The organism is Frigidibacter sp. ROC022 (genome assembly GCF_024723735.1).
Lineage (GTDB): Bacteria > Pseudomonadota > Alphaproteobacteria > Rhodobacterales > Rhodobacteraceae > SLM-1.
The window spans coordinates 112805-167983 of record NZ_JANQDU010000005.1; the positions used below are offsets into that span (position 1 = coordinate 112805).

59 protein-coding genes and 3 tRNA genes (2 of these 62 only partly in view) are annotated in these 55179 nt (G+C 66.5%); 36 read left to right on the plus strand and 26 right to left on the minus strand.

From position 1 onward, the window contains the following. The 8 genes in view from NUW50_RS18860 to NUW50_RS18895 are tightly spaced (at most 42 nt apart) and all read left to right on the plus strand, a layout consistent with a single transcriptional unit that may run on beyond the window. On the plus strand, positions 1–421 hold the 3' end of the coding sequence (locus NUW50_RS18860; protein WP_258290727.1) for an ABC transporter substrate-binding protein. 1121 nt of this gene lie to the left of the window's left edge; 421 of the gene's 1542 nt are visible here — the last part of the coding sequence; its start codon lies off the left edge, out of view; its stop codon occupies positions 419–421. A 42-nt stretch (positions 422–463) separates the two neighbouring features. Further along, positions 464–1390: an ABC transporter permease gene (locus NUW50_RS18865; RefSeq protein WP_258290728.1), complete on the plus strand. Its 927-nt coding sequence runs from the start codon at positions 464–466 to the stop codon at positions 1388–1390. Beyond that, positions 1387–2106: a PIG-L deacetylase family protein gene (locus NUW50_RS18870; RefSeq protein ID WP_258290729.1), complete on the plus strand. Its 720-nt coding sequence runs from the start codon at positions 1387–1389 to the stop codon at positions 2104–2106. The genes NUW50_RS18865 and NUW50_RS18870 overlap by 4 nt, the downstream gene beginning before the upstream one ends. Before the next feature lie 2 nt (positions 2107–2108). Continuing rightward, positions 2109–2993: an ABC transporter permease gene (locus NUW50_RS18875; RefSeq protein WP_258290730.1), complete on the plus strand. Its 885-nt coding sequence runs from the start codon at positions 2109–2111 to the stop codon at positions 2991–2993. Next, entirely contained in the window at positions 2990–3982 is a 993-nt protein-coding gene (locus NUW50_RS18880; protein ID WP_258290731.1) for an ABC transporter ATP-binding protein, read from the plus strand. The genes NUW50_RS18875 and NUW50_RS18880 overlap by 4 nt, the downstream gene beginning before the upstream one ends. Continuing rightward, positions 3979–4773, plus strand: coding sequence for an ABC transporter ATP-binding protein (locus NUW50_RS18885; protein WP_258290732.1), 795 nt, complete (start codon positions 3979–3981; stop codon positions 4771–4773). Before NUW50_RS18880 ends, NUW50_RS18885 begins: the two co-directional genes overlap by 4 nt. A gap of 11 nt (positions 4774–4784) precedes the next feature. Further along, positions 4785–5483: a GntR family transcriptional regulator gene (locus NUW50_RS18890; RefSeq protein ID WP_258290733.1), complete on the plus strand. Its 699-nt coding sequence runs from the start codon at positions 4785–4787 to the stop codon at positions 5481–5483. A gap of 11 nt (positions 5484–5494) precedes the next feature. Further along, positions 5495–6388 (plus strand): aldose 1-epimerase, encoded by an 894-nt coding sequence (locus NUW50_RS18895; protein WP_258290734.1) that lies wholly within the window; start codon positions 5495–5497, stop codon positions 6386–6388. A 16-nt stretch (positions 6389–6404) separates the two neighbouring features. On the opposite strand, the gene NUW50_RS18900 is transcribed toward NUW50_RS18895, so the two are convergent. Next, positions 6405–6481: transfer RNA gene (locus tag NUW50_RS18900), tRNA-Ile, on the minus strand. Between the two features lie 134 nt (positions 6482–6615). Here NUW50_RS18900 and NUW50_RS18905 point away from each other — a divergent pair. From NUW50_RS18905 to purN, 3 genes are all read left to right on the plus strand, one after another. Next, entirely contained in the window at positions 6616–7077 is a 462-nt protein-coding gene (locus tag NUW50_RS18905) for a hypothetical protein (protein WP_258290735.1), read from the plus strand. A 70-nt stretch (positions 7078–7147) separates the two neighbouring features. After that, entirely contained in the window at positions 7148–8191 is a 1044-nt protein-coding gene (gene purM / locus NUW50_RS18910; protein WP_258290736.1) for a phosphoribosylformylglycinamidine cyclo-ligase, read from the plus strand. Beyond that, entirely contained in the window at positions 8188–8760 is a 573-nt protein-coding gene (gene purN / locus NUW50_RS18915; protein WP_258290737.1) for a phosphoribosylglycinamide formyltransferase, read from the plus strand. The genes purM and purN overlap by 4 nt, the downstream gene beginning before the upstream one ends. Positions 8761–8782: 22 nt before the next feature. Here purN and NUW50_RS18920 read toward each other — a convergent pair whose 3' ends face one another. Beyond that, entirely contained in the window at positions 8783–9253 is a 471-nt protein-coding gene (locus tag NUW50_RS18920) for a disulfide bond formation protein B (RefSeq protein WP_258290738.1), read from the minus strand. Beyond that, positions 9250–9828, minus strand: a complete 579-nt coding sequence (locus NUW50_RS18925; RefSeq protein ID WP_258290739.1) for a YqaA family protein — start codon at positions 9826–9828, stop codon at positions 9250–9252. Before NUW50_RS18925 ends, NUW50_RS18920 begins: the two co-directional genes overlap by 4 nt. A 170-nt stretch (positions 9829–9998) precedes the next feature. Between NUW50_RS18925 and NUW50_RS18930 the strand changes: the two genes are divergently transcribed. Beyond that, positions 9999–11171 (plus strand): trans-sulfuration enzyme family protein, encoded by a 1173-nt coding sequence (locus NUW50_RS18930; RefSeq protein WP_258290740.1) that lies wholly within the window; start codon positions 9999–10001, stop codon positions 11169–11171. A 20-nt stretch (positions 11172–11191) separates the two neighbouring features. Here the strand turns inward: NUW50_RS18930 and NUW50_RS18935 are convergent, their stop codons facing one another. Further along, positions 11192–11575 carry a hypothetical protein gene (locus NUW50_RS18935; protein ID WP_258290741.1) on the minus strand — a complete coding sequence of 128 codons (384 nt, stop codon included), beginning with the start codon at positions 11573–11575 and terminating at the stop codon, positions 11192–11194. A gap of 196 nt (positions 11576–11771) precedes the next feature. Between NUW50_RS18935 and NUW50_RS18940 the strand changes: the two genes are divergently transcribed. From NUW50_RS18940 to NUW50_RS19000, 13 genes are all read left to right on the plus strand, one after another. After that, entirely contained in the window at positions 11772–12830 is a 1059-nt protein-coding gene (locus NUW50_RS18940) for an ATP-binding protein (RefSeq protein ID WP_258290742.1), read from the plus strand. Between the two features lie 145 nt (positions 12831–12975). After that, on the plus strand, positions 12976–13995 hold the full coding sequence (locus tag NUW50_RS18945; protein WP_258290743.1) for a substrate-binding domain-containing protein: 1020 nt from the start codon (positions 12976–12978) through the stop codon (positions 13993–13995). Positions 13996–14072: 77 nt separating this feature from the next. Further along, entirely contained in the window at positions 14073–15533 is a 1461-nt protein-coding gene (pstC, locus tag NUW50_RS18950) for a phosphate ABC transporter permease subunit PstC (protein WP_258290744.1), read from the plus strand. 2 nt (positions 15534–15535) lie between these two features. Then, complete coding sequence (gene pstA / locus NUW50_RS18955; protein ID WP_258290849.1) at positions 15536–16885, plus strand: phosphate ABC transporter permease PstA; 1350 nt, start codon at positions 15536–15538, stop codon at positions 16883–16885. 12 nt (positions 16886–16897) lie between these two features. Beyond that, positions 16898–17701, plus strand: a complete 804-nt coding sequence (gene pstB / locus NUW50_RS18960; protein ID WP_275982253.1) for a phosphate ABC transporter ATP-binding protein PstB — start codon at positions 16898–16900, stop codon at positions 17699–17701. 11 nt (positions 17702–17712) lie between these two features. Next, entirely contained in the window at positions 17713–18429 is a 717-nt protein-coding gene (gene phoU / locus NUW50_RS18965; RefSeq protein ID WP_258290745.1) for a phosphate signaling complex protein PhoU, read from the plus strand. Next, positions 18429–19118, plus strand: a complete 690-nt coding sequence (phoB, locus tag NUW50_RS18970; protein WP_258290746.1) for a phosphate regulon transcriptional regulator PhoB — start codon at positions 18429–18431, stop codon at positions 19116–19118. Before phoU ends, phoB begins: the two co-directional genes overlap by 1 nt. A 180-nt stretch (positions 19119–19298) precedes the next feature. Further along, positions 19299–19712 carry a bacteriohemerythrin gene (locus tag NUW50_RS18975; RefSeq protein ID WP_258290747.1) on the plus strand — a complete coding sequence of 138 codons (414 nt, stop codon included), beginning with the start codon at positions 19299–19301 and terminating at the stop codon, positions 19710–19712. A 199-nt stretch (positions 19713–19911) separates the two neighbouring features. Continuing rightward, positions 19912–20772 (plus strand): helix-turn-helix transcriptional regulator, encoded by an 861-nt coding sequence (locus tag NUW50_RS18980; protein ID WP_258290748.1) that lies wholly within the window; start codon positions 19912–19914, stop codon positions 20770–20772. Positions 20773–21166: 394 nt separating this feature from the next. Next, on the plus strand, positions 21167–22036 hold the full coding sequence (locus tag NUW50_RS18985) for an ATPase (RefSeq protein ID WP_258290749.1): 870 nt from the start codon (positions 21167–21169) through the stop codon (positions 22034–22036). Positions 22037–22089: 53 nt separating this feature from the next. Beyond that, positions 22090–23007: a homoserine O-succinyltransferase gene (locus NUW50_RS18990; RefSeq protein ID WP_258290750.1), complete on the plus strand. Its 918-nt coding sequence runs from the start codon at positions 22090–22092 to the stop codon at positions 23005–23007. A gap of 191 nt (positions 23008–23198) precedes the next feature. Next, positions 23199–24068, plus strand: a complete 870-nt coding sequence (gene ppk2, locus NUW50_RS18995) for a polyphosphate kinase 2 (RefSeq protein WP_258290751.1) — start codon at positions 23199–23201, stop codon at positions 24066–24068. Next, the gene (locus NUW50_RS19000) at positions 24061–24678 is read left to right on the plus strand and encodes a TetR/AcrR family transcriptional regulator (RefSeq protein ID WP_258290752.1); all 618 of its coding nucleotides are present in this window, start codon (positions 24061–24063) and stop codon (positions 24676–24678) included. The genes ppk2 and NUW50_RS19000 overlap by 8 nt, the downstream gene beginning before the upstream one ends. A gap of 10 nt (positions 24679–24688) precedes the next feature. On the opposite strand, the gene aroB is transcribed toward NUW50_RS19000, so the two are convergent. Together aroB and NUW50_RS19010 are read right to left on the minus strand one after the other, a co-directional pair. After that, positions 24689–25798 (minus strand): 3-dehydroquinate synthase, encoded by a 1110-nt coding sequence (gene aroB, locus NUW50_RS19005; RefSeq protein ID WP_258290753.1) that lies wholly within the window; start codon positions 25796–25798, stop codon positions 24689–24691. After that, entirely contained in the window at positions 25795–26370 is a 576-nt protein-coding gene (locus tag NUW50_RS19010; protein ID WP_443135124.1) for a shikimate kinase, read from the minus strand. Before NUW50_RS19010 ends, aroB begins: the two co-directional genes overlap by 4 nt. A gap of 175 nt (positions 26371–26545) precedes the next feature. Between NUW50_RS19010 and NUW50_RS19015 the strand changes: the two genes are divergently transcribed. From NUW50_RS19015 to NUW50_RS19025, 3 genes are all read left to right on the plus strand, one after another. Beyond that, a complete protein-coding gene (locus NUW50_RS19015) occupies positions 26546–26680 on the plus strand; it encodes a hypothetical protein (RefSeq protein WP_258290755.1) in 135 nt (44 codons plus the stop codon). 134 nt (positions 26681–26814) lie between these two features. Beyond that, on the plus strand, positions 26815–28380 hold the full coding sequence (locus NUW50_RS19020) for a hypothetical protein (protein WP_258290756.1): 1566 nt from the start codon (positions 26815–26817) through the stop codon (positions 28378–28380). After that, positions 28377–29321, plus strand: a complete 945-nt coding sequence (locus NUW50_RS19025) for a site-specific tyrosine recombinase XerD (RefSeq protein WP_258290757.1) — start codon at positions 28377–28379, stop codon at positions 29319–29321. The genes NUW50_RS19020 and NUW50_RS19025 overlap by 4 nt, the downstream gene beginning before the upstream one ends. A gap of 142 nt (positions 29322–29463) precedes the next feature. Here NUW50_RS19025 and NUW50_RS19030 read toward each other — a convergent pair whose 3' ends face one another. Continuing rightward, entirely contained in the window at positions 29464–30834 is a 1371-nt protein-coding gene (locus NUW50_RS19030; protein ID WP_258290758.1) for a class II 3-deoxy-7-phosphoheptulonate synthase, read from the minus strand. Between the two features lie 208 nt (positions 30835–31042). On the opposite strand from NUW50_RS19030, the gene NUW50_RS19035 reads away from it, so the two are divergent. From NUW50_RS19035 to NUW50_RS19065, 7 genes are all read left to right on the plus strand, one after another. Further along, positions 31043–32050 carry a GlxA family transcriptional regulator gene (locus NUW50_RS19035; RefSeq protein ID WP_258290759.1) on the plus strand — a complete coding sequence of 336 codons (1008 nt, stop codon included), beginning with the start codon at positions 31043–31045 and terminating at the stop codon, positions 32048–32050. A gap of 236 nt (positions 32051–32286) precedes the next feature. Continuing rightward, positions 32287–32751 carry a GNAT family N-acetyltransferase gene (locus NUW50_RS19040; protein ID WP_258290760.1) on the plus strand — a complete coding sequence of 155 codons (465 nt, stop codon included), beginning with the start codon at positions 32287–32289 and terminating at the stop codon, positions 32749–32751. 8 nt (positions 32752–32759) lie between these two features. Next, complete coding sequence (locus NUW50_RS19045; RefSeq protein WP_258290761.1) at positions 32760–34169, plus strand: DUF2927 domain-containing protein; 1410 nt, start codon at positions 32760–32762, stop codon at positions 34167–34169. Next, a complete protein-coding gene (locus NUW50_RS19050; protein ID WP_258290762.1) occupies positions 34166–34333 on the plus strand; it encodes an apolipoprotein acyltransferase in 168 nt (55 codons plus the stop codon). The genes NUW50_RS19045 and NUW50_RS19050 overlap by 4 nt, the downstream gene beginning before the upstream one ends. Positions 34334–34390: 57 nt before the next feature. Continuing rightward, on the plus strand, positions 34391–35578 hold the full coding sequence (locus NUW50_RS19055; RefSeq protein WP_258290763.1) for a vWA domain-containing protein: 1188 nt from the start codon (positions 34391–34393) through the stop codon (positions 35576–35578). Positions 35579–35623: 45 nt separating this feature from the next. After that, complete coding sequence (locus NUW50_RS19060) at positions 35624–36064, plus strand: hypothetical protein (protein WP_258290764.1); 441 nt, start codon at positions 35624–35626, stop codon at positions 36062–36064. After that, on the plus strand, positions 36061–36657 hold the full coding sequence (locus tag NUW50_RS19065; protein WP_258290765.1) for a DedA family protein: 597 nt from the start codon (positions 36061–36063) through the stop codon (positions 36655–36657). The genes NUW50_RS19060 and NUW50_RS19065 overlap by 4 nt, the downstream gene beginning before the upstream one ends. Before the next feature lie 13 nt (positions 36658–36670). On the opposite strand, the gene NUW50_RS19070 is transcribed toward NUW50_RS19065, so the two are convergent. The 6 genes from NUW50_RS19070 to NUW50_RS19095 all read right to left on the minus strand — a co-directional run bounded on the left by NUW50_RS19070 (position 36671) and on the right by NUW50_RS19095 (position 39537). Beyond that, on the minus strand, positions 36671–37210 hold the full coding sequence (locus NUW50_RS19070) for a DsbE family thiol:disulfide interchange protein (protein ID WP_258290766.1): 540 nt from the start codon (positions 37208–37210) through the stop codon (positions 36671–36673). After that, positions 37203–37361: a heme exporter protein CcmD gene (ccmD, locus tag NUW50_RS19075; RefSeq protein WP_258290767.1), complete on the minus strand. Its 159-nt coding sequence runs from the start codon at positions 37359–37361 to the stop codon at positions 37203–37205. Before ccmD ends, NUW50_RS19070 begins: the two co-directional genes overlap by 8 nt. After that, complete coding sequence (locus tag NUW50_RS19080) at positions 37361–38089, minus strand: heme ABC transporter permease (RefSeq protein ID WP_258290768.1); 729 nt, start codon at positions 38087–38089, stop codon at positions 37361–37363. The genes ccmD and NUW50_RS19080 overlap by 1 nt, the downstream gene beginning before the upstream one ends. 199 nt (positions 38090–38288) lie before the next feature. Continuing rightward, positions 38289–38365 (minus strand) — tRNA-Asp (locus tag NUW50_RS19085). Between the two features lie 447 nt (positions 38366–38812). Further along, positions 38813–38888: transfer RNA gene (locus NUW50_RS19090), tRNA-Val, on the minus strand. A gap of 82 nt (positions 38889–38970) precedes the next feature. Next, positions 38971–39537 (minus strand): histidine phosphatase family protein, encoded by a 567-nt coding sequence (locus tag NUW50_RS19095; RefSeq protein WP_258290769.1) that lies wholly within the window; start codon positions 39535–39537, stop codon positions 38971–38973. A gap of 115 nt (positions 39538–39652) precedes the next feature. Between NUW50_RS19095 and NUW50_RS19100 the strand changes: the two genes are divergently transcribed. After that, positions 39653–39862: a hypothetical protein gene (locus NUW50_RS19100; protein ID WP_258290770.1), complete on the plus strand. Its 210-nt coding sequence runs from the start codon at positions 39653–39655 to the stop codon at positions 39860–39862. 167 nt (positions 39863–40029) lie between these two features. Here NUW50_RS19100 and xylA read toward each other — a convergent pair whose 3' ends face one another. From xylA to NUW50_RS19165, 13 genes are all read right to left on the minus strand, one after another. Next, positions 40030–41334 (minus strand): xylose isomerase, encoded by a 1305-nt coding sequence (xylA, locus tag NUW50_RS19105; RefSeq protein ID WP_258290771.1) that lies wholly within the window; start codon positions 41332–41334, stop codon positions 40030–40032. Between the two features lie 180 nt (positions 41335–41514). After that, entirely contained in the window at positions 41515–42963 is a 1449-nt protein-coding gene (gene xylB / locus NUW50_RS19110; RefSeq protein WP_258290772.1) for a xylulokinase, read from the minus strand. A 108-nt stretch (positions 42964–43071) separates the two neighbouring features. Beyond that, complete coding sequence (locus tag NUW50_RS19115; RefSeq protein WP_258290773.1) at positions 43072–43896, minus strand: TolB family protein; 825 nt, start codon at positions 43894–43896, stop codon at positions 43072–43074. Next, positions 43896–45494, minus strand: coding sequence for a glycoside hydrolase family 43 protein (locus NUW50_RS19120; RefSeq protein ID WP_258290774.1), 1599 nt, complete (start codon positions 45492–45494; stop codon positions 43896–43898). The genes NUW50_RS19115 and NUW50_RS19120 overlap by 1 nt, the downstream gene beginning before the upstream one ends. Next, complete coding sequence (mgrA, locus tag NUW50_RS19125; RefSeq protein WP_258290775.1) at positions 45491–46528, minus strand: L-glyceraldehyde 3-phosphate reductase; 1038 nt, start codon at positions 46526–46528, stop codon at positions 45491–45493. The genes NUW50_RS19120 and mgrA overlap by 4 nt, the downstream gene beginning before the upstream one ends. Before the next feature lie 47 nt (positions 46529–46575). Next, positions 46576–47712 (minus strand): Gfo/Idh/MocA family protein, encoded by a 1137-nt coding sequence (locus tag NUW50_RS19130; protein ID WP_258290776.1) that lies wholly within the window; start codon positions 47710–47712, stop codon positions 46576–46578. Beyond that, positions 47712–48464, minus strand: a complete 753-nt coding sequence (locus tag NUW50_RS19135) for a sugar phosphate isomerase/epimerase family protein (protein WP_258290777.1) — start codon at positions 48462–48464, stop codon at positions 47712–47714. The genes NUW50_RS19130 and NUW50_RS19135 overlap by 1 nt, the downstream gene beginning before the upstream one ends. Before the next feature lie 39 nt (positions 48465–48503). Continuing rightward, positions 48504–49193: a D-lyxose/D-mannose family sugar isomerase gene (locus NUW50_RS19140; RefSeq protein ID WP_258290778.1), complete on the minus strand. Its 690-nt coding sequence runs from the start codon at positions 49191–49193 to the stop codon at positions 48504–48506. Then, positions 49190–51601 carry a beta-mannosidase gene (locus NUW50_RS19145; protein ID WP_258290779.1) on the minus strand — a complete coding sequence of 804 codons (2412 nt, stop codon included), beginning with the start codon at positions 51599–51601 and terminating at the stop codon, positions 49190–49192. Before NUW50_RS19145 ends, NUW50_RS19140 begins: the two co-directional genes overlap by 4 nt. A gap of 4 nt (positions 51602–51605) precedes the next feature. Next, entirely contained in the window at positions 51606–52685 is a 1080-nt protein-coding gene (locus NUW50_RS19150) for an ABC transporter ATP-binding protein (RefSeq protein ID WP_258290780.1), read from the minus strand. A gap of 4 nt (positions 52686–52689) precedes the next feature. Beyond that, the gene (locus NUW50_RS19155) at positions 52690–53607 is read right to left on the minus strand and encodes a carbohydrate ABC transporter permease (RefSeq protein ID WP_258290781.1); all 918 of its coding nucleotides are present in this window, start codon (positions 53605–53607) and stop codon (positions 52690–52692) included. Beyond that, entirely contained in the window at positions 53600–54427 is an 828-nt protein-coding gene (locus tag NUW50_RS21525; RefSeq protein WP_258290851.1) for a carbohydrate ABC transporter permease, read from the minus strand. The genes NUW50_RS19155 and NUW50_RS21525 overlap by 8 nt, the downstream gene beginning before the upstream one ends. A gap of 750 nt (positions 54428–55177) precedes the next feature. Then, on the minus strand, positions 55178–55179 hold a 2-nt sliver of the coding sequence (locus NUW50_RS19165; protein ID WP_258290852.1) for an ABC transporter substrate-binding protein. The gene runs 1228 nt beyond the window's last position; a 2-nt sliver of its 1230-nt coding sequence is all that appears in the window; its start codon lies beyond the right edge, outside the window; its stop codon straddles the right edge of the window (only 2 of its three bases are visible, at positions 55178–55179).

Sequence of the window (55179 nt, forward strand, 5' to 3'; positions counted from 1 at the left end):
CGAGATCGACCAGATCATCGCCGCCTCGCTGGAGTCGATCGGGATCAAGGTCGAGGTCGAGCGTCTGGAAGTCGGCGCCTTCCGGACCTCCTACAACACCTATGACATCAACCTGAACACGCTGGCGATCTTCGATTACGATCCCGACTTCGTGCTCGGCTTCTATGTCGGCGGCACCGCCGAGGCGGTGTTCCACTACCACGATCCGGTCTATGAAGAGCTCTATGCCGCCCAACGCGCAGCCACGGCGGAAACCCGTCAGGCAGCCGTCACCGCGGCGGCGCGGCATCTTTGGGAGAACCAGGTGACGCTCTACCTCTCCGACGAGACCTGGCATTTCATCGTGAACAAGCGGGTCCAGGGCTATGTCCGGGCGCCGCTGATCGGGGAAAACCTGCTCGGCCAGGCGACGGTCGCGTAGGAAACAGGGGCGGGGAGCTTCCCCGCCCCGAAGGAATTGCGATTGAAACGCTATGTCATCCGTCGGACGGCGCAGGCCGTCATCATCGTGCTCGCCATCGCGATCACGGTCTTCGTGGTCCTGCGCCTGTCGGCGGGTGATCCGGCGCGCATCCGGGCGCCGGTCTTTGCCAGTGCCGAGGTGGTCGAGCAGTACCGGCGGGACTTCGGCACCGACCGGCCCATCGTCGAGCAGCTGGGCACCTTCCTTCTGGGCGCGGTGCAGGGCGATCTGGGCACCTCGTTCCGCTTTCACCAGCCGGTGACAGAGCTGATCCGGACGGCGTTGCCGCGCACCCTTGCCCTGGCGGGCTGCGCCCTGGCGCTGTCGCTGAGCGTCACCATCATCCTCGGCAGTCTCGCGGCGCTGCGACCGCGCTCGATCTGGGGGGCGCTGGCGACGATCCTTGCCACCGTCGGCCAGTCGGCCCCGGTGTTCTGGACCGGGGCGCTGATGGTGATCCTCTTCGCGGTCAATCTGGGCTGGCTGCCACCGGGCGGGTTTACCGGCGTCTCCAGCCTCGTCCTGCCGGCGGTGGCGGTCGCGCTGTCGATCATGCCCACCCAGCTGCGGGTGCTGCGCAGCTCGATGCGGGGCGTGCTGCGCGAGGAATACATCCGCACCGCGCAGGCCTTCGGCCTGTCGGATCGGCGCATCACCTTCGTCTATGCGCTGAAGAACGCCTTGCTGCCGCTCCTGACCGTCATCGGGGTCGATGTCGGCTATCTCCTGGGCGGCGTCATCGTCGCCGAAGTCGTCTTTGCCTTTCCCGGTGTCGGGGAACTGGCGCTGGTGGCGCTGAACGCCCGTGACTATCCGCTGGTGCAGGGGATCACCATCGTGACCGCCAGCATCTTCGTCATCGTCAACCTCGTGATCGACCTGGCCTACGCGCTGATCGATCCCCGTATCCGAATGGAGCAGTCATGAATATTCTCGCCATCGGCGCACATCCCGACGACATCGAAGTGCAATGCGCCGGCACGCTCGCGCGTTATGCCGCGGCCGGGCACAAGGTGTTCATGGCGGTGGCCACCAACGGCAATGTCGGCTCTCCCACCCTGTCGCGCGAGGAGATCGCCAATGTGCGGCACGCCGAACAGCAGGCCAGTTGCGCGATCATCGGTGCCGAGCTGATCTGGATGGATTTCGACGACGAATGGCTGATGAACGACCGCCCGACGCGGACGCGGTTCATCGACGCGATCCGCCAGGCCGACCCCGACGTGATGTTCATCCACGGGCCGACCGACTATCACCCCGATCACCGGATTTCGGGCCAGGTGGCCGAGGACGCCCGGATCCCGGCCTCGGTGCGGCTGGTGGAAACCGCTCTGCCGCATATCTCGAAGATCCCGCATGTCTTCTACATGGACAACCCGGCCGGCGTCGGTTTCGAGCCCGAGGTCTATGTCGATACCACCGAGGTCTTCGAGACCAAGCGCCAGATGCTGTTGTGCCACCAGAGCCAGGACAGCTGGATGCGGGCGATCTATGGCGAGCATACCTCGATCACCGACATGATGACCGACAATTCCAAGGCGCGCGGTCTGGCCGGCGGTTACGCCCATGCGGAAGGGTTCCGCGAGGTCAAGACCTACCCGCGGACCGGAACATTCGCGATGCTTCCGGGCTTCGGCGTGTGACGGTGACGGCCCTCGCATCTCCGGAGCGTGGCGGCACGGGCGGCCGGCCCGGCCTGTTCAGGCGAAACGAGATCGGCCCGGCGCTGGTGGCCGGCGCGGTCATCTTCTGCCTGATCCTCGTCGCGGTCCTGGCCGCGCCGCTGATCGCGCCCGCCGATCCGAACCTGCCCGACCTCATGGCGGTCCGGAAACCGCCCTCGGCGGCGAACTGGTTCGGCACTGATGCTGTGGGGCGGGACCTGCTGTCGCGCATTCTCTGGGGCGGTCAGGTCTCGTTCCTGGTCGCCGGCGTCGGGATGGTCGGCTCGATCTGCCTCGGCACCTTGATGGGGATGCTGCGCGGGTTCGGGCCGGGCTGGCTGCACCCGATCGTCGACCGGATCATCGACATCCAGCTGGCCTTTCCCTATGTGCTTCTGGGCATCGCAATCACCAGTGTGGTGCGCCCCTCGGTGCCGGTGCTGATCCTGCTGATGGTGCTGGCCGGCTGGGCCGCCGTGGCACGGGTCGTGCGGGCCATCGCGCTGCAGGAACGCGCCAAGGACTATGTCAAGGCGGCCGAGATCATCGGCGCCTCGCGCCTGCGGATCGCCGCCTTCCACGTGTTTCCCAGCGTCTGGCCCAGCCTGATGGTCCTGGCGGCGATGCAGATGGCCGCGATGATCGTCTTCGAGGCCACCCTGTCCTTTCTCGGCATGGGGGTACAGCCGCCGACCGCAAGCTGGGGCGGGATCATGCTGGACGGCAAGAACTACATCACGACGTCCTGGTGGCTGACGCTGCTGCCGGGCATCGCGATCATGATGACATCCCTGTCGCTGGTGCTGATCGGCGACGGGCTCGAAGCCCGGGCCGAACGGCTGCGGTCGCGCGAGGCCGACAAATGACGACACCTCTTCTGACGGTCCAGGATCTCGCGGTCAGCTTTCCCGGCCAATCCGGCCCGGTTCGGGCGGTGGACGGGGCGAGTTTCGAGCTCAACCCCGGCGGGCGGCTGGTGATCGCGGGCGAGTCCGGTTCTGGCAAGTCTCTGCTCTGCCGGTCGCTTCTGGGCATCCAGCCCGAAACGGCGACGGTGAGCGGCAAGCTCGAATGGAAGGGGCAGAGCCTCGTCAGCCTCAGCCGCGACCAGTGGCGACCGCTGCGCGGCGCCAGCATCGCGATGATCTTCCAGGACCCGACCGCGGCGCTGAACCCGCTGCTGTCGGTCGGGCGCCAGATCATCGATGCCATCCGGGCCCACCGCCGTTGTCCGCGCGACGAGGCCCGCGCCCGTGCCGTCGAGGTGCTGGGCATGGCGGGCCTGCCCGACCCCGAGCACCGGCTGACGAATTATCCTTCCGAGCTTTCTGGCGGAATGCGGCAACGGGTGGCCATCGCGCTGGCGTTGTCGGCGGGCCCCGAGCTCATCATCGCGGACGAGGCCACGACCAATCTCGACGTCTCGATCCAGGCGCAGATCGTCAAGCTTCTGCGCCGGTTGCGGCTGGACCTGGAGGTGGCGCTGATCTTCGTCACCCATGATCTGGATCTGGCGGCCGAGGTTGGTGGCGATCTGATGGTGATGTATGCCGGCCAGCCGGTCGAGATGGGCGACGTGCAGGCGGTACTGGCCGATCCCTGCCATCCCTATACCCGCGGGCTGCTGCGTTCGGCCCCGACCCTGCGGACCACGCGCGAGGTGCCGCTGCAGCCGATCCCCGGACAGGCACCGAAGCCCGGAAGCGTCGGGGCAGGGGCCCCGTTCCGCGACCGCTGCCCGGTGGCGGTGGAGGGTGTCTGTGCCCTGCAACGCCCGGGCTGGAGCCAGGCGGCACCGGGACATCGGGTGGCCTGCCACCGCTTCGAAAAGGATGGAAGGGCGGGATTGCCATGAGCACACCGATCATCGAGGCCAGCGCGATCACCAAGACCTTCCCGGGCCGCCGCGGCGGGCAACCGTTCCACGCACTCAGGAATGTCAGCAGCAAGCTCTTCGAAGGGGAAATCCTGGGCCTTGTCGGCGAAAGCGGCTCTGGCAAGACCACACTGTCGCGGATCATGATCGGCATCGAGACCGCGACGACCGGCGAGGTCAGCTTCCAGGGGCGCCCGGTGCAGAGCCGCGCCGACTGGAAGGCCCTGCGGCGCGATGTGCAATATGTCTTTCAGGACCCCTTCACCGCGCTCTGCCCGACGATGCGGATCGGCGCGGCGCTGGCCGAACCCCTGGCGATCCACCGGCTTTGCCCGGCATCGGAGCGGCCGGAGCGGGTGGCCCGGATGCTCGAAATGATCGGGCTGGGCCCGGAAATGGCCCGCCGTCTGCCCGCGCAGCTGTCGGGCGGTCAGCGCCAGCGGGTGAGCCTTGCCCGGGCGCTGATGCTGGAACCTAGGGTGCTGATCTGCGACGAGATCGTCTCGGGTCTGGATGTCTCGGTGCAGGCGCAGGTGCTGGCGCTGCTGGTCGAACTGCAGCGGAAACTGGGCCTGTCGCTGATCTTCATTTCGCATGATCTGCGCGTCATCCGCTACCTCTGCGACCGCGTGCAGGTGATGCTTCTGGGCCAGATTGTCGAGGAAGGTCCGGCCGCGCAGGTTTTCGACGCCCCCGAAAACGACTATACGCGTGCCCTGCTGGCCGCGATCCCCGATCGTGACCGTTTGCCTGTTTCCGAGTCCGCCTGAGGATCTTACCTATGCACTCTGTTAGTCCGGCTTCCACCTTCAGGCGTGCCTCCGCGCTGTCACCGATCCATCGCCCCAAGACTGCCGCGGAAGAGGTCGAGGATCGTCTGATCCTGGCCATCGCACGCGGCGACAAGCAGCCCGGCGAGCGCCTGACCGAGGCGGAACTGTCCAGCGCCTTCGCGATCAGCCGGGTTCCGGCGCGCGAGGCGATGCAGAAACTGCAACTGCGCGGCATCCTGGTCGAGCGCGGCCGGCGCGGGTTGCAGGTTGCCGATTACAGTCCGCGCCGCATCGCCGAACTGATCGAGCTGCGCTTCGCGATCGAGCGGATATTCTTTCTGCAGGTCATGCGCCCCGGTCAGGACCGCATGCCGCTGATACGGGATCTCGAACAGAAGCTGGACGAGATGCGGGCGCAGTCCGGGGTGGGCGATCCGGTGGCGCTGTCCACCGTCGATCTGGAATTTCACCGCACCATCGTCACCCATTCCGGCAACGATCTGGCGGCGCAGATCTGGGAAGGGCTGGCGCAGCACATGCTGATCCTGTTCTGCCGCGACTGGTCGCAGACCGAGGACAGCACCGGCGAGGTGGAACTGCATCGCGAGTTGATGGACTTCGTTCGGGACGGCGACGTGGCCGATCTGGACCAGGCGCTGCGTCACCATTTCACGACTCCCGGGTCGCGCCTCGCGATGAAGACCTGAGCGCGTCGCGGATGACGATGCGGCCGGAGCTTCGTCGCGGCGCCCTGCGGCTGACCCTGGCGCCCGAGGCCGGCGGAGCGGTGGCGGGGTTCTGGCTCGACCGGCCGGAAGGACCACTGGCGCTGATGCGGCCACTGCCCGCGGGGGCAGGCGACGCGCTGCATTCCGGCATGTTCCCGATGCTGCCCTTCGCCAACTGCATCCGCGACAACCGGTTCTCCTTCGGCGGTCGTGATTGGCAGGTGGCGCCGAACATGGATGGCGCGCGGCTCAATTTCCACGGCTCCGGCTGGCGGCTGCCCTGGCAGGTGGCCGAAACCGGAGCGGCGCGGGCAGTCCTGACGCTCGATGCTGATGACGGCATCTGGCGTTACCATGCCGCACAAAGCTTCGCGTTGCAGGATGACGGGTTGATCGCGGCTCTGACCGTCACGAACCGGGGCACGGCCCCCATGCCCTTCGGCTTCGGCCTGCATCCCTGGTTTCCGCGCCACGGCCCGGCATCGGTCGCGTTCGATGCCACGGGTCAATGGTCGCTGACCCCCGAGGGCGAAGCGGTTGCGCTCGGGCCGGTCCCGGCCGGCATGGATTACCGCCAGCCCGCACCGCTGCCGCGCCGCAACCTCAACACTTGTTACGCCGGCTGGAGCGGGTCCTCCCGGATCGTCTGGCAGGATGAGGGCATCGCCCTGCATCTCTGCGCCGATCCGGTGATGGGCCATCTCATGGTCCATGTCCCGGCGCATGATCTGGAAACCTTCTGCCTCGAACCGCAGTCGAACCCGCCTTGCGGCTTCGACGGGCTTGAGGATGGGCGCCCAGGTCCGGGGATCCATGTCCTCGGGCCGGGAGAGTCGCTGTCGGGCCAGGTCGCCTTTCGCCTGCGGTTCCGACGGCCCCGATAGGCGCGGGGCAGGGGGGTGGTAGGCCCGGAGGGACTCGAACCCCCAACCAAGGCGTTATGAGCGCCCTGCTCTAACCAATTGAGCTACAGGCCCACTGCCGCTATCCCTTACCAGCATGGCCCGGTGGGTCAAGCCGGGCCGCACCACGACTGCGCCCCGGATCATTGCAGCACGAAGACATTTTCCCGCGCCGCGTTTTCGGCGCCACAGAGACAGGAGGCCAGCCAATGGCCAAGTTGAATGACGAGATGATGCGGGCAATCCTTGCCGACGGGCTGGCCCCGGGCGAGACCCTGACCGAGGTCGCCTACGGGGTGCGGCAGCCGAACATGCTCTACATGCTGCCGCTCTTCGCCCTGGCGGTCCTGCCCGGTGTGATCGTGACCCAGATGCTGACCAAGCATTATGTCGCCGGTCTCAGTGCCAGCACCCTGCATGTGGCCGAGGTCAAGCCGCGCTGGTCCTCACTGGCACTGGCGGTCAAGTCGGTGGTGACGCGGCGCTCTTTCGATCTCGCCACGCTCAAGGGGCAGCAGATCAAGACCGGGCAGGGGGCGTTGTTCACCAGGATCGCCATCGGCAGCGGCAAGGAGGGCTGGGCCGCCAAGTTCCACCGCGCATTCTCCAAGACCAACCGCAGTTCCGCCGAGGCGATAAAAGCGGCCGTCGAAGCGGCTGCGGCGGCCTGATCCGCACGCCGGCGTTGAACCCGCGCCCGGGATCGCATATCCGGGCGCGAAAGCCAGCGGAGCACAAGCAATGACCCAGAGGAACGGCCTGTCCTATGCCGAGGCCGGAGTCGACATCGACGCCGGAAACGCTCTGGTCGAACGGATCAAGCCCGCCGCCGCCACCACGCAGCGCCCCGGGACCATGGCCGGGCTGGGCGGTTTCGGGGCGCTCTTCGACCTCAAGGCGGCCGGCTACGCCGACCCGATCCTGGTCGCGGCCACCGACGGGGTCGGCACAAAGCTGCGGATCGCGATCGACACCGGCCATGTCGATACGATCGGCATCGACCTGGTCGCCATGTGCGTCAACGATCTGGTCTGCCAGGGGGCCGAACCCCTGTTCTTCCTCGACTATTTCGCCACCGGCAAGCTCGAGGTCGAGCAGGCGGCGCGGATCGTCGAAGGCATTGCCAAGGGCTGCGCCGACACCGGCACCGCGCTGGTCGGGGGCGAGACGGCCGAGATGCCGGGCATGTATCACGGCGGCGATTTCGACCTGGCGGGCTTTGCCGTCGGCGCGATGGAGCGCGGCGGCGCCCTGCCGGCCGGCGTCCTCGGGGGCGATGTGTTGCTGGGCCTGACCTCGGACGGGGTCCATTCCAACGGCTATTCGCTGGTCCGCCGGATCGTCGAACTTTCCGGCCTGGGCTGGGATGCCGATTGTCCCTTCGGCCCCGGCTCCCTGGGTGCGGCGCTGCTGGAGCCGACCCGGCTCTATGTCAAGCCGGCGCTGGCGGCGGTGCGCGCCGGTGGCGTTCATGCCCTGGCGCATATCACCGGCGGCGGGCTGACCGAGAACCTGCCGCGGGTGTTGCCCGCAGGGCTCGGAGCCCGGATCGACCTGGGTGCGATGGCGCTGCCGCCGGTCTTCGGCTGGCTGCGCGAGACCGGCGGAGTGAGCGAGGCCGAGATGCTCAAGACCTTCAACTGCGGCATCGGCATGGTACTGGCGGTGGCCGAGGATCGGGCCGAGGCGCTGACCGGGTTGCTGGGCGCGGCGGGCGAGACGGTGGTGCAACTGGGCCGGGTCGAAGCCGGGCAGGGGGTCTCCTACGAAGGGGGGCTGGCGTGAGCACGCCGGTCGCGATCCTGATCTCGGGTGGCGGCTCGAACATGCTGGCGCTGGCCCGGAGCATGACGGGCGATCACCCGGGCCGCTGCTGTCTGGTCCTGTCGAACCGGCCCGGGGCCGGCGGGCTGGCGCGGGCCGAGTCCCTGGGGCTGGCGACGGCGGTGGTCGATCACCGGGGCCGCAGCCGCGAGGAATTCGAGGCCGAGCTGGACGCCACCCTGCGCGGCCATGGCGCCGAGGTGCTGGCACTGGCCGGGTTCATGCGGATCCTGACGCCGGGATTCATCCGGGGCTGGGCCGGGCGGATGCTGAACATCCATCCCTCGCTGCTGCCGAAATACCCCGGCCTGCATACCCATCAGCGGGCGCTCGACGCCGGCGATGCCGAGGCCGGCTGTTCGGTGCATCTGGTGACGGAAGAACTGGACGGCGGACCGGTGCTGGGCCAGGCGCGGGTGCCGGTGCTGCCGGAGGACACGGCCGAAACCCTTGCCGCGCGGGTGCTGGTCGAAGAGCACCGGCTCTACCCGCAGTGCCTGCGTGACTTCCTGGAGCGGCGCCCTGCCTGACCCGCGCCGGGGCTGATCGTGTTCAGGCCTCGGCCCGGCTTGCCCGTGCGGCCAGCAGCCAGACCAGCACCAGCCCTGCCGAGATCAGCATGTTCCAAGACGCCATCGAAATCCCGAACATGTCCCATGCCACCTGATCGCACTGCACCAGCGGCGCGCCCATGATCTGGTCCATCAGCTGATCCGGGGTCAGGTTCTCGATCCCGCCCGAGGTGCAGGTCGTCGGGCCCTGCCACCAATGTTGCTCGACCCCGGTATGGTAGAGCCCCAGTCCCGATGTCACCGCCGCCGCCAGGGCACCCAGATAGGGCAGAAGCCGTCCCGGGATCACCATTGCAAGCGCCCCGATCACCACCGCCGCGGCATGCGGCCAGCGCTGTTGCAGGCAGAGATGGCAGGGCGCCAGCCCGCCGAGATACTGGAACGCCAGCGCCCCGAGCAGGAGCGCCGCCGAGCCGGCCGTCGCCACGATCAGCAAGGCTTTGCGTGTCATAGGTATTTCACCACGTAGAAACCGGCGGCGAGGATCACGACGAAGAGCGTGAACATCAAGCCCAGACGCCGCTCGATCAAATCACGAATGGGTGCGCCGAATTTCCACAACAGCGCCGCGACGACGAAGAAACGCAGCCCCCGGGCGATCACCGAGGCGATCATGAAGACGGTGAAGTTCAGATGGGTGACGCCGGAAACGATGGTGATGACCTTGTAGGGAAAGGGCGTCACCCCGGCGATCAGCACGGCCCAGGCCCCCCATTCGTTGTAACGGGCGGCAAAGACGTCGAAACTGTCGGTCTTGCCGTAGAAGGCCAGCACCGGCTGGCCGACCTGGTCGAAGAAGAAGGCGCCGATCGCATAGCCCAGGATTCCGCCCAGCACCGAGGCGGCCAGCGCCACCCCTGCGATGACGAAGGCTCGCGAGGGCCGGGCGATGATCATCGGGATCATCAGCACGTCGGGCGGAATCGGAAAGACCGAGCTCTCGACAAAGGCGATCAGGGCCAGGGCCCAGAGCGCCTTGGGATGCTCGGCCAGCCCGATCACCCATTGGTATAGTCTGCGGTGCATGGCGGCCTCGGCGGTTCTGTCGCGCCGGTGTGGCGGCAACCGCGCATGCGGTCAAGCGCCGGGGCAGGGGATCGGGCCGGGGTGGCGCCCGGAAGGCACGGGCGGGTGCCGCGCAAGGGGGCTGGTGCCGCTGCGGTTTTCGCGCCAGAACCGGGGCGAAGGAGACCGCCATGAAGACGCTTGTCCGCCGCCATCCCTTTCCACGGTCCAGCTCGATGCCGCTCGGCTCGGCGATCCAGCCTTCGGTGGCCTATGCCTCGGAAAGCCCCGACGCGCTGGACGCCCAATACGAGGGCCGGGCCAGCGGCTATACCTATGCCCGCGAAGGCCACCCGAATGCCGATCTGCTGGCGGCACGGATCGACTGGCTGGAAGGGGTGGAGGGCGGCATCGTCACCGGCTCGGGCATGGCGGCGGTGACGGCGGCACTGCTGGGGCTGCTGAAGGCGGGCGATCACCTGCTGGGCGGCGATCAGCTCTATGGCCGTTCGCTGCGGCTGATGAACGAGGATCTGCCGCGGCTGGGCATCGCCACCTCGCTGGCCGATCCGACCGATGCCGCGGCCTTTGCCCGGGCGATCCGGCCCGAGACCCGGGCGGTGCTGATCGAGGTGGTCTCGAACCCGACCCTGCGGGTGGCGGACCTTGAGGGCATCGCGGCGCTCTGCAAGGCGCATGGGCTGATCCTGATGATCGACAACACCTTCACCACGCCACGGGCGCTGCGGGCGGTGGATCACGGCGCCGACGTGGTGATTCATTCGGTGACCAAGCTGCTGGCCGGGCATTCCGACGTGACCCTGGGCTGGGTGGCGGCCAGGGATCCAGAGCTTCAGGCGGCGATCCGGGTCTTTGCCGTGACCACCGGCATGACCGCCTCGCCCTATGATTGCTGGCTGGCCGAGCGCGGGCTCTTCACCTTCGAACTGCGCTACGACCGGGCGGCGCAGACTGCGGCGCATCTAGCCGATGTGCTGGCGGCCGAGCCGGGCGTCGCCCGGGTGATCTACCCTCTGCGTCCCGACCACCCCGACCATAACCGCGCCGCCGGATTGCTGGGCGAACGGGGCGGCAACATGTTGTCCTTCGAGATCGCCGGCGGCCGCGACGCCGCCAATGCGCTGGTCCGGGCCGCGCCCGAGATCGCCTTTGCCCCGACGCTGGGCGACATCGGCACCACGCTGTCGCATCCGGCAAGCTCCTCGCATCGCGGGCTCAGCCCCGAGGCCCGGGCGGCGCAGGGCATTTCCGAAGGCTTCTTCCGCCTCTCGGTCGGGGTCGAGGATGCCGAACTGCTGGCCGACGACCTGACCCGCGCGATCCGCGCCGCGACGGGAAGCTGACAGACCGCCGTGACGGTGGCTCAGACGTCGATGAAGGTCAGGTCGAAGCTCAGCCCCGGGCAGAGCTTCGCCACCTCGCGCCGGATCACCCCCGGCGCCGGAAGCGACCGGGTCACCGCCCGGTAGGTGCCGCGATAGCCGAGCCCGGCCAGGATCTGCGCCACGTCCACGCAATCGAAGCTGCGACAGATCAGCGGCGAGAGGATCATGTCGGGCTTCACGGAATCGAGCAGTTCGGCCCCGAGCTGCTGGAATCCGGCATGAACGAAACCCGGGCCGATCTGCCCCACGGTGCCGCCATCCTCGTTCTCATCGGCCTCGCAAATCACCAGCACGACCCGGCGCATGGCAGCGGGACGGTCCTTGGCCGATGCGTCCAGTCCGATGATCGTGCCCTGTGTCATGAATTGTCTTCCACTGTCGCGCGGCCTGCTCTCCGCTGCATATTCGTTGATATGTTGGCCCGATTCGGATGAATTGCAAGCCATAAGTTACCGAAAAGGCTCAATAAGAACTCAGGGGTTGCGTGACAGGGGGGGCTGTCTGGTAACAGGCATCGAGCCCGGCGGCACCGCTGCGGTGCAAGCTGGAGAGACACCGATGACGGTAGATACGGACGCTGTGATCAAGGCGCTGCCACTGCCCGCAGTGCTGGTCGATACCGCGGGCCGGGTCGCGGTGGCCAACGCCGGGGCCGACGCGCTGTTCGGCATCGACCTGACCGGCCGCCACCATGTCGCGGTGCTGCGCCAGCCCGATCTGCTCGATTCGGTGGACCGGGTCCTGTCGCGCGGGGAGGGCGCCGAAGTGCGCTACCGGGTGCGCCGCGGCCAGAGCGATCAGGTCTTCCGGGTGACGGTGACGCCCGCAGGCGAGGGGCCCCCCAATGCCGCGCTGCTGGTCTTCGAGGATGCCACCCCGGTCGAGGCGGCCGGCCAGATGCGCCGCGATTTCGTCGCCAATGTCAGCCATGAGCTGAAGACTCCGTTGACCGCGGTGCTGGGTTTCATCGAGACGCTGCGCTCCACCGCCCGCGACGATCCGCAGGCGCGTGAGCGGTTCCTCGGCATCATGGAACGCGAGGCGAAGCGGATGAACCGGCTGGTCTCGGACCTGCTGTCGTTGAGCCGGGTCGAGGACGAAGAGAGGATGCGGCCGCGCCAGACGGTCGATCTCGCGCCCCTGTTGCGCCGCACCCTGGCGACCCTGAAGGCTGTGATCGAACAGGCCGGCTCTGAAATCGAGATCATCGAGCCGGGAGAGCCGCTGCCGGTTCCGGGCGATCCTGACCAGTTGCAGCAGGTGATGGCCAACCTGATAGAGAACGCGCTGAAATACGGTCGCCCGCGCGGCAAGGTGACGGTCCGGCTCTGCCTGCCGGTGCAGGACGATGCCCTGGGTCGGCCCGCGGCGCGAATCGAGGTCGAGGACCAGGGCGAGGGGATCGACCCGATCCATCTGCCGCGCCTGACCGAGCGCTTCTATCGGGTCGATGCGCATCGCTCGCGTTCGGCCGGCGGCACCGGGCTGGGGCTGGCGATCGTCAAGCATATCGTCAACCGGCATCGAGGAAGGCTGGCGATCGACTCGAAACCCGGCGAGGGCAGCCGGTTCTCGATTCTGCTTCCGGCGGCGGACCCCGATGCCACCGCGGCCTGACCCGGCACCGAACCCTTCTTGGCGCAATTTCCGGCGCTGTCATGAAACTGTTACGCGCGCGTCACAAAAGCTTGGCGCAAGAGTCCTACACGCCGTCCCAAGGGGGCCAGCTGTCGGCCCCTGACGGACAGGAAAAGGAGACACCATGTCCAAGCGCATTCTCGCCGTCTCGGCACTTGCCATCCTCGCCGCCGGCACGGCCCAGGCCCGTGACAACATCGCCATCGCCGGGTCGTCGACCGTGCTGCCCTACGCGACCATCGTTGCCGAGGCCTTCGGCGAAAACTTCGACTTCCCGACCCCCGTGGTCGAGGGCGGCGGCTCGGGCGCCGGGCGCAAGAAGCTCTGCGAAGGCGTGGGCGAGAACACCATCGACATCGCCAACTCGTCGAGCCGGATCAAGCAATCGGACATCGACAACTGCGCCTCCAACGGCGTGTCCGAAATCATGGAAGTTCGCATCGGCTATGACGGCATCGTCTTTGCCTCGGATGTCAACGGTCCCGAATTCGCCTTCACTCCGGCCGACTGGTACAATGCCATCGCCGCCAAGGTGGTGGTCGACGGCAAGCTGGTCGACAACCCGAACAAGACCTGGGCCGACGTGAACCCGGAGCTTCCGGCGCAGGACATCCTGGCTTTCGTCCCGGGCACCAAGCACGGCACCCGCGAAGTCTTCGACGTCAAGGTGATCGAAGCCGGCTGCGAGGAAAGCGGCGCTCTCGAAGCCTTCATGGCGGCCTCGATGGAAGAGAGCGAATGCATGAAGCTGCGCACCGACGGCGCGTCGGTCGATATCGACGGCGACTACACCGAGACCCTCTCGCGTCTCGACGCCAACAAGAACGCCATCGGCGTCTTCGGCCTGTCGTTCTATGAAAACAACACCGACAAGCTGCGCGTCGCCACGATGAACGGCGTCGTTCCCTCGACCGAGTCGATCGCGTCCGGCGAATACCCGGTCTCGCGGCCGCTCTACTTCTACGTCAAGACCGCCCACCTCGGCGTGATCCCGGGCCTGCAGGAGTATATCGACTTCTTTGTCTCGGATGACATGGCCGGCCCGGACGGCCCGCTGGCCGACTATGGCCTGGTCTCCGACCCGGAACTGGCCGCCACCCAGGCCATGGTTGCCGCCGGCACCCCAATGGGTCCGCTGAACTGAGCGGCTGATGCCTCGCGCGGGTGGCGTTTCTTGCGCCGCCCGCCCCCCGAGATGGTTCGGAACAGTTGGAAACTCCTATGACCGTCGGACTTATCCTGTTGATCGTTCTGGCCATCGCCCTTTCGGGCTATGTGCTGGGCCGCCGCCGGTCACTGCGGATGGTGGGTGGTGACATCCGCAAGCTTCATTCGCTGCCCGGCTTCTACGGCCAGTCGGTGTTGATCTTCGCTGCGGTGCCCGCGCTGCTGGTCATGCTGGGCTGGATGCTCCTGCAACCGCCGCTGGTGGATCGCCATGTCGCCAGGCTGATCACCGAGGCCGATATCGCCGAGGGCAGCAGCCGCGATCTGGTGATGAGCGATGTGCGCCGGATCGCCGACGGGCTCGACCAGATGATGGCCGCCGAAAACCTTTCCGAAGACGCATTGCAGGCGCTGGACGCCGGGGACAGCGACATTCGCGCCAAGCTCGGAAATGTCGGAATAGCCCTGGGCTCCGATGTGCGATCCGCCGTCTTCGAGGCCGCCAAGGTCTACCGCGATAGTGCCGCCACGGGCCGAACGCTGATGACTCTGGCAGTGATCGGCCTGGCGCTGACCGGGGCGGTCTTCGGCTATCTGCGGATCGCGCCGGAGTATCGGGCCCGCAATGTCGCCGAAACCTCGGTCAAGGCGCTGCTGATCCTGTCATCCTTCGTGGCGGTGCTGACCACGGTCGGCATCGTCCTGTCGCTGCTCTTCGAATCGCTGCATTTCTTCCGGCTCTACCCGGCCCGGGAATTCTTCTTCAACCTGACCTGGAACCCGCAGTTCCGGGGCGGTTCGGATCTCGGCATCTTCCCGTTGCTCTGGGGGACGCTCTATGTCTCCTTCGTGGCGCTGGTCTTCGCCGTGCCGGTCGGGCTGATGGCGGCGATCTACCTGGCCGAATATGCCTCGAAGCCGGTGCGCGCGGTCGCCAAGCCGCTGATCGAGATCCTGGCCGGCATCCCGACCATCGTCTATGGTCTCTTCGCCCTGATCACCATCGGCCCGCTGCTTCGCGACTACTTCGCCCAGCCGCTCGGCCTGGGCGCCTCGTCCTCGTCGGTGATGACCGCCGGGCTGGTGATGGGGATCATGCTGATCCCCTTCGTCTCCTCGCTGTCGGATGACGTGATCAACGCGGTGCCGCAGGCGGTGCGCGACGGCTCCTACGGGCTGGGTGCGACCCAGTCCGAGACCATCCGTCAGGTGATCCTGCCCGCCGCCCTTCCGGGCATCGTCGGCGCCATCCTGCTGGCCGCCAGCCGGGCGATCGGCGAGACGATGATCGTCGTCATGGGGGCAGGGGCGGCGGCCAAGCTGTCGCTCAACCCGTTCGAAGCGATGACCACGATCACCGTCAAGATCGTCAGCCAGCTGACCGGCGATACCGAATTCGCTTCTCCCGAGACCCTGGTCGCCTTTGCCCTGGGCCTCTCGCTCTTCGTGGTGACTCTGGGGCTGAATGTCATCGCACTGTATGTGGTGCGCAAATACCGGGAGCAGTACGAATGAGCATGCCCCAGACCACCGGCCCGCAGACCGGGCATCGCGCGTCGAAATCGTTGTTGGAAGTCGATGCCGGAACCCGCCGCCGCAACCGCGCCGAGGCACGGTTCCGCAGCTACGGCATTGCCGCCATCGGCGTCGCAGTTCTGGCGTTGGTGCTGCTGGTCACCTCGGTCCTGTCGAACGGTCTGGGCGCCTTTCGCCAGACCTTCGTCATCATGGACATAACCCTGGCCGCCGACACCCTCGACCCGAGCGGTACCGGCGATGTCGATGCGATGAAGAGGGTGTCGACCATCGGCTACGGCAAGCTCCTGAAGACGGCGCTGATTGCCGACCTGGAGTCGCGGGGCATCCCGACCGAGGGCATGTCCGAAAAGGAGATCGCCGGGCTTCTGTCCAAGGAGGCTCCGGCCCAGCTGCGCAACATGGTGCTGGCCGATCCTTCGCTGATCGGCCAGACGATCCGCTTCAAGACCTATGCCACAGGCCGGGTGGACGGCTATTTCAAGGGCCGGGTCTCGATGGAGAGCGCCGAGCGGGATTCCAACGTCACCCCGGCCCAGCTGGAACTGGCCGACCGGATGCGCGCCAAGGGGCTGATGTCGGTCGGGTTCAACTGGGGCTTCCTCTTCGGTCCGGATGCGTCCGAACTGCGGCCCGAGGCGGCCGGCCTCGGCATTGCCATCCTCGGCTCGGCCTACATGATGATCCTGGTCCTGGTGCTGGCCCTGCCGATCGGCGTCGCCGCTTCGATCTATCTCGAGGAATTCGCGCCGCAGAACCGCTGGACCGACCTGATCGAGGTGAATATCGCCAATCTGGCGGCGGTGCCTTCGATCGTCTTCGGCATCCTTGGTCTGGCCCTGTTCATCAACTTCATGGGGCTGCCGCAATCGGCGCCGGTCGTCGGGGCGCTGGTGCTGACCCTGATGACCCTGCCGACGATCATCATCGCCACCCGCGCCAGCTTGAAGTCGGTGCCGCCCTCGATCCGCTCGGCGGCCCTCGGTGTCGGCGCCTCGAAGATGCAGACGGTGTTTCACCACGTCCTGCCGCTGGCGATGCCCGGCATCCTGACCGGCACCATCATCGGCCTGGCGCAGGCCCTGGGCGAAACCGCACCGCTGCTGCTGATCGGCATGGTGGCCTTCGTGCGCGATTTTCCCTCGGCACCGCCCGAAGGATTCATGGACCCCGCGGCGGCGCTGCCGGTGCAGGTCTACAACTGGACCCAGAGGGCCGACCCGGCCTTTGTCGAGCGCGCCTCGGGGGCGATCATCGTGCTGCTGGCATTCCTGCTGACCATGAACATCGTCGCGATCGTCCTGCGGCGGCGGTTCGAGCGGCGCTGGTAGGAAGGACGCATGATGAAAGACAACCGGATCGAAGAAAGAACCGTGGACATGGACATGACCGAAACCAAGATCTCGGCCCGCAATGTGCAGGTCTACTACGGTGAAACCCACGCGATCAGGGATGTGGATGTCGATATTCTCGACAAGACCGTCACCGCCTTCATCGGCCCCTCGGGCTGCGGGAAATCGACCTTCCTGCGCTGCCTGAACCGGATGAACGACACGATCCCGATCTGCCGGGTCGAGGGCACGATCCTGCTCGACGGCGAGGATATCTACGACAAGCGCGTCGATCCGGTGCAGCTGCGCGCCCGGGTCGGCATGGTGTTCCAGAAGCCGAACCCGTTCCCCAAGTCGATCTACGACAATGTCGCCTACGGGCCGCGCATTCACGGTCTGGCCCGCAGCAAGGCGGAGCTGGATGACATCGTCGAGAAATCCCTGCGCCGCGCCGCGCTCTGGTCCGAGGCCAAGGACCGGCTCGACCAGCCCGGCACCGGCCTTTCCGGCGGCCAGCAGCAGCGTCTCTGCATCGCCCGGGCGGTGGCCACCGAACCCGAGGTTCTGCTGATGGACGAACCCTGCTCGGCGCTCGACCCGATCGCCACGGCCCAGGTCGAGGAACTGATCGACGAGCTGCGCCGCGACTACTCGGTGGTGATCGTCACCCATTCAATGCAGCAGGCCGCGAGGGTCAGCCAGAAGACCGCCTTCTTCCACCTCGGCAGCCTTGTCGAATTCGGCGAGACCGGGGAGATCTTCACCAATCCGCAAGACCCACGTACCGAAAGCTACATCACCGGCCGGATCGGCTAGGGAGAGTGACCATGAACGAGCAGCATATCGCATCGGCCTTCGACCGCGACCTGGAAGCCATCCAGGCGATGATCATGAAGATGGGCGGCCTGGTCGAGGAGGCGATCACCAATTCCTCCGAGGCGCTCGCCAACCGCGACGAGGACATGGCCGCCAAGGTCCGCGCCGACGACGCCAAGATCGACGACCTGGAGGAACAGATCAACGAAGAGGCGGCCCGGGTGATCGCCCTGCGCCAGCCGATGTCCTCGGACCTGCGTACCGTGCTGACGGTGATGAAGATCTCGGCCAATCTGGAACGGGTCGGGGACTACGCCAAGAACCTCGGCAAGCGGACCTCGGTTCTGGTCGAGATGCAGCCGGTCGGTGCCTCGGCCAAGTCGCTGCGGCGGATGGCCCGCGAGGTCGAGCTGATGCTGAAGGACGCGCTCGACAGCTACATGCGGCGCGACGTGGCGCTGGCCACCAAGGTCCGCGACCACGATCTCGAGGTGGACCAGATCTACAACGCCCTGTTCCGCGAGTTGCTGACCCACATGATGGAAGACCCGCGCAACATCACCGCCTGCATGCATCTGCATTTCATCGCCAAGAACATCGAGCGGATGGGCGACCATGTGACCTCGATCGCGGAAGAGGTGATCTATCTTGTCACCGGAGAGCGGCCCGGCGATCCCAGGCCGAAGGACAATGCCATCTATGGCGCGGCAGAGGGGCAGGGTGACTGATGGCACTGGCAAAACCCCGTGTGCTGGTGGTCGAGGACGAACCGGCGCAGGCCGAGGTTCTGGCCTATAACCTGGAAGCCGAAGGCTTCGACGTGGATCGGGCGCTGACCGGAGACGAGGCGCTGATGCTGGTCGAGGAATCGCCGCCCGATCTGATCCTGCTCGACTGGATGCTGCCCGGCGTCTCGGGAATCGAGATTTGCCGGCGGCTGAAGCTGCGCTCGGAAACCCGGGCGGTACCGGTGATCATGATCTCGGCCCGCGCCGAAGAGGTGGACCGGGTGCGGGGGCTGGAGACCGGAGCCGACGACTATGTGGTGAAGCCCTACAGCTTGGTCGAGCTGATGGCCCGGGTAAAGGGCCAGCTGCGCCGTTCGCGCCCCGCCACCGTGGGCGAGCGGCTGGAATGGGCCGACATCGTCCTGGACAGCGAGACCCACCGGGTCACCCGTGAAGGGGCCGTTCTGAAGCTGGGCCCGACCGAATTCCGGTTGCTGGCCACCTTCATGGAGCGTCCGGGCCGGGTCTGGGGCCGGGATCAGCTGCTCGACCGGGTCTGGGGCCGCGACATCTATGTCGATACCCGTACCGTCGACGTTCATGTCGGCCGGCTGCGCAAGGCGCTCTGTGCCAAGGGTGGCGAGGACCCGCTGCGGACGGTGCGCGGAGTCGGCTACGCACTGGGTTAAGAATGCCCCGTATATATCTGATATTATGTCATAAATAGGAATACAAACTGCAACGACACGGGGCAGGGCGGTCGCCTATCGCTCCGGCCCCGGGACGGTTGTTGATCTTCCCCGCCGGTCTTGACACTCTTCCGGGCAACGCGAGTTCTGTGGAACCGATCGACGCCCCGGGGGGACGCGATGAAATGGACCGAGGAACATGCCACCGGCGTGCCGGTGGTTGACGACCAGCATCGCGCCTTGTTCGCGTTCTCCGAGGAGCTGCGCGATGTGCTGGAAAATGACGCCGGCGAAAAGACTTACGACCTGTCGCTCGACTTCCTCAAGACCTATGCCGAGGTGCATTTCGGGATCGAGGAGAAATGCATGCTGGCGCATCTCTGTCCGGTGGCGGGCCGGAACCGGAAAGAGCATGGCGCCTTCACCCGGATGATCGCCGAAGAGGAGGCGCTCTTTCGCAGCCAGGGCTTCGACCGCCAGCGCGCCCTGGAACTCACCGACAGGATCGACCAATGGCTCGACAGCCACATCCGCAGGATCGACACCCAGCTCAGGGATGTGGTGACGGACGGGGACGTGGCGTCCCGGTCATGATCCTCTGTGCAAGGTTCTGTTTCGATACAGAGTTTGCGCCTTGGGCGTGATGGTACCGGGCTGCAAGGCAAAACGCATAATGATGATTATGTAACCTTTGAAGTACCGCAAACCGCCATTCTGCTTGACGCATGGTCATCGACAAGTGGCCCCGGCCGGGTTTAAACAGTCTTGCAGGATGAGGGAATTGAAAGTGCCAGTGAACGCCAAACCGGAGTCCTCCGACAGTTCGGCTGTCGTGTCGAACTATCCCGAGGGAGTTGTCACCGCGACGCCGCAGGCGGCGATCGAGACGGTGACCAAGATCGCCAACTGCACGAAGATCGAGGACGCCTGGGCCCTGGGCGTCGATGCGCTGCGACAGTTCGGCTTTGACCAGATCAATTACGGCTTCACCCGGTTCCGACATGCCAATGCCATCGGCGACCCGGCCGACGCGCTGTTCCTGACCAATCACGACGCAGCGCATGTCAAAGCCTATTTCGAGAGCGGCTTCTTTTCCCGGACCCCGATGTTCCGGTGGGTCAGCGAGAATGTCGGCGCCTGTTCCTGGCGTTGGGCGCATGAACAGCGCGCGGCCGGCAATCTCACCGAGTCCGAACTCCGCGCCATGGACGAGAACTGGAAACTCGGCGTTCGGGCCGGATATTCCATCGGTTTCGCGCCCACCTCGGCGCGTTCGAAGGGCGCCATGGGCCTGACGGCGCGGGCCGGTCTCGACCAGGATCAGGTCGATGCGATCTGGGACCGGCACGGGGACCAGGTTCTGGCGGTTGCCAATCTGATGCACCTGAAGCTGACCCAGCTTCCCTACCCGGTCCAGCGCCGCCCGCTGACCGAGCGGCAGCGCGAGGCGCTGGAATGGGTGGCCGACGGAAAGACCACGCAAGACATTGCAATGCTTATGGAAATTTCGACCGCCATGGTCGAGAAACACCTGAGACTGGCGCGCGACGCCCTGTCGGTGGAAACCACTGCCCATGCCGTTGCCAAGGCCTCGTTCCTGAACCAGATCTTCGTGATCGATCCGGAAACCGGGCTGGAAAAACCCGACCCCTAGGGCCGCTTCGCGGCGAAATTGATCGGGCGGTATGGAATCCCTGACTTCCGGAAATGACCCCCATATCGCATCCTGATCGTGTTCCGTGAGTGGTGGCATTCTTGCCTAGGGACATTGGGTCGAGGGGGCCTGGTATTTGCAGAATCCCCCTCGGCCCTACCCGGGAAACCGGACTGTTGGCATCGGTTGCGTATAGGTCGCCGCCGATGCCAACGCCAACAACGGCGCGGGGGTCCTCATCCCCAATCAAGGCCCTGCGCCGGGCAAAGAGCGGTGCGGCTGCCCGGCTGCACCGTTTCTTTTGCCATTCTGCTACCCGGCCCGTGCCCCGGTCAATTCCCTCTCGCCGGAACGGCGAAATGTCGCTAAACAGCGCCGGGACCGGAGGCCGAGGATGATCCACCAAACCGCAGACGACTGGCGCAACTCCAGGCAGAAGCATGTGCTTCTGTTCGGCATGTCGGGGCTTGGCAAGACCCGGCTGTCATCGATCCTGCGCGAGGCCGGCGACTGGTTCCACTACTCGATCGACTACCGCATCGGGACCCGCTACATGGGCGAGCACATCGCCGACAACTTCAAGGCCGAGGCGATGAAGAATCCGTTTCTGGCCAATCTGTTGCGGACCGATTCCGTCTACATCTCGTCGAACATCACCTTCGACAACCTGGCACCGCTCTCGACCTACCTGGGCAAGCCCGGCGATCCGGCCAAGGGCGGCCTGCCCTTTGCCGAATACATGCGCCGCCAGGCCCTGCATGCCGAGGCCGAGATCGCCTCGCTGCGCGACACGGTGCGCTTCATCGACCGGGCCCGCACGCTCTATGGCTACGACAGCTTCATCTGCGACAGTTCCGGTTCGATCTGCGAGGTCGTGGACCCCTGGGACGATGCCGATCCGGTGCTGGAGCTTCTGTCGCAGCATCTGTTGCTGGTCTGGATCGAAGGCACCGAGGAACACACCGAAGAGCTGATCCGCCGGGCCCGGAAACAGCCCAAGCCGATGTATTACTCACCCGGGTTCCTGACCGAGTCATGGCAGGACTATATGCGTGAAAACAATGTGTTAGAAGATGAAGTTGATCCAGATGACTTCACCCGCGCAACCTTCGCCAAGGCGCTGAAGCGGCGCCGGCCGCGCTATGCCGAGATGGCCCGCCGCTGGGGGCTCAAGGTCAGCGCCGAGGCCACCGCCTCGGTCCGGGATCCGGCGGATTTCGAGGCGATGATCGCCGATGCGCTGGACGCCCGAATGCGGGGTTGAGCCCCCTGCCCGCACATCCTATCTTCGCCTTCCCCGACTTCCGGACCCATCCCATGCCCATCACCCTGCCCGAAACCCTGCCCGCCTATGAGGTTCTGACCCGCGAAGGCGTCTCGGTCATGTCCGACATCCGCGCCGCGCGGCAGGACATCCGTCCGCTGCGGATCGGTCTGCTGAACCTGATGCCGAAGAAGATCCAGACCGAAAGCCAGTTTGCCCGGCTGATCGGCGCCACGCCGCTGCAGATCGATTTCCAGCTGATCCGGATGTCCGAGCATCAGACCAAGACCACCGCCGCCGAGCATATGGCCGAGTTCTACCGGCCGTTCCAGGCGGTGAAGGGCGAGAAGTTCGACGGGCTGATCATCACCGGCGCCCCGATCGAGCATCTGCCCTTCGAGGAGGTGACCTATTGGGACGAGCTCCGCGAGGTCATGGACTGGACCCAGACCAACGTGCATTCGACCTTTGGCGTCTGCTGGGGCGGGATGGCGATGGCCTGGCATTTCCACCGGATTCCCAAGCACATGCTGACGGCGAAGAAATTCGGCTGTTTCCGGCATCGCAACCTGGCCCCGGCCTCTCCCTATCTGCGAGGATTCGCGGATGATTTCGTGATGCCGGTCAGCCGCTGGACCGAGTTGCGCCAGGAAGACATCGACCGCGCCGGGCTGCAGACCCTTCTGACCTCCGAGATCTCGGGCCCCGGGCTGATCGACGACCCGGATCACCGGGCGCTCTATATCGTCAACCATCTGGAATACGATTCGGGCACCCTGAAGGAGGAATACGATCGCGACGTGGCCAGCGGCACGCCGATCAACGTGCCGACGAACTACTATCCCGACGACGATCCCACGAAGCCGCCGAGCAACCGCTGGCGCAGCCATGCGCATCTGCTCTACGGCAACTGGATCAACGAGATCTACCAGTCCACGCCCTATGACATGAACGAGATCGGCACGCTCTAGCCTCCGTCCTCTGTCGGGCCTTGGCCGGGCATGCCCCTTCGCGCAAGGCGACGACGTCGAAGCGCGATCCGCCGCCGGGCCGGTTCGCCGCCGTCAACGGGTGGCCGGTGCATGCCGCCGCCCACCACGCCGGATTGCGTTAGCCGGCGCCAAGGCCCATATATATAGGGAAAACCTGCGGGAGAGACCCAATGCCCCTGCCCTTCGATGGCGCGATCAGCAAATTCTATGCCGAGGAGGCGCCAGACGCGGTGCGCGAGGCGATCAAGAACGGTGATGACAGGGACATCCTGCGCGAGAACTACCCCTATGACCGCTGGATGAAGAAAAAGGAATACCAGAAGGAATACAAGAAGTTACAGCTTGAACTTGCGAAATTTCAGGGCGATGTGAAGGCCACCGGAAAGCGGGTGGTGGTCATTTTCGAAGGCAGGGATGCGGCCGGAAAAGGCGGTGCAATCAATGCCTTCCGGAGCAATCTTAATCCTCGCCAGGCGCGAGTCGTGGCGCTGACCACCCCGACCGAGACCGAACGCGGGCAATGGTATTTCCAGCGCTATGTCGAGCATCTGCCAACGGCCGGCGAGATCGTGATGTACGACCGCTCGTGGTACAATCGCGGCGTGGTCGAACATGTGTTCGGCTTCTGCACCCCGGAACAGCGCGAGGCCTTCTTCCGGCAGCTCCCGAATTTCGAGGCGCTTCTGGTCGATGAGGGCATCCGGGTCTTCAAGCTCTGGCTCAATGTCGGCCGGGCCGAGCAGCTGCGCCGCTTCCTGGCGCGCGAGAACGACCCGCGCAAGCAGTGGAAGCTCAGCACGATCGACGTGCAGGGGCTGTCGCTCTGGGACGAATACTCATCGGCGATCGGCGAGACCCTGCAGCGCAGCCATACCGACGCCGCGCCCTGGACGGTGGTGCGGGCCGACGACAAGTACCGTTCGCGGATCGGCTGCATCCAGACGGTGCTGAGCCAGATCGACTATGCCGGCAAGGACCCGCATGTGGCGTCGATCCCGGATCCCAAGATCGTCGGGGGGCCGGAACTCTGGGATGCCTAAGGCCGGGTATCATCACGGAAATCTGCGCCAGGCACTGGTCGACGCCGCACTGAAGCTGATCGAGGAACGCGGGCCGATGGGCTTCACCCTGTCCGAGGCGGCCCGGGCGGCGGGGGTGACGCCGGCGGCGGTATATCGGCATTTCCAGGGTCGCGAAGATCTGATCGCGGAAGCGGCGCGGCAGGGCTACGAGATATTCGCCGACCTGCTGGAACATGCCTTCGCCAAGGGACAGCCTTCGGCGCTGCACGCCTTCGAAGCGACGGGGCGGGCCTATCTGGCCTTCGCGCGCAAGTTTCCGGGCCATTACGTCGCGATGTTCGAAAGCGGCGTGGCGGTGAACCGCGACCCGGATCTGGCGATGGTCGCGGGCCGGGCGCACGGGGTGATGGAAAAGGCCGCCCGGGAACTGTCCACGCATATCCCGCCGGAAAAGCGCCCGCCCCCGGCGATGTTCGCGGCACATATCTGGGCGCTGAGTCATGGCGTGGTCGAGCTGTTCGCCCGCGGCGCACCGGGCACGCGCTCGCCTTTCCCGCCCGAGGACCTGCTGGAAACCGGGATCGGTGTCTATCTGCGCGGGCTGGGGTTGATCGAACCGGACAACTGACCCCCCCGGATCAGCCCTTCAGCGCCTCGTCCAGCAAGTCACGAACTGCCGCCATATCAACATCTTCCGCGACGAAGCTGTCACCGATGTCGCGGGCCAGGATGAACCGCAGCCGGCCGTCGCGGACCTTCTTGTCCTGTGCCATCAGGGCCAGAAGCCCGTCGGCGTCGGGCAGCTCTCCGGGAATGTCGCGCAGGTTCGCGGCCATGCCCATCGCGGCCAGATGGGCGCGGACCCGGCTGGGGGTCTCCTGGGCGCAGAGGCCAAGCCGGGCCGAGAGGTCGAAGGCCAGCGCGCAGCCCACCGCAACACCTTCGCCATGCAGCAGCCGGTCGGAATAGCCGGTCGCGGCCTCCAGCGCATGGCCGAAGGTATGGCCCAGGTTCAGCAGTGCCCGCTCGCCCTCTTCGGTTTCATCCCGTGCCACGATCGCCGCCTTCATCGCGACCGAGCGGCGCACCGCCTCGGCCCGCAGCGCAGCGTCTCCGGCGGCCAGCGCCGGGCCGTTCCGCTCCAGCCACTCGAAGAAACCGGCATCGCCCAGCAGACCGTATTTCGCCACCTCGCCGTAGCCGGCCAGGAAGTCACGCGGCTTCAGGGTGCCCAGAACCTCGATATCGGCCAACACCAGGCTGGGCTGATGAAAGGCGCCGACCAGGTTCTTGCCGTGCCGGGTGTTGATCCCGGTCTTGCCGCCGACCGAACTGTCAACCTGCGCCAGCAGCGTCGTCGGGATTTGCGCGAAACGCACGCCGCGACGCAGCACCGCTGCGGCAAAGCCGGCCAGGTCCCCGATCACCCCGCCGCCAAGCGCCACCACCAGGTCGCGGCGCTCGACCTTGGAGTCCAGAAGGAATTCCACCGCCTCGGTCAGCCCGGCCCAGCCCTTCGTCGCCTCGCCCGGCGCCAGCGCATGGGACGTGACCTCGATCCCCGCCGACTCCAGCGCCCGGGTCAGGGTTCCGAGGTGCAGCCCGGCGACGGTCCGATCGGTCAGCACCGCGACCCGGGGCCGTGCCAGCAGGGGAGAAAGGTGCCGGGCGGCATCGGCCAGCAGCCCCTGCCCCACCAGCACGTCATAGGCACGTTCGCCCAGTTCAACTCTCACGGTCTCGGTCATGTCTTTCGCCTTGTCAGGACATCGGGCCGGGTCAGCAGGGCTTCGATCACCCGCTCGGCCATGTCGTCGATGGAGTAGCCGGCATCGGCATCGACCACCAGTTCGGCCTTGGCATAGGCCGGTTCGCGCGCCGCCGCCATCTCGACCAGGGTGGCGCGCGGGTCGGCGGTGCGCAGCAGTGGCCGGCTGTCCTTGTGCCGGACGCGCTGCCACAGCAACTCGATCGGGGCCCGCAGCCAGACAGCCACGCCGCGGGCCGCGATGGCCGCCCGGTTCTCGGGCCGCAGATAGGCGCCGCCACCGGTGGAGAGGATGCCCTTGCGCGACGAGGCCAGCAGCCGCGAGATCACCTGCGACTCCTTGCGGCGGAAGAAGGCTTCGCCGTCACGCTCGAAAATCTCGGCGATCGTCATGTTGGCGGCCTTCACGATCTCGGCATCGCTGTCCAGGAACGGCACCGCAAGAGTCCGCGCCAGGGCGGTTCCTACGGCGGTTTTTCCCGCTCCCATCATGCCCACAAGCACGACGGTTCGTTTCAACTGATAGCGCAACCGGCACTCACCCGCGCAAATTTCCGTACCGCGCCTGAATGGCGTGATCTTGCCGGAAATGCTATATAGAATCCGAGATTGGGGACCGGAGCGTGGTCGCGACAGGAGAACGGGCAGAGACACCGGCACTGCGTCGCCCGCTGAACCGGCACTTCATCGACATGAACTAACAAGCAGAAAACGGCGGCAGGCAGGCATGTTTCGGATCATCAAGCTGTTATTCCTGGTTTCGGTCTTGGGGGTTGCGGCGCTGACAGGCTATGCATTCCTGGGAGACATGGCGCCCGAGCGGCAGCCGGTGGAAGTGCCGGTGGTGCTGGTCCCGGGCTGAGTTCCGGATCGCCGGGACCAAGCGACGACGGACAGCAGAGACGAAGAGTTGATGTGCAGGACTGGGAGTAGCGGGTGCGGCGGTTGAGGATGGGAGCAGGAGGCGACAAGGCGCCTCGGCCTGCCGGGAGCGGGTTGGCGCTGATCGCCGCCGCGCTGCTCGGGTCGGGCGCCGTGCGGGCGCAGGACGGGCCGATGTCGGCCATCGACTGGCTGTCGGATTCGGTCCGGCAGCCCTTTCCGGTGGCCGCGATCCCGATCACCCCGCCGGGCCTGTTGCCGGATGAACCCGAAGTGGCGACTTCGGCCGGCACCGAGGAGGTGACGGTGACGCCGCTGGGCCAGGTGTCGCCGGATGCCTCGGGGCTGTTGCCGGTCTCGGTCACCGGCCTGCCGCGCGGGCTCTGGGGGCCGACGGCGGCCGCCGACCTGGGGCGGCTGATCCGCTCGGAACGGGCCGACATGGTGCCGGCGCTGCAGGACCTGCTGATGCAGATCCTGCTGGCCGAGCTTGATCCCCCCTTCGATGCCGATGGCCGCGGGGTGCTGTTCCTGGCCCGGATCGACAAGCTTCTGGACCTCGGCGCGCTGGATGCCGCGGCGGCGATGCTGGACCGGGTCGGCACCACCCACAGCGCCGAAATCTACCGCCGCGCCTTCGACGTGGCCCTGCTGACCGGCAATGAGGACGAGCAATGCCGGAAGCTGGCGCAGACGCCGTCGCTGTCGCCGACCTATCCGGCGCGGATCTTCTGTCAGGCCCGCAACGGCGACTGGGACACCGCGGCGCTGACGCTCGGCACCGCGCGGGCCCTGGGCTTCATCTCGGATTTCGAGGATGCGCTGCTGTCGCGCTTTCTCGATCCCGATCTCTACGAGGGCGAAGAGTTGCCCGCCATGCCGGGGCCGATGACGCCGCTGACCTTCCGGATCTACGAAGCGATCGGCGAGGCACTTCCTACCGGGCCGTTGCCACGGCCCTTCGCCAATTCCGACCTGCGTTCGACCAGCGGCTGGAAGGCCCAGATCGAGGCGGCGGAGCGGCTGACCCGCTCCGGCGCACTGGACCCGGTGCGGCTCATGGCGCTTTACGCCGAACGCAAGCCGGCCGCCTCGGGCGGGGTCTGGACCCGGGCCGCCGCGGTGCAGGCGCTTGACCGGGTGCTGGAGACCCCGGGCGGTCCTGAGCAGGCCGACCCCGAGAAGGTCTCGCGCGTGGTGCTGGCGGCCTGGGATGCGATGGCCGCCGCCGACCTGGAACCGGCCTTGGCGAAGATTTACGGCGAGCGCCTGGGCAAGCTGGGCTTGACCGGCGCGGCCGGTGCGGCGGCGTTCCGCCTGGCCCTGATGACCCCGGAATACGAGGCCGCGGCACAGGCGCGGGAGCCGGCCGATGCCACGGAACGGTTCCTGATCAGCCTGGCCGAAGGTGCCCCCAAGGCCGAGGATGCCCCCGATCCGATCGCCGTGGCGATTGCCGACGGCTTTGCCGCGACCGGCGCTCCGGTTCGGGTGCGGACCCTGCTGGACGAGCAGCGGCTGGGCGAGGCGATCCTGCGGGCGCTGGACCTGGTCACGCTGGGCGCCACCGGCGAGCTGGACGAATTGACTGACGGTCTGGCATTGCTGCGGGCCCTGGGCTTTGAATCGGTGGCGCGCCGCGCCGCGCTGCAGATCCTCATCCTGGACCGGCGCGGATGAGCGGCGGTCCGGGATCTGCGCAGCGCTGGATTTCGACCTTTCTCGATGCCCAGGCGGCCGAGAACTCGGCCTCGGTGAACACGCGGCTGGCCTATGGCCGCGACCTGCTGGATTTCTGCGGCTGGCTGGAGCGGCGCGGCGGCACGCTGGAAACGGCGAGCCAGGCCCAGGTCGAGGATTATCTGGCCGCCTGCGATGCCGAGGGGCTGGCGCAATCGACCCGGGCCCGGCGGCTGTCCTCGATCCGGCAGCTGTTCCGCTTTGCCTTCGAGGAAGGCTGGCGGACCGACAATCCGGCGGTGCGGCTGAAGGGTCCGGGCCGGGCGGTACGCCTGCCGAAGACGCTCAGCGAGGACGAGGTGGACCGGCTGCTGGAAGCGGCGCGCGGCCTGGGCGCCAGCCGTCGCGACCGGCTGCGCAATGCCTGCCTGTCGGAACTGCTCTATGCGACCGGAATGCGGGTTTCGGAACTGGTGACACTGCCGGTCGCGGCGGCCCGCGGCGATCCGCGGATGCTGCTGGTGCGCGGCAAGGGCGGCAAGGAGCGGATGGTGCCGCTGTCGCCCCCGGCCCGCGCCGCGCTGGCCGCCTGGCTGGACGAGCGCGATGCCATGGACGAGGCGGCCCGCAAGGCCACCGGCGCCGCGCCGTCGCGCTTCCTGTTCCCGGGCAGCGGCCGGGAGGGTCACCTGACAAGGCAGGGTTTCCACCGGCTGCTGAAGGAAATCGCCGTCGCCGCCGGGATCAGCCCGGCCAAGGTGACACCGCATGTGCTGCGCCACGCCTTCGCCACCCATCTGCTGGCGCGCGGCGCCGATCTGCGCTCGATCCAGACCCTGCTGGGCCATGCCGACGTCACCACGACCGAGATCTACACCCATGTGCTGGACGAACGGCTGAAGGCGCTGGTGATCGGGCATCATCCGCTGGCCAAGTCCTAGCCGGGCTTGCCTCGTTCGGGCGCAATCGACCGGTTGCGGACGGCAGGAGCCTCCGGCGGGAGTATTTGACACCCGAAGATGAAACCGCCGCCGCCGGCCGGGGCGCCTCGCGGCGGGTGGCCGCGAAGCGTGGTTTCCGGGCTCAGCCTGCGGCGGCGAGGCTGGCGGGCTGGCGCCGGGCCGAGAGTTCCTCGGCCACCAGGAAGGCCAGTTCCAGCGCCTGGCTGGCGTTCAGCCGCGGGTCGCAGGCGGTGTGGTAGCGCGACGAGAGATCCTCGTCCGAGACCGCCCGGACCCCGCCGGTGCATTCGGTCACGTCCTTGCCGGTCATCTCGAAATGCACGCCGCCGGGGATCGTGCCCTCGGCCTTGTGGATCGCGAAGAACTCCTGCACCTCGCGCAGCACCGAATCGAAGGGGCGTGTCTTGTAGCCGCTCGACGACTTGATCGTGTTGCCGTGCATCGGATCGCAGGTCCAGACCACGTTGGCGCCTTCCTCCTGCACCGCCTTGATCAGCCGCGGCAGATTGTCGCCGACCTGACCGGCGCCGAAGCGGGCGATCAGGGTCAGCCGGCCGGGCTCGTTCTTCGGGTTCAGCCGCGCCATCAGCGCCTTGAGATGGCCCGAGGTCAGGGTCGGCCCGCATTTGAGCCCGATCGGGTTCTGCACGCCCTTGAGGAATTCCACATGGGCGCCGTCCGGCTGCCGGGTCCGGTCCCCGATCCAGAGCATGTGGCCGGTGCCGGCCAGCGGCAGGCCCGTGGTGCTGTCGATCCGGCAGAGCGCCTCTTCGTATTCCAGCAGCAGCGCCTCGTGCGAGGTGTAGAAATCGACCTGGGCGAGGTCATGCGCGGTCTCGGCGGTGAGCCCGGCGGCGGCCATGAAGTCCAGCGTGTCCTGGATCCGGTTGGCCATGTCGCGGTAGCGCTCGGCATTGTCGGCATTGGTGAAGCCCAGGGTCCAGGCATGGACCCGGTGGACATCGGCAAAGCCGCCCTTGGAGAAGGCGCGCAGCAGGTTCAGCGTCGCCGCCGACTGGGTATAGGCCTGCAGCATCCGGGCCGGATCGGGGATTCGCGCCTCGGCGGTGAAGTCGAAGCCGTTGATGATGTCGCCCTTGTAGGACGGCAGCTCGGTGCCGCCGACCGTCTCGGTCGGGGCCGAGCGCGGCTTGGCGAACTGGCCCGCCATCCGGCCGACCTTGATCACCGGAACCTTGGCGCCGAAGGTCAGCACCATCGCCATCTGCAGCATGACCTTGAAGGTATCGCGGATGTTGTCGGCGGAGAACTCGGCAAAGCTCTCGGCGCAGTCACCGCCCTGCAGCAGGAAGGCTTCGCCCTTCGAGACCTTGGCCAGCTCGCGTTTCAGGGTCCGCGCCTCGCCGGCGAACACCAGCGGCGGATAATGCGACAGTTGCGCCTCGACCGCGGCCAGGGCGTCGGAATCCGGATAGTCCGGCATCTGCACCCGCGGGAGGTTGCGCCATGCGGTCTTTGTCCACTCGCTCATCAGTCGGCTCCGTCCATCGGAATGCTTTGAAACGCCGAGTTTATAGCCGGGAGTGCCGGGCAGGGAAACCCATGGAAACGCGGTCGGGCAACATTCCCGGGAACCGCAGCGCGCGACACGCGACGTCGCTTTTCCTGTCCATGGCGTCTCTGCCCTCTTGCGCGGTCGCGGCTTTCCTGTTTCGCTCCCCTGCGGATCGGAGAAAGAAGTGCAGACCGCCAGCCGCCAGAATGCCGAAGCACGGGCCGCCAATCGCGCGACGCGACGGTTCGTTTTCGTGCTGCTGCCCGATTTCACCTTTCTCAGCTTCGCCGGCGCCATCGAGTCGCTGCGGCTGGCCAACCGCAATGCGGGCCGGACCATCTATTCCTGGGTGCTGGCCGGCGAGGGTGGCGAGACCGCGACCTGCTCGAACGGGATCAGCCTGGCGCTGGACATGGACCTGACCGAGGTCAACCGCGAGGACACGATCCTGGTCTGCGGCGGCATCGACGTGGCGCAGAATTCGTCGAAGCGGCTGATCTCCTGGCTCCGGCGCGAGGCGCGCAAGGGGGCGGCGATCGGCGGGCTCTGCACCGCGGCGCATACGCTGGCGATGGCGGGGCTGCTGGACGGCAAGAAGGCGACGATCCACTGGGAGAACCAGGACAGCTTCGCCGAGGCCTTCGAGGAGGTGCGGCTGACCAAGTCGGTCTTCGTCGTCGACGGCGGCCGGATGACCACGGCGGGCGGCACCGCCAGCATCGACCTGATGCTGAAGATCATCGCCGACGACCATGGCGAGGACCTGGCCAACGCGGTGGCCGACCAGCTGATCTATTCGACGATCCGCACCGACCAGGACACCCAGCGGCTGAGCGTGCCGACCCGGATCGGGGTCCGGCATCCGAAGCTCTCGACGGTGATCCAGAAGATGGAAAGCCATATCGAGGAACCGGTCTCTCCGGCCACCCTGGCGCGCGAAGTCGGCATGTCGACGCGGCAGCTGGAGCGGCTGTTCCGGCGCTACCTGAACCGCAGTCCGAAGCGCTATTACATGGAACTGCGGCTGCAGAAGGCCCGCAACCTTCTGATGCAGACCGACATGAGCGTTATCAACGTGGCGCTGGCCTGCGGTTTTGCCTCTCCGTCGCATTTCTCGAAATGCTACCGGGCCCAGTACGAGACGACCCCCTATCGCGAGCGCGGCAGCCACGCGGCGCGGCTGTCGATCTGAGTCGCTGGCGGCGGTGGCGGTCTTGCGGATTTCGACAATCGACGGTGGTGCGACGGGTTGTCGCCGGTCCCGGAACGGTCGCAGCGCCCGGTCCTGCCGCAGTTGCCTTTCTGACAGGCAGTCTGCCGGGGCATCGGGCGCCACGGGCCGGTTTTCGGCACCCGGCGCGGCAGGGAGGTTTTGCCAAGCAGAGCCGAAACGGATAAGCCATGGTTCTGACCAGTTGGGGGGCTGACATGACCGAGACTGCCGCATCCGGCAGTGTGACGCTGAGGCCGATCGAGGCCCGGGACCGCAGGGACTGGGGTCGGTTGTGGACCGATTACCTGGCCTTCTACGACACCTCCCTGCCCGTCTCGATCCATGACACAACCTTCGCCCGGCTGACCGGCGACGACCCGGCGCTGCACGGGCTGATCGCCGAGGTCGATGGCCGCCCCTCCGGACTGGTGCATTACATCTTTCACGAGCATTGCTGGACGCCCGAGGGCGTCACCTACCTGCAGGATCTCTATGCCGATCCCGAACAGCGCGGCATCGGCCTTGGCCGGGCGCTGATCGAGGCGGTCTATGCCGCCGCGGACGCCGCCGGTCGGCCATCGGTCTATTGGCTGACCCAGGATTTCAACGCCACCGCGCGAAGGCTCTATGACCGGGTCGGTCGGCTTTCGCCCTTCATCAAGTACACCCGTCCCGCATGAGATTCGCCTTGTCCCTTTCGATCCCCACCCCGTTCCGCCGCCTGGCCCCGCGTCTTGCCCTTCTGGCCGGGCTGGCACTGACCGCCTGCAGCCCGGTGACGCCGGACGCCGCGGTGACCAGCCGGGCCGCCGGGCCGCTGCGGGACACGCTGCCGCCGATGAAGCGGTTCGCAGCCGGCCATGACCGTCGCCCGACCCGGCCGAACAGCGAACTCGCCCGCGATTTCCTCGACCTGACCTTCCAGCTCGAATCCGGCCGGGCCCTGCCGGTGCTGACCCGGTTCGAGGGTCCGATCACCGTCCGGGTCGAAGGCAAGGCCCCGCCGACGCTGGTGCCCGACCTCGAGCGGTTGCTGGCCCGGCTGCGCAACGAGGCGGGGCTGAACATCCACCGGATCAAGTCCGGTCAGGCCAGCGTCACCATCGCCACCGTCTCGCGCGGGGAATTGCAGAGGCTGGTCCCGCAGGCCGCCTGTTTCGTCAGCCCGCGGATCTCTTCCTGGAGCGAATACAAGGCCTCGCGCCGCTCGCCGGTCTCGGACTGGACGACATTGCGCGAGCGGACCCGGATGGCGGTCTTCATCCCCTCGGATGTGGCGCCGCAGGAGATTCGCGACTGCCTGCACGAGGAGCTGGCCCAGGCGCTCGGCCCGGTGAACGATCTCTACCGACTGCCGGATTCGGTGTTCAACGACGACAATTTCCACACCGTCCTGACCGGATTCGACATGCTGATGCTGCGCGTCACCTATGCGCCCGAGCTGCATTCGGGGATGTCCAAGCCCGAGGTCGCGGCCCGTCTGCCGGCGCTGCTGGCACGGCTGAACCCGCGTGGCGGGCAAGGTGGTATCGGCGTGGCTTCCGAGACGCCACGGCTCTGGGTCACCTCCATCGAGACCGCGCTTGGCGCACGCACCCCGGCTTCGCGCCGCCGCGCCGCCGCCAAGCAAGCGGTATCGCTGGCCAATGCCCAAGGCTGGAATGACTGCCGGCTGGCCTTTTCGCTCTATGTCCTGGGCCGGCTGTCGATCGCGGCCGAGCCGGAACAGGCGCTTGCCTCGTTCCTTCAGGCAGAGGCGATCTATCGCGCACGGCCCCAGACCCGGTTGCAGGCCGCGCATGTGGCAATGCAGCTGGCGGCCTATGCGCTGTCTTCGGGCAATACCGACGCCGTGCTGCATCTGGCCGATGCCAATATCCCCGCCGCCGCAAGGGCCGAGAATGCAGCGCTTCTGGCACAGTTGATGCTGATGAAGTCCGAGGCGCTGAAACTGTCTGGCCGCCGCGACGAAGCCCGGGTAGTGCGTCAGGATGCCCTGGGCTGGGCCCGCTATGGATTCGGCTCGGATGGCGAGGTCCGTGCACGGGCCGGAGAGATCGCCGGGCTGGTGCCGGGCTTGAGGGTGGCCGCGAAATGATTGTTCTGGGATTTCTCGTGATTGGTGCGCTGATCGGCGGCTCTAAGGCGCGGCGGCGCGGTGGCAACCGGCTCGACATCGCGCAATATGCAGCTGTCTATGCCATTGCCTTTGCGCTGCTGGGCATGATCCTGACCATCGCGATCGACCGTTCGCTGAGCTGACGCGGCGCTTGTGACGGTCCGCATCTGCGGCCGGCCGTGATACCTTGGGGGTCGTTGATGTTCCTGCCCTTCTTCGACAGCCTTCGCCGCCACGCCGTTCCGGTGTCGCTGCGGGAATTCCTGGCCTTTCTCGAAGCGATGTCGCAGGGCCTGGCGACCTATGACGTGGAGGCCTTCTACTACCTCGCCCGGTTGACCATGGTGAAGGACGAGCGGCACATCGACCGCTTCGACCGCGCCTTTGCCGAGTCGTTCCAGGGGCTGGAGGCGGTGAGCGTCGAGAAGGTGCTCGAGGCCATGGATCTGCCCGCCGACTGGCTGGAGAAGCTGGCCGAAAGGCATCTGACCGCCAAGGAAAAGGCCGAGATCGAGGCCCTGGGCGGGTTCGAGAAGCTGATGGAGACGCTGCGCAAACGGCTGGAAGAGCAGAAGGGCCGGCATCAGGGCGGCTCGAAATGGATCGGCACGGCGGGCACCTCGCCCTTCGGGGCCTATGGCTACAATCCGGAAGGGGTGCGGATCGGCCAGTCCGAGAGCCGGCATCAGCGGGCGGTCAAAGTCTGGGACCGACGCGAGTTCCGCGACTACGACGACCAGATCGAGATCGGCACGCGGCAGATCAAGGTGGCGCTGCGCCGGTTGCGCAGATGGGCGCGCGATGGCGCGGCCGAGGAACTGGACCTCGACGGAACGATCCGGGCCACGGCCGAGCATGGCTGGCTGGATATCCAGGTTCGGCCGGAGCGGCGCAACGCCGCGAAAGTGCTGCTGTTTCTTGATGTCGGCGGTTCAATGGACCCGCATGTGCGACTGGCCTCGGAACTGTTCTCGGCGGCGAAGTCGGAGTTCCGGCATCTCGAGCAGTTCTATTTCCACAACTGCCCCTACGAGGCACTCTGGCGCGACAATCGCCGACGCTGGGACCAGCGGACACCGACATGGGAGGTGCTGCGGACCTACAACTCGGACTGGCACGCGATCTTTGTCGGCGATGCCGCGATGTCGCCCTACGAGATCAGCTATCCGGGCGGGGCCAACGAATATTACAACGAAGAAAGCGGCGAGACCTGGCTGCGGCGCTTCGCCCGGCACTGGCCACGGCATCTGTGGATCAACCCGCTTCCCGAATCGAGCTGGAAACATACCCATTCGATCGGCATGATCCGGCAGATCCTGGACCCCGACCGCATGGTGCCGCTGACCCTGGAGGGCCTGACCCGCGGCATGCGCGCCTTGTCGCATTAGCGACCGTGACTTGACCCCGCCGCCCGGCCCCCGGACAGTGACGCCATGACCGCCCTGAAAATCCTCTGGCACCGCCACCGGCTGCTCAGCCTCGCCTTCCTGGCGGCGCTGACACTGACATGCGTCTTCGCGGTGCGGGGGCTGTTGCTGATGCCGCTGTTCGGGGCGCCGCCGCCCGATCCCCCGATCGAGGGCTGGATGACGCCGCGGCTGGTGGCGCATGGCTGGCACCTGCCGCCGGAAGTGCTGGGAGCGGCGCTCGGCATCGAGCCGGGCTCGGCCAAGGGGCGGACACTGGAACAGATCGCCCGCGATCAAGGCCGGACCGTCGAGGAACTGGCGGCCAGCATCGAGGAAGCGGCGCTGATGCACCGGGCACTGAAGGGCATGCCGCCTCTGCCTCCGCCGCCGAGCCCGGATTTCGTACCTGCCCCGCCGCCCGAGCCGGCCCCGGCCCCGCCAGCGCCAGAGAAGACCGACCCATGACCGACCTGCTGCTCGGTCTGGTGCCAAGCTGGGGGCCGGTCCTGCTGTTTCTGGCGACCTTCCTGTCCTGCCTGGCCCTGCCGGCTCCGGCCTCGTTGCTGATGCTGGCGGCGGGGGCCTTTGCCGCAGGCGGTGATCTGCTGCTGTCCACCTGCATACTGGGCGCGTTTTCGGGCGCGGTGCTGGGCGATCAGGTCGGGTTCCAGATCGGACGCTATGCCCGTGACGCTGTCTGGCGGCTGGCCAAGGACAGGTCCGCCAAGGCGCTTCTGGAGCGGGCGCAGGACTATGCCGCGCGCCGCGGCCGGCTGGGGGTGTTCCTGTCGCGCTGGCTGTTCTCGCCGCTGGGTCCCTATGTCAACTTCATCGGCGGCGCCACCGGGATGGGCTGGCTGGCCTTCACCACGGCGGGCGTGCTGGGAGAGATGGTCTGGGTCACCGTCTATGTCGGCACCGGCTATGGCTTTGCCGACCGGTTCGAGCAGATGGCAGAGCTGGCCGGCAGTTTCTCGGGCGCGGTCTCGGCGGGGCTGGTGGCGTTGATCCTGGGGGCGATCCTGCTGCGGCTGGCCCGACGGCACCGAAAGGGCTGAGCCAGAGGCGGGCCTATTCCCCCGCCGCTTTGGCCAGCGCCGGGCGCAGCGTGTCCTCGATCGACCGCTGGGTCAGCGGCCCGGCGAACCGCAGCACGATCTTTCCGTCGCCGTCGATCACGAAGGTCTCGGGCACCCCGTAGATTCCCCAGTCGAGCCCGGTCCGGCCCTTGGCGTCCGCCATGACCCCGGCATAGGGAGAGCCCATCTCGGCCAGGAAGCCGATGCCCTTCTCGGGCGGGTCCTTGTAGTCGATCCCGTAGATGGTGATCCCCTCTTCGGCCAGGGCCTTGAGGTTGGGATGCTCTGCCCGGCAGGGCGCGCACCAGGAGGCCCAGAAGTTCACCAGCTTGACCCCGGGCGCCGACAGGTCGGCGGCATCGAAGCCCGGATGATCGCCCAGTTCCACCACGCTCAGCTCCGGTGCCGGGCCCCCGGCGCGGGCCGAAGGTAGGGCATCGGGGTCCTGCCGTCCCATGCCCCAGAGGAACACCGCCACGAGCCCCGCGAAAAGCAGCGGCGGCAGGATCATCATCGGCGAGACTTTAGCCATTTCCGGCCTCCCTGCGTCGTTCGGCCTCGGCCAGGCGCTGCCGCACCGACCGCGCCCGGACCCAGGTCACCAGCACCAGACCGCCCAGCAGCAGCAGCGTCGCGCCATAGGCGCTGAGCACCGTGAAGGCGTATTTCCCAAGATCGGGCATCAGGCCATCCGCTCCCGCGCGTCCAGCGCCTGCAACCGCCGCAGCCGGATCTCGGTCCGTGTCCGCACCAGCACCAATGCAAGGAACAGAAGGATGAACCCGGCGATCGAGACCAGCAGCGGAAAATAGAACACGTCCGCCACGTTTTCCTTCTTGTCGAGCGACAGCGAGGCCGGCTGATGCTGGCCCTGCGACCAGAACACCGCCGCATAGCGCGACAGCACCGCGAAGACCGAGCCGACAAGGCAGAGCACCGAGGTCAGGTCGGCGGCGGTATCCGGCGCCTCGATGGCGCTCCAGAGCGCCATGTAGCCCAGGTAGAACAGGAACAGGATCAGGAACGAGGTCAGCCGCGGATCCCAGACCCACCAGGTGCCCCAGGTCGGCTGGCCCCAGAAGGCGCCGGTGACCAGCGCGATCAGGGTCAGCACCGCGCCCACCGGCGCCGCCGCCCGAGCCGCCAGGGCGCTGACATGATGCCGCCGGATCAGCCAGATCAGCGAGGCGACCAGCATCATCACCCAGGCGTTGATCGCCATCATCGCCGAGGGCACATGAATGTAGATGATCTTGACCGAGGCACCCATCCGGCGCTCGTCCCCGGTGAAGAAGAACCCCCAGATCAGCCCGGTGGCCAGCGCCGCGACGGCCAGCACCGACAGCGCCGGGACCAGCTTCTCGGTGGTCTCGATGAATTTGCGCGGATTGGCGTATTCCCAGAGCGACATGGCGCCTCCTGCCGGTGCTCACCCGCTTTACCCGGCTTCCGGCCCGAGGACAATTCGCCGAAAGCCCACCTTTCGGTGAGCGCCGTGGCGTCGTCCTGCCCGTTGACGGAAAAGCGCGGTTCCCTTTCCCGTGGCGATGCCCGGAAGGGGCATCCGCCGAAGCACACAGCCATATGCCGTGCATCTGCGGGAAGGGAAGTGGCGCGGTTGACGGGACTCGAACCCGCGACCCCCGGCGTGACAGGCCGGTACTCTAACCAACTGAGCTACAACCGCGCGTGAGGGGCGAGATAGGGGAAGCGTCGGGGGGCGTCAACACTAATCTTCGCCCAAATCGACCAAGATGTGACGGAAACCGAAAACCCTGCCCGGCAGAGGCATTTCCGGCCCCGTCCCGAGCCCCGAAAACCGCGGTCAGACGGCCGCGTTCCGGCCGTCCGCGCCCGGCTCGACCCGGTTGCCAGGGACCACGGCCCCCGGAAGCCGACCGCGATTCCGATGCTCAACCCGCTGCAGGGCCGCGGGAAGATACCGACGAAACTGCCGTCGGACGCGAGTCCCTGCCCACCGTCTCGGGCCGCTGGAAGATATGCGCCGGGAAATCGCCGCGATCTATCCCGGCAGGTTGGTCATTGGTGAAGATCTGCGGCTGATTCCCGTCCAGGGCCCCTGCCCCGGCATCGCCCGGGCCCGTGGCTGCGCCTTCCGGCGCCGGTGTCCGGCTGGTGGGTGATGAGAGGCTCGAACTCCCGACATCTTCGGTGTAAACGAAGTGCTCTACCAACTGAGCTAATCACCCGCTCGGGACCAGCCGGACCGGGCCTCGGTCTAGCCCGAAGGCCGGGGCCAGAGCAAGGGGGCCGCCCCGCCGCGCAGTGCAGCTATTCCAGCCGCCGCGCGATGCCGTCCTTCAGGTGGTGCACAACCCCCTGCCCGCCCGGCAGTTCGGCAATCTCCTCGATCGACAGGCCCAGCAGCGCACCGCGCAGGAACATCGAGGTGATGCCATGCGTGACGATCACCGCCGGGCCTTGCAGATCGGCCACGAAGGACCGCGCCCGGGCCGCGACCCCTTCGAATCCCTCGCCCGGCGTGGTGTCATACCAAAAGAAACCCCTGCCTTCGCCGAAGGCCTCGGGGCCGGTGCCGCCCTGGGCGGCGATCTCGGCGGCAGTCAGCCCGTCCCAGGCGCCGAGGCTGATCTCGCGCAGCCTTGCATCGGTGATCGGTCTTGCCTCGGGCAGTGCCAGCGCCGCGGTCGCCTGCGCCCGCCCCTGCGGGCTGACATGGACCGGCAGCCCGTCGGCCCCGAGTTCGCGCAGGATTTCGCCCTGCCGCCGCGCCTGCGCCCGTCCCAGTTCGGTCAACGGGCTGTCGAGCGCGCCCTGCATCCGCCGGGCGGCGTTCCATTCGGTCTGGCCATGGCGCAGGATGTAGATATCGCTCATCTCTCGGTCCCCTTCCCGGCCGGCCATAACCTGCCCCGACGCGACAGGCAACGCAGGCCCTGGCAATCCGCGAATCGTGCTATCCTCTCGGGCATCCAAGGCAACAGGTGATGGCATGGGCGGAAGCGAACCGGGAGCACTGGACCTTCCGAAACGGATTGCCAAGCCGGCCCGCCGGGCGCTGCACGGCGCCGGGGTGTTGAGCATGCGCGACCTGGAACGCTTCAGCCGGGCCGAGCTGCTGGCCCTGCACGGGTTCGGACCCAAGGCGCTGGAAGTGCTGGGACCGGAACTCGACAAGGCCGGGCTGCGGCTGCGCGACTGAGCGGCCCGCCGCGCCGGACAACGGCCCCGGTGTTCGGCTGACGACGGCTTCCCCGGACTCGCCGACAGGCCGGGCCTCGGCAGGCCCCATGCGCAACGGGAAACCCCCGCGAAATGGGTCAAGTCAATCCGCGAAGGCAAGCCCTGCCCTGCAACAAGCGCGATCGCTCAGAGATAGCTGTTGATCAGGTTCTCCAGCCGTTCCTGCCGGCCCGAGCGCGGCTGCGGGTCGATCCCGTCGGCCAGCACCCGCTCGGAAATGCTGTCGAGCGTCCCGCTCTTCAGCATCGCCTGCGCCTCGGGGCTGTTCCAGCCCGCGTAACGCTCGGCCCGGGCGGCTTCCAGCTTGCCGTCCTCGAACATCCGCGCCGCTGCCTTGAAGGCCCGGGCGCAGGTGTCCATGCCGCCGACATGGGCCAGGATCAGGTCTTCCGGGTCCAGGCTCTGGCGCCGCAGCTTGGCGTCGAAATTGGTGCCGCCGGTGGTAAAGCCGCCGGCCTTGAGGATTTCGTAATAGGCCAGCATGACCTCGGGCACGTTGTTGGGAAACTGGTCGGTGTCCCAGCCGGACTGGTAGTCGTTCCGGTTCATGTCGATCGAACCGAAGATACCGAGGCTGGCGGCCAGAGCGATCTCGTGCTCGAAACTGTGCCCTGCCAGGATTGCATGGCCCTGCTCGATGTTCACCCGGACCTCGTTCTCCAGCCCGAAGCGCTTGAGGAAACCATAGACGGTGGCGACGTCGTAATCGTACTGGTGCTTTGACGGCTCTTGCGGTTTCGGCTCGATCAGGATCGTGCCCTTGAAGCCGATCTTGTGCTTGTGCTCGACGACCATCTGCAGGAACCGCCCGGCCTGTTCGGCCTCGCGCGTCAGGTCGGTGTTGATCAGGGTCTCGTAGCCCTCGCGTCCGCCCCAGAGCACATAGTTCTCGCCGCCCAGCCGATGAGTCGCATCCATGCAGGCCTTCACCGTCGCCGCCGACCAGGCAAAGACATCCGGGTCCGGGTTGGTCGCGGCGCCGGACATGAAGCGGCGATGCGAGAAGAGATTGGCGGTGCCCCAGAGCAGCCGGGTCCGACCCGCGGCAATCTTCTCTTCGAAGATGTCGATGATCGCGTTGAAATTGTCGAGGGATTCCGCAAACGATCCGCCCTCGGGCCGGATATCCGCATCGTGGAAGCAGAAGAAGGGCACATCGAGGATGTCGAACATCTCGAAGGCGACATCGGCCTTGAGCTTCGCATGGTCCAGCGTCTCGCCGAACCAGGGGCGCTCGAAGGTCTGCCCGCCGAACGGGTCGCCGCCGGGCCAGGCGAAACTGTGCCAGTAGGCGGCGGCGAACCGCAGGTGATCCTCCAGCCGCTTGCCGAGGATCACCTCGTCCTTGTCGTAGTGCCGGAAGGCGAATTCCGAGCCGGCCTCCGGCCCCTGATAGGTGATCTTCGGGATTCCCTTGAAGAAGTCGCTCATGGTCTTGGCCCTCGTTGCAGATGCGCCGCGCCGGGTGCGGCAGGAGATGTCTCGCGGCCCGCCTGCGGCGGAACGCTCGGGTGGGACTGCGTGGCAAGGTCGGTCGCCACGGCGGATGGAGCGCCGGTGGCACGGTCGGAGCCTCCGGCGGGAGTATTTGAAAGGCAAAGAGACACCCGCTCAGTCCAGCGCGATGCCGACCAGCCCGTCGCGGGCCGCCTGCCAGCGGGCATGGGCATCGTCGAAGGCGTTGGCGAGGGTCCGGTCCGGGGCGATCTGGCGGGCGACGGGAGGCATCGGGGCGGCATCCTCGGGGCTGGCGCCGGTCGCCGCGATCAGGCCGAGCCGGGCCGCGCCCAGGGCGGCGCCGAAATCCCCGGCAGCCGGCAGATCGACCGGCGTGTTCAGCGCCGTGGCGATGGCCGAAAGCCAGTAGTCGGAACGCGCCCCGCCCCCGGTGGCCAGCAACCGGTTGATCTCGGTGCCGGTGGCGGCCAGCGCATCGCGGCAGTCGCGCAGCGCGAAGGTGACGCCTTCCAGCACCGCGCGGGTCGCCGCGGCGCTGTCGGTGGCATGCTCCAACCCCATGAAACTGCCCCGGATCGCGGCATTGTTCAGGGGCGTCCGCTCGCCGCCCAGATAGGGCAGGAACACCGGCTTGCCGGGCGGCTGAAGGGGGCCGAGCCCGCGGGTCAGCTCTGCCGGGCTGCTGCCGGTGAGCCGGGCGAACCAGTTCAGCGCGTCGGTGGCGGCGAGGATCACCCCCATCTGGTGCCATTTGCCGGGCAGCGCATGGCAGAAGGTATGCACCGCGGTCGCCGGATCGGGCTGATAGCCATCATTGGCGGCAAAGAGCACGCCCGAGGTGCCCAGCGAGACAAAGGCCTGCCCGGCCCGGATCACCCCCAGCCCGACGCCGGCCGCGGCGTTGTCGCCGCCGCCGCCCGCCACCGGCACACCCTTCGGCAGGCTCCATTCGGCGGCCAGCGCATCGCGCAGACGGCCCGAGACCGCCGCGCCTTCGACCAGCCGCGGCATCCTGGCCCGGTCCAGCCCGGTCTTTTCCAGCAGTTGGTCCGACCAGTCGCGCGCCCCGGTGTCGAGCCAGGAGGTGCCGGCGGCATCGGACATCTCGCCGACATGATCCCCGATCAGCCAGAGACGGAGATAATCCTTGGGCAACAGGATTTTGGCGGTCTTTCCGAAGATCCCGGGCTCATGCCGGGCGACCCAGAGCAGTTTCGGCGCGGTGAAGCCCGGAAAGACGATATTGCCGGTCAGCCGGCGAAAATCCGGGTCGGCGTCAAGCTCGGCGGCCTCGACATGGCTGCGGGTGTCGTTCCAGAGGATGCAGGGCCGCAAGACCCTGTCATCGGCGCCGATCAGCGTCGCGCCATGCATATGGCCCGAGAGACCGATGCCCTTGACGCCGGAGAGGTCGGTTCGGTTCTTCAGGTCGGCCATGGCTGCGCCGGCGGCGGCGATCCAGCTGTCGGGGTTCTGTTCCGACCAGCCCTCATGCGGGCGCTCGACGCTCAACGCTGCGGTGGCTTCGGCCAACACTCGTTGCGATTCGTCGATCACGATCGCCTTCAGGGACGAGGTTCCGAGGTCCAGTCCTAGATACATGCATGTTCCCCTTGGCTGGCGGGACTCGCCCGGTTACCGCTATCAGCGCCAGATTTACGGGGTTTGGCGGGAGGCGCAAGGCCGTGGTCCGACAAATGGAGAACGGCGTCAGGGCCGATCGTAGGCGACATAGGCAAAGGCCCGTCCGTCCGGAGCCCAGCAGGGCACGTTGATGGTTCCCTGACCGCCGAAGAGGGTTTCGACGATCTGCGGCGGCCCGCCCTCGGCCGGCATCAGCCGCAGTTCGACCTCGCAGCCGCGCGGGTGGCCCCGGGTCCCGGGGGGAAAGGCCAGATAGAGCACCCGGCGGCCGTCCGGCGAGGGATGCGGGAACCAGTGGACCAGCCCGTCGCCGCTCATCCGCTGCAGTTCCGAGCCATCGGGCCGCATCCGCCAGAGACAGACCTGCCCGCCCCTTTCGCCGTTGAACCAGATCCAGCGCCCGTCCGGGGTATAGTCCGGCCCGTCGCAATGATCGAATCCCGTGGTGAGCAGCTGCTCGTCGCTGCCGTCGAGCGCACAGGTCGCGATCCGGACCGGGCCGCCATCGCGTGCCGCGGCATAGGCAAGCTGGTTCCCGTCGGGCGCCCAGCCGTGCCACCAAGAGGGCGCCTCGGCGGTGACGCGTCGCGGCGTGCCGCCGCCGACCGGCAAGGTGTAGATCACGCTCTGTCCGGTCTCGGTGGCGTCCGAGATTGCCAGCGTCCGGCCATCCGGCGACAGGCCGTGATCGTTGTTCAGCCGGGTCGCGAAACCGGTGTCTATCGGCTGCAGTTCCGGGGCTTCCAGCGGCACCCGGAACAGACGCCCGTCGCCATTGACGATCAGGGCCCCGTCGGCGGTCCAGTTCGGCGCCTCGATCAGGGTCTCGGTGCTGAGCAGGATGCGCGCCTTGTTCGTCGCGTGGTCGCGAATGCAGAGATGTGCCGCCATCAGTCTTCGGGAAGATAGGCAAAACGGGAAAAACGCGCCTCGCGACCCCGACCGGTGATGTCGAAGGCGACCATGCCGACGAAGGCCCCGGTGAAACTGCCATGTTCACCGCGCCCGCCTTCGTCCGAGATCACGCTGGCGTCCAGAACCGGGCCGATCGGCTGCCAGTCGCCGCCCTGGCGCCAGAAGAACTGCTGCGCCGCATGATCGACCGTCACCCGCAGTTCGACCGGGCCGTCGGCCAGCGGCTGCGGCGCTTCGAGCGGAAAGCTGAGCGCCCCGTTCGGCCAGTCGCCGGGACAGCTGAGGATGGTCAGAACCCGACCGATCCCCGGCTCGTGGCTGACCATCAGGGCATGGAACTTGCTCCGGTTGTAATAGGTCGTCAGCCCGGCAGCCTGCTGATAGGTCTCGGGCGCGAATTCCATGCTGCATTCGGCGGCATAGCGGAAATGCTGCTGGCGGCGGGCGACCAGCGATTGCTCGAACCACGAACCGATGCTTTCGCGCCCGATCAGGATCAGCGCCCCGTCGAGCCGGAAGATGCGATCCGTCTCCGGCGTCCGCAGCCACTGGAACTGCGGCGGCAGGTCGCTGTCGAAGACGGTGATCTCGGGCTCGGGCGCCGGCGCTTCGGCCCCGGTCGGGCCGGGCAGTTCGACCCGCGGCAATTGCCCGCCGGCTTCGAGATACATCCAGTCGTCGCGCCAGACGACCCGCTCCAGCCCGGTTTCCCGGCCCAGCGGGCAGAAGCGGCCGCTGCCGTCGGGCCCCTGTATCGGCCGGCCCATCAGGAAGCTGTGCCAGCCCTGCCCGTCCGGACCCTCGACATATTGGCCGTGGCCGGAACGCTGGATCGGATGATCGGGCGCATGGGCGCAGGTGATGACATGCTTGTCGGGATGGTCCTCGTAGGGGCCCCAGATCGAGCGGCTGCGGGCCAGCGTCACCGCGTGGTCATAGCCGGTGCCGCCCTCGGCGGTGGTCAGGTAGTACCAGCCGTTGCGGCGGAACAGGTGCGGCGCTTCGGTCAGGCCGCGATCGGTGCCCGGGTAGATGTTCTTCACCGGCCCGATCAGGCCCTCGGACTCGGACCATTCCTGGCAGAGGATGCCGTCGAAACTGTCGTGTTTCGGATTGCCGCCGGTGCCGCGCCCGCGGTGGTTCCACTGCTGGTTGACGAAATACTTCCGCCCGTCCTCGTCATGGAACAGCGACGGGTCGAAGCCCGAGGAATTGACATAGATCGGGTCGCGCCAGCGGCCGTCGATGGTTTCGCAGCTGGTGATGTAGTTATGCGCGTCCTTGAAGGCGCCGTCATAGCGCTTCACGTCGGTATAGACCAACCAGAACCGGCCGTCGGCATGGCTGAGACAGGGCGCCCAGATGCCGCAGCTGTCCGGGTTGCCGTGCATGTCGAGCAGGTCCGCGCGGTCCAGCGGCCGGGCGACAAGCGCCCAGTTCACCAGATCGCGCGAGCGATAGATCAGCACGCCGGGATACCATTCGAAGGTCGAGGTCGCGATGTAGTAGTCCTCGCCGACCCGGCAGAACGAGGGATCGGCATGGAAACCGGGCAGAACCGGGTTTCGGATCATTGGCCGGCCCCTTCCGAGGACTTCGCCCACAGGTTTATTCCGTCCTCATCGGCAAATTCATCAATCTTGGCAAGCTCTTCCGGGGTGAAGTTCAAGTTCTTCACGGCACCGGCGCAATCCTCGATCTGGCGCGATTTCGAAGCTCCGATCAGCGCCGTGGTGATTCCGCCGTCGCGCAGCACCCAGGCCAGCGCCATCTGCGCCAGGGTCTGCCCGCGCGCCTGGGCGATCTCGTTCAGCGCGTTCAGATTGGCAATCGCCTTCTCGCTGACCAGATCGGGGTTGAGGCTCTTGCCCTGCGTCGCGCGGCTGCCTTCCGGGATCCCCTTGAGGTATTTCCCGGTCAGCATCCCCTGCGCCAGCGGCGAGAAGGCGATCGAGCCGATGCCCAGATCCTTCAGTGTCTGTTTCAGCCCGTCACGCTCGACCCAGCGGTTGATCATCGAATAGCTCGGCTGATGGATCAGGCAGGGTGTGCCCAGGTCCTTGAGGATGGCGGCGGCCTCGCGGGTCCGTTGCGAGTTGTACGAGGATATGCCGACATAGAGCGCCCGCCCCGAGCGGACGATATGGTCCAGCGCGCCCATGGTCTCTTCCAGCGGCGTGTCGGGATCGAAGCGGTGCGAATAGAAGATATCGACATAGTCGAGCCCCATCCGCTTGAGGCTCTGGTCACAGGAGGAGATCAGGTATTTCCGGCTGCCCCATTCCCCGTAGGGCCCCGGCCACATCCCGTAGCCGGCCTTGGAGGAGATGACGAGTTCGTCGCGCAGGCCGTTGAAATCAGTGCGGAGAATCTCGCCAAAGGCGGTCTCGGCACTGCCCGGCGGCGGGCCGTAGTTGTTGGCCAGGTCGAAATGGGTGATGCCGAGATCGAAGGCGGTGCGGCACAGCTCGCGCTTCAATTCATGCGGCGTGTCGCCGCCGAAATTGTGCCACAGCCCCAGCGAGATCGCGGGCAGCTTCAGCCCCGAACTGCCACAGCGGCGGTAAACCATCTTTTCATAGCGGTCGGCAGCGGGGGTATAGCTCATCATCTCTCTCCGTTCAGAAGGCGGCCCCGGTCGGAACCGCCGGACTCCTAGGCCAGCAGGGCGCGGGCCTCTTCCGGACCCAGGGCGGCCGGACGGTCGCAGGTCGTGGTCATCTCGACAAAACTGCCGATCTCGCCGGATTTCAGGATGCCGGTCATCACCTCGACCGCGTGCAGGGCCAGTTCCAGCGAGCAGCGGTGCGGCCGACCCTCCACCATGGCCTGCGCCATGTCGGCAAGGCCCGCGGTGCGGTAATTGGCCATCATCCCCTGCTTGTGTTCCTGGTTCGGCACGCCGAACGGGTGATCCCAGCCCTCGGCCTCGTGTATCACACCATCGCGCCCGGCGATTTGCAACGGCCCGCCGAAGAAGTTCGGGTCCGGCACGAAGATCGACCCTTCGATCCCGTAGAGGTCCATGTTGGGATGCCGATGCGCCCAGACGTCCCAGGACGCCGAAAGGGTGATCGTGGCGCCCGAGTGGAACTCCAGCAGGGCATGGACATTGGTCGGTGTATCGACCGGGATCTGCTCGTTCTGGCGCGGGCCCGGCGTCAGGATCGTCCGGGTCGGCGTCGCCGAGCTTGCCAGCGCCACCACCCGCTTCACCGGTCCGATCAACTGGATCAGGTTGGTGACGTAATAGGGGCCGACATCCAGCACCGGGCCGGCGCCGGGCTGAAAGAAGAAGTCCGGGTTCGGATGCCAATGCTCCATCCCGTGGCTCATCACATGCGCGGTGCCGGCGACGATCTTGCCGACCTTGCCCTCGTCGATCAGGTGCCGGGCCAGCTGATGGGTGCCGCCCAGGAAGGTGTCCGGTGCGGAACCGACCCGCAACCCCTTGGCCTCGCTGATCTTTCGGATGTCCTCTCCCTGCTCCATGGTCAGAACCAGGGGCTTTTCGCCATAGGCATGCTTGCCGGCTTCGAGGATCGACTTCGTGACCGCGAAATGCACCTCGGGAATGGTCAGATTGACCACCACGTCGATGTCATCCGCTGCCAGGAGGTCTTCGGTCGAGACCGCGGCAACGCCGAACTCCGCCGCCCGGCTCTCGGCTGCCGCGTGGTTCACATCCGCGACCTTGCGGACATCCAGGGCCTTGAAGGTCGGGGCCAATCTCAGATAGGCGGCCGAGATATTGCCGCAACCGATGATGCCGACGCCAAGCTTTTCGCCCATCAGAAGTTCCTCGCGGCTTCGATCGACCGGGTCGCGAAGCGGCGGTCGTCGCTGGGGTTGTCATGTTCCATCACGAAGAGCCGGGTGCCCGCCGATTTCAGGGCCTGAAACAGCGCTTGCCAGCCCATGGTGCCGTGCCCGACATCGGCCCAGCCGTCTTCATCCGGACATTCGCCTTCGGGCGCCAGGTCCTTGAGATGGGCGGCATAGAGCTTGTCGCTGTATTTCTCGATCCAGGCCCAGGGGTCCTGCCCGGCCCGCACCGCCCAGGCGACGTCGAACTCCAGCTTGATGCCGGGCGCCGCGTTCAGGATCAGGTCGATCGGCTTGTCTTCGGCATCGCCGCCGAATTCCCAATTGTGGTTGTGGTAGCCGAATTCCAGGCCGGCGTCCCAATAGGGTTTGCCGGCCTCGGCCATCTGCGCGGCAAAGGCGGCCCAGTCGCCCTTGCCCTCGCGGTAATCCGGCGTCGGCGGGGCGGGAACGAACACACCCTTCATGTCGAGCGCCCTGGCGATTTCGAGCACCCTGTCCGCCTGCCCCGACACCATGTCAAAGCCGAAATGCCCTGTCGCCATCGCCAGATTGTTGGCGGCCAGATCGGCCTTGAGCTGGTCGAGTTGCGAGAGATTGGCGTAAAGCCCGCCATACCCTTCGACCTGGGCATAACCGAGATCGCCGACCATCTTCAGGGTTTCCGGCAACGGCCCGAAATTGCGCGACGAATAGAGCTGGTAGGAGAAGTCGGTCATGTCAGTTATCCTTGTAACCCATATGGTTATGGCACGTTCTTAACGTAGCCAGTTGTCATAGTCCGAAACCAGAAGATGCTTGGGGGCGGTGTCTTCCTCGATCGCCGAGAAACGGCCGATCGGGTCACGGAAAATATTGTCGGTGCGGTCGTCGTTGACGTTCGAGACCTCGCCGATCAGCACGTCGCCGTCCTCGCCCCAGAAGGCATGCCAGCAATCGGGCTCCAGCGTCACGCTTTCGCCCGGGGCCAGCGCCAGATGCGCGCCGGGGGCCTGTTCGCGCCAGGAGCCGTCGGTGCGGACCCGGACCCGGGCAGTCTCGTCGATGCTGCCGTCGGGCGCCGCCTTGAACAGTTCCAGCACCAGCGTCGCACCGCCCTTGTTGATGATGTCCTCGGTCTTGAGGTTGTGCCGGTGCATCGGGCTGATCTGGTTCTGCCGGGAAATCATGATCTTCTCGGCGTAGAGCATCCCCATTCCGGACTTCACATTGGCGGCCGAGCCATTGCGGACGGTGAAGAGAAACAGCCCCAGGTCGGCGAACTTCCCCTGCCCGTAATCGGTGATGTCCCAGCCCAGGGCATGATCGCGGATCATCGCGCTGTCGCTGCCGACGCGGGCCTTCAGCTCATCCGGCGACCAATAGGCGAAGGGCGGCAGGATATAGCCGAAGCTGCGGATGAAGGCGTCGGATGCCTCGATGATGTCATTGACTTCGGTGCGTTTCACTTGGTCCCTCCATAGGTCGCGGAATAGAGGTCTCGTAGGGTGAATTCGGGCGTGGCGCCAGTTGTTTGCGGGGTGAAGCGCAGGTGGAATTCACGCCCCGGCCCAAGGTGGATCGCGGCCCTGTCCCAGCGTCCCGGCACCGAGGCCTCGGCGGTCACGAAGAAGGCCATCGCCTGCGCCGTCAGGGTCAGGACATAGTCGGCGCCGTCGCGACCGACCTTGTGGCTCAGGCCCGGGTCGGGCAGGTCATAGGCCTTCCAGGGCAGCGGCGCATGGATGTCCCCGGCATGGGTGCCGTCCGAGCCTTCGTAGCCGTAGGTCAGCACCTCGTCTGCCGCCAGGCTGTCCGCCGGGATCTCCGCCAGCGTCACCGCCTTGCCGGCCACCCGGGCACTGCCCTTGCCAAGTTCGCGCGCGGAGCCGTCCATCCGGGTCGCATAGGCCGTGACCGAGACCTCGACCGCCTCGGGCCGGTCATTGACCGCCACCAGCCGGATCGCGCCCGCGTGCGGAACCGCCGTCACCAGCACCGGCGCGAAGAAGCTGCGGGCCATGTGGTGCAGCAGCTTCCAGCCGCCGCCATAATCCAGCGAGGACCAGGAACAGACCGGCCAGGTATCGTTGAGCTGCCAGTAGAGCGTGCCCATGCAATGCGGCTTCAGGCTGCGCCAATGGCTCACCGCGGTCTTGATCGCCAGCCCCTGCTGGACCTGCGAGAGCCAGACGAAATTCTCGAAATCCATCGGGAAGCGGAAATAGCGGAACATGGTCTCGGCGATCCGGGCGTTGCCGCCGTCATTCTTCTGGTGGCTCTCGAAGACCGGGGCGGCGATGTTCCAGTCCTTCGGCTCGGCAAAGGTCCGGATCACCTCCATCGAGGGATAGGACTGGAAGCCGAATTCCGAACAGAAGCGCGGCGCGACATCCCGGTAGTGGTCGAAGTCGCGGCCCTCGTGCCAGACCGACCAGAAATGCATGTCGCCCGAGGCGTCGCTGTGCCAGGCGTCGCCGAAGTTCATGTAGCCCGGGCTGGGGCTGGAGGGCCACCAGAGCGCCTCGGGCTGGGTCGATTTCAGCGCCGACTCGATGGTCCGGTTCAGCCGGTCATAGGCGACCAGATAGCGGTCGCGGTTGTCGCGTGTCTCGGGATACCAGAGCAACGCGCCCAGCAGTTCGTTGTCGCCGCACCAGAGCGCCAGCGCGGCATGGTGGTTCAGTCGCAGAACCACCTCGCGCGCCTCTTCGGAGACCTCGTCAAGAAAGCCGTCATCCGAGGGATAGAGCGAGCAGGCGAACATGAAGTCCTGCCAGACCAGCAGGCCCATCTCGTCGCAGAGATCGTAGAACCAGTCCGGCTCATAGCGGCCGCCGCCCCAGACCCGGATCATGTTCATGTGCACGTCGCAGGCCGATTGCAGAAGATCGCGCGTCGCCTCGCGGGTGATCCGCGACGGCAGGGCATCGGCCGGAATCCAGTTGGCGCCCTTAATGAAGATGTCCCGGCCGTTGACGCGGAACTTGAAACCGCTGCCTCCGCCCGACCTGTCCGGGTCCAGCACCAGCTTCAGGTCGCGCAGGCCGATGCGGCGGGTCTGGGTTTCCTCTCCCACCGTGACGGTCAACTCGTGCAGGGTCTGCGGCCCCTGCCCGTTCGGCCACCACAACTCGGGATTCTTCAGGGTCAGCTCGGCCTCGATCCGGTCACTGAAATCGGCAAAGACCGAATGACCGCTGACGGTCTGGCCGCAGAGGCTGACGGCCCAGTCGAAGGGCAAGGGCCGCTCGGCCTCGATCAGGACCGAGACCTTGACGCGGGCGGTCTTGCCCTTGTGGCTCTGGCTGACAAGGATGCCGCCGATCCGGTACCGTGGCTTGGGTTCGATCCGGATTCCGTCCAGCACGCCGAAGGGCGCCAGGGCGATGTTCCAGTCCCAGCCGAAATCGCATTGCGGCTTGCGCAGCATGTTCGGATAGGCGATCGGGCAGTTCTTTGAATAGGGGATCTCGTAGGGCTGCGCCCCGGCGCGGGCCAGGGCCTCGGCCGGGTTCGAACGAAACAGGATCTCGATCCGGTTCCGGCCTTCGCGGGCGACATCCGAAAGATCGACCCGGTGGACACGAAAGGCATTCGCGGCGCAGAGCACCAGCTGGCCGTTGACCCGGACCTCGGCCACGCAGTCCAGCCCCTCGATCACCAGCACCACCTTCGGATCGTCCAGATCGAACTCGCGGCTGGCGGTCCAGTCGCGTTCGGCGATCCAGCGTGTGGCGTATTCGTTGCGGCCCCGATAGGGGTCTTCGATCCGGCCGGCCTTCAGCAGCGCCGAAATCCCGTCGCCCGGCAGCGCCATCGGCACATCATATTCGCCCGACGCGTCGCGCAGGCTCCAGTCTCCGGCCAGGTTCATGGCGCTACATCCGTTCTTCATTGCCCTTGTGGAACAACGAGGCGCGGGCCGGGTCGAAGCCGACCGAAACCTTGTCGCCACGCTTCAGGTCAAGGGCGAAATCGACCAGGAAGCGGAATTGCATGTCGGCGAAACTGGCCCAGACCTGGGTCTCGGCGCCCATCGGTTCGCAGAGATCGACCTCGACCTCGGTCCGGAAGGGCATCGCCTCGGCCTGTTCGCCGGTCTGGATATGCTCGGGCCGGATGCCGAACCAGGCCGGACCGCCGGCCCTTCCGGTCGGCGTGAACTCGTAGCCGTCAAGCGGAATGCTGTGCCCGGCGCAGGTGAAGGCGCCGTCGGCCACCGTGCCTTCGACGAAGTTCATCGCCGGCGAGCCGATGAAATCCGCGACATATCTGTTGGCCGGGCGCGAGTAGATTTCTTTCGGGCTGGCGAACTGCATGATCTGGCCGCCGCGCATGATCGCGATCCGGTCGGCAAGGGTCATCGCCTCGACCTGATCGTGGGTGACGTAGATCATGGTGTTCTCGAGCTGGTTGTGCAGCCGCTTCAACTCGACCCGCAGATCGGCGCGCAGCTTGGCGTCGAGGTTCGAGAGCGGCTCGTCGAACAGGAACACATCCACGTCGCGCACCAGCGCGCGGCCGATGGCGACCCGCTGGCGCTGGCCGCCGGAGAGCGCACCGGGCTTGCGGTCGAGCAGGGCTTCGATCTGCAGGACATCGGCGGCGCGGGCGATCCGCTTGTCGATCTCGGCCTTGGGCAGGCGCTGGTTCTTCAGCCCGAAGGACAGGTTGCCGCGCACCGTCATCTGCGGATAGAGCGCGTAGCTCTGGAACACCATGCCGATGCCGCGGTCCTTCGGCTCGGCCCAGGTGACGTTCTTTTCCTTGATCCAGATCTGACCGTCGGTGATGTCGAGCAGACCGGCGATGCAGTTCAGAAGCGTGGACTTGCCGCAGCCGGACGAACCCAGCAGCACGATGAATTCGCCATCGGCAACTTCGAGGTTCAGTTTCTTCAGGACCTGAACCGAGCCGAAGCTGAGAACCAGGTCGCGGACAGAGATGGAGGTTCCCATGGAGTCAGCCTTTCACGGCGCCGGCGGCGATGCCGCGGACGAAGAGTTTGCCGGAGATGAAGTAGACGACCAGGGGCACCAGCCCGGTCAGGATCGTCGCGGCCATGTTGACGTTGTATTCCTTGGTGCCCTGCACCGAGTTGACGATGTTGTTGAGCTGCACCGTCATCGGATAGGTGTCCGGCTTGGTGTAGACCACGCCGAACAGGAAATCGTTCCAGATGCCGGTGACCTGCAGGATCACCGCCACGACGAAGATCGGCAGAGACATCGGCATCATGATCTTCAGGAAGATGGTCCAGAACCCTGCCCCGTCGACCCGCGCCGCCTTGAAGATTTCTTCCGGCACGCTGGTGAAGTAGTTCCGGAACAGCAGCGTCAGGATCGGCATCCCGAAGATCGTGTGAACGATCACCAGCCCGGTTCTTGTGCCGTAGACACCCAGTTCGCGCAGCACGATGACCACCGGGTAGAGCATCACCTGATAGGGGATGAAGGCCCCGAAGATCAGGATGGTGAAGAAGATGTCGGCACCCTTGAACTTCCAGTTCGCCAGCGCGTAGCCGTTGACGCTGGCCACGATGATCGAGAGCAGAACCGAGGGCACCAGGATCCAGACCGAGTTGGCGAAGCCGCGCGACAGGCCGTCACAGTTCAGCCCGGTGCAGGCTTCGGCCCAGGCCTTGACCCAGGGCGCGAAGGTGATGTCGCGGGGGAACGAGAAGACATTGCCCAGCCGCACCTCCTCCATCGTCTTCAGCGAGGTGACGATCATCACGTAGAGCGGCACAAGGTAATAGGCCGAGACCAGCAGAAGCGTTCCGTAGACGACGATATTGCGCAGCGAGAACAGGGGCTTGGGCCGCTTCCCGCGGGGGCCGTCCGCAACCGGCTGATGGGCATGGGGGGCGATGTCAACCACGCTTCTTGCCTCCGAATTCGAGATAGGCCCAGGGGATCAGCACGATCAGGACCGACAGCAGCATCATGGTCGATGCGGCGAAGCCCTGGCCGAGGTTCTGGCCCAGGAACATCTTGTCATAGACGTATTTCGCCGGAACTTCCGAGGCGATGCCCGGCCCGCCGCTGGTCTGCGCGACGATCAGGTCGTAGACCTTGACGATCCCCGCCGCGATGATGACCAGGGTGGTGATGAAGACCGGCCGCATCATCGGCACGATGATCATCAGATAGGTCTTCCAGGCCGGGATGCCGTCGATCCTTGCCGCTTTCCAGATATCCTCGTCGATGCCGCGCAATCCGGCCAGCATCAGGCACATGACCAGCCCGGTCCCCTGCCAGAGCGCCGCCAGCAGAACGCCGTAGATGACGATGCTGGCATCATAGATCGGATCGAAGACGAAGCTCTCGAAGCCGATGCTGCGGACGATGTGCTGGACCCCGAAATCGGGGTTCAGGATCCATTGCCAGACCAGCCCGGTGACGATGAAGCTGAGTGCGAAGGGATAGAGCAGGATGGTGCGGAAGGTGTTCTCGAACCGGATCTTCTGGTCCAGCAGAACCGCCAGCAGAAACCCGATCACAAGCTGGAAGATCAGCGACAGCACGCCGTAGATTGCCAGGTTCTCGATCGAGACCATCCAGCGCGGCTCACCCCAGAGACGGGCATATTGATCGAAACCGACGAAATGCTCCTTCGGCAGCAGTTTCGAGTTGGTGAAGGAATAGGCAATGGTCCAGATCGTGCCGCCGAAGAAGATGCCCATGGCGACCAGGATCATCGGCAGGGCGGCGACCTTGGCGGTGACATTGCCGACAAGCACCCGCTCCAGCGCCCCGGCGCGTGTGACCAGGATGCCGGAACTGCCGATCACCGCCAGCGCCAGCGCCGCGACCAGGCAGAAGGCGGCCAGGAAAGCCCCGTTCCGGGTGGCGAATCCGGCAACGACCTTGCCGACCTTTCCGTAGTCATCGATCAGCGACGAAAGCGCCATGGCGAGCAGCAGCAGCGCGGCCGCGACGATCCAGCCGACACTCTTGCGCGCCAGACGGTTGCCGGCCCATCGAAATCCGTCACCCTGCCGAAAGAGCAGCCCGACGAACAGCGCCGCCAGGGCCAGCGCGGCCCAGGGCAGATAACGCAGGAAGCCCAGCGTCTCGGTCGCGGTGTCGAGCAGCGACTGATAGGCCGAAAGCACCGGTATCCGGATATGGACCCAACCGAAGAGGTTCTCGATGCCCAGGGCCACAGCCTGCCCCAGAAGGTTCAGCACCGGGCCGACACCGACGGCCTGAATCAGCCAGGTGACGAAGGCCAGGACCAGCGACAGCAGCACCCGCCGCTCGGTCCGGTCCCGTGTCTGCGGCACCGATCCGGTCCCGCTCAATGAACTGGTCGTATCTGCCATGATGCCCCCTGCTGGGCCCTGTCCCGGGCCCTGCCGGCCCTGCCCCGCGGGGCGGTCCGGTTCTCGGTCGGAAAGACGGAAAGGACCGGCCCCGATCGGGGCCGGTCCGCGATCACGTCGGGATC

Excerpts from the sequence above, each read along its gene's own strand:
- NUW50_RS18890 (WP_258290733.1), top strand. The coding sequence starts at position 4,785 with ATGCACTCTGTTAGTCCGGCTTCCACCTTCAGGCGTGCCTCCGCGCTG.
- NUW50_RS19080 (WP_258290768.1), bottom strand. The coding sequence starts at position 38,089 with ATGTCGCTCTGGGAATACGCCAATCCGCGCAAATTCATCGAGACCACC.
- NUW50_RS19000 (WP_258290752.1), top strand. The coding sequence starts at position 24,061 with ATGCCTAAGGCCGGGTATCATCACGGAAATCTGCGCCAGGCACTGGTC.
- NUW50_RS19030 (WP_258290758.1), bottom strand. The coding sequence starts at position 30,834 with ATGAGCGAGTGGACAAAGACCGCATGGCGCAACCTCCCGCGGGTGCAG.
- NUW50_RS19060 (WP_258290764.1), top strand. The coding sequence starts at position 35,624 with ATGACCGCCCTGAAAATCCTCTGGCACCGCCACCGGCTGCTCAGCCTC.
- NUW50_RS19070 (WP_258290766.1), bottom strand. The coding sequence starts at position 37,210 with ATGGCTAAAGTCTCGCCGATGATGATCCTGCCGCCGCTGCTTTTCGCG.
- NUW50_RS18935 (WP_258290741.1), bottom strand. The coding sequence starts at position 11,575 with ATGACACAGGGCACGATCATCGGACTGGACGCATCGGCCAAGGACCGT.
- NUW50_RS18990 (WP_258290750.1), top strand. The coding sequence starts at position 22,090 with ATGCCCATCACCCTGCCCGAAACCCTGCCCGCCTATGAGGTTCTGACC.
- NUW50_RS19055 (WP_258290763.1), top strand. The coding sequence starts at position 34,391 with ATGTTCCTGCCCTTCTTCGACAGCCTTCGCCGCCACGCCGTTCCGGTG.
- phoB (WP_258290746.1), top strand. The coding sequence starts at position 18,429 with ATGGCACTGGCAAAACCCCGTGTGCTGGTGGTCGAGGACGAACCGGCG.
- xylB (WP_258290772.1), bottom strand. The coding sequence starts at position 42,963 with ATGTATCTAGGACTGGACCTCGGAACCTCGTCCCTGAAGGCGATCGTG.
- NUW50_RS18945 (WP_258290743.1), top strand. The coding sequence starts at position 12,976 with ATGTCCAAGCGCATTCTCGCCGTCTCGGCACTTGCCATCCTCGCCGCC.
- pstA (WP_258290849.1), top strand. The coding sequence starts at position 15,536 with ATGCCCCAGACCACCGGCCCGCAGACCGGGCATCGCGCGTCGAAATCG.
- NUW50_RS18985 (WP_258290749.1), top strand. The coding sequence starts at position 21,167 with ATGATCCACCAAACCGCAGACGACTGGCGCAACTCCAGGCAGAAGCAT.
- NUW50_RS19015 (WP_258290755.1), top strand. The coding sequence starts at position 26,546 with ATGTTTCGGATCATCAAGCTGTTATTCCTGGTTTCGGTCTTGGGGGTT.
- NUW50_RS19065 (WP_258290765.1), top strand. The coding sequence starts at position 36,061 with ATGACCGACCTGCTGCTCGGTCTGGTGCCAAGCTGGGGGCCGGTCCTG.
- NUW50_RS18880 (WP_258290731.1), top strand. The coding sequence starts at position 2,990 with ATGACGACACCTCTTCTGACGGTCCAGGATCTCGCGGTCAGCTTTCCC.
- ppk2 (WP_258290751.1), top strand. The coding sequence starts at position 23,199 with ATGCCCCTGCCCTTCGATGGCGCGATCAGCAAATTCTATGCCGAGGAG.
- pstB (WP_275982253.1), top strand. The coding sequence starts at position 16,898 with ATGAAAGACAACCGGATCGAAGAAAGAACCGTGGACATGGACATGACC.
- NUW50_RS18930 (WP_258290740.1), top strand. The coding sequence starts at position 9,999 with ATGAAGACGCTTGTCCGCCGCCATCCCTTTCCACGGTCCAGCTCGATG.
- NUW50_RS19135 (WP_258290777.1), bottom strand. The coding sequence starts at position 48,464 with ATGACCGACTTCTCCTACCAGCTCTATTCGTCGCGCAATTTCGGGCCG.
- NUW50_RS18870 (WP_258290729.1), top strand. The coding sequence starts at position 1,387 with ATGAATATTCTCGCCATCGGCGCACATCCCGACGACATCGAAGTGCAA.
- NUW50_RS18925 (WP_258290739.1), bottom strand. The coding sequence starts at position 9,828 with ATGCACCGCAGACTATACCAATGGGTGATCGGGCTGGCCGAGCATCCC.
- NUW50_RS21525 (WP_258290851.1), bottom strand. The coding sequence starts at position 54,427 with ATGATCCTGGTCGCCATGGGCATCTTCTTCGGCGGCACGATCTGGACC.
- NUW50_RS19115 (WP_258290773.1), bottom strand. The coding sequence starts at position 43,896 with ATGGCGGCACATCTCTGCATTCGCGACCACGCGACGAACAAGGCGCGC.
- NUW50_RS19130 (WP_258290776.1), bottom strand. The coding sequence starts at position 47,712 with ATGGGCGAAAAGCTTGGCGTCGGCATCATCGGTTGCGGCAATATCTCG.
- NUW50_RS18895 (WP_258290734.1), top strand. The coding sequence starts at position 5,495 with ATGACGATGCGGCCGGAGCTTCGTCGCGGCGCCCTGCGGCTGACCCTG.
- xylA (WP_258290771.1), bottom strand. The coding sequence starts at position 41,334 with ATGAGCGACTTCTTCAAGGGAATCCCGAAGATCACCTATCAGGGGCCG.
- NUW50_RS18905 (WP_258290735.1), top strand. The coding sequence starts at position 6,616 with ATGGCCAAGTTGAATGACGAGATGATGCGGGCAATCCTTGCCGACGGG.
- ccmD (WP_258290767.1), bottom strand. The coding sequence starts at position 37,361 with ATGCCCGATCTTGGGAAATACGCCTTCACGGTGCTCAGCGCCTATGGC.
- NUW50_RS18975 (WP_258290747.1), top strand. The coding sequence starts at position 19,299 with ATGAAATGGACCGAGGAACATGCCACCGGCGTGCCGGTGGTTGACGAC.
- aroB (WP_258290753.1), bottom strand. The coding sequence starts at position 25,798 with ATGACCGAGACCGTGAGAGTTGAACTGGGCGAACGTGCCTATGACGTG.
- NUW50_RS19100 (WP_258290770.1), top strand. The coding sequence starts at position 39,653 with ATGGGCGGAAGCGAACCGGGAGCACTGGACCTTCCGAAACGGATTGCC.
- phoU (WP_258290745.1), top strand. The coding sequence starts at position 17,713 with ATGAACGAGCAGCATATCGCATCGGCCTTCGACCGCGACCTGGAAGCC.
- NUW50_RS19040 (WP_258290760.1), top strand. The coding sequence starts at position 32,287 with ATGACCGAGACTGCCGCATCCGGCAGTGTGACGCTGAGGCCGATCGAG.
- mgrA (WP_258290775.1), bottom strand. The coding sequence starts at position 46,528 with ATGAGCTATACCCCCGCTGCCGACCGCTATGAAAAGATGGTTTACCGC.
- purM (WP_258290736.1), top strand. The coding sequence starts at position 7,148 with ATGACCCAGAGGAACGGCCTGTCCTATGCCGAGGCCGGAGTCGACATC.
- NUW50_RS19145 (WP_258290779.1), bottom strand. The coding sequence starts at position 51,601 with ATGAACCTGGCCGGAGACTGGAGCCTGCGCGACGCGTCGGGCGAATAT.
- NUW50_RS18920 (WP_258290738.1), bottom strand. The coding sequence starts at position 9,253 with ATGACACGCAAAGCCTTGCTGATCGTGGCGACGGCCGGCTCGGCGGCG.
- NUW50_RS19120 (WP_258290774.1), bottom strand. The coding sequence starts at position 45,494 with ATGATCCGAAACCCGGTTCTGCCCGGTTTCCATGCCGATCCCTCGTTC.
- NUW50_RS19150 (WP_258290780.1), bottom strand. The coding sequence starts at position 52,685 with ATGGGAACCTCCATCTCTGTCCGCGACCTGGTTCTCAGCTTCGGCTCG.
- NUW50_RS19025 (WP_258290757.1), top strand. The coding sequence starts at position 28,377 with ATGAGCGGCGGTCCGGGATCTGCGCAGCGCTGGATTTCGACCTTTCTC.
- NUW50_RS18885 (WP_258290732.1), top strand. The coding sequence starts at position 3,979 with ATGAGCACACCGATCATCGAGGCCAGCGCGATCACCAAGACCTTCCCG.
- NUW50_RS18940 (WP_258290742.1), top strand. The coding sequence starts at position 11,772 with ATGACGGTAGATACGGACGCTGTGATCAAGGCGCTGCCACTGCCCGCA.
- NUW50_RS19095 (WP_258290769.1), bottom strand. The coding sequence starts at position 39,537 with ATGAGCGATATCTACATCCTGCGCCATGGCCAGACCGAATGGAACGCC.
- pstC (WP_258290744.1), top strand. The coding sequence starts at position 14,073 with ATGACCGTCGGACTTATCCTGTTGATCGTTCTGGCCATCGCCCTTTCG.
- NUW50_RS19050 (WP_258290762.1), top strand. The coding sequence starts at position 34,166 with ATGATTGTTCTGGGATTTCTCGTGATTGGTGCGCTGATCGGCGGCTCT.